Source organism: Pseudomonas sp. AB39(2026) (assembly GCF_059831485.1).
Map to the genome: position 1 here is coordinate 282075 of NZ_CP195212.1, position 57671 is coordinate 339745.

At 62.2% G+C, this 57671-nt stretch carries 43 protein-coding genes and 1 riboswitch (2 of these 44 cut by a window edge); of the genes, 24 read left to right on the forward strand and 19 right to left on the reverse strand.

Going from position 1 to position 57671, the window contains the following annotated elements:
• The 3 genes in view from ACSAMW_RS01240 to ACSAMW_RS01250 are tightly spaced (at most 6 nt apart) and all read left to right on the forward strand, a layout consistent with a single transcriptional unit that may run on beyond the window.
• A protein-coding gene (locus ACSAMW_RS01240) for a non-ribosomal peptide synthetase (RefSeq protein WP_500592290.1) crosses the window boundary here: on the forward strand, nt 1–2159 show its 3' portion. Its footprint begins 1963 nt before the window's first position; 2159 of the gene's 4122 nt are visible here — the last part of the coding sequence; the start codon falls outside the window, past its left edge; the stop codon is at nt 2157–2159.
• On the forward strand, nt 2156–11458 hold the full coding sequence (locus ACSAMW_RS01245) for a hybrid non-ribosomal peptide synthetase/type I polyketide synthase (protein WP_500592291.1): 9303 nt from the start codon (nt 2156–2158) through the stop codon (nt 11456–11458). The genes ACSAMW_RS01240 and ACSAMW_RS01245 overlap by 4 nt, the downstream gene beginning before the upstream one ends.
• 6 nt (nt 11459–11464) lie before the next feature.
• Nucleotides 11465–12334, forward strand: a complete 870-nt coding sequence (locus ACSAMW_RS01250) for a TauD/TfdA dioxygenase family protein (RefSeq protein ID WP_500592292.1) — start codon at nt 11465–11467, stop codon at nt 12332–12334.
• A 12-nt stretch (nt 12335–12346) separates the two neighbouring features.
• On the opposite strand, the gene ACSAMW_RS01255 is transcribed toward ACSAMW_RS01250, so the two are convergent.
• The 3 genes from ACSAMW_RS01255 to ACSAMW_RS01265 all read right to left on the reverse strand — a co-directional run bounded on the left by ACSAMW_RS01255 (nt 12347) and on the right by ACSAMW_RS01265 (nt 16176).
• Nucleotides 12347–13582 carry an MFS transporter gene (locus ACSAMW_RS01255; protein ID WP_500592293.1) on the reverse strand — a complete coding sequence of 412 codons (1236 nt, stop codon included), beginning with the start codon at nt 13580–13582 and terminating at the stop codon, nt 12347–12349.
• 30 nt (nt 13583–13612) lie between these two features.
• The gene (locus ACSAMW_RS01260) at nt 13613–14140 is read right to left on the reverse strand and encodes a GNAT family N-acetyltransferase (protein WP_500592294.1); all 528 of its coding nucleotides are present in this window, start codon (nt 14138–14140) and stop codon (nt 13613–13615) included.
• 116 nt (nt 14141–14256) lie between these two features.
• Nucleotides 14257–16176, reverse strand: coding sequence for a sigma 54-interacting transcriptional regulator (locus ACSAMW_RS01265; protein WP_500592295.1), 1920 nt, complete (start codon nt 16174–16176; stop codon nt 14257–14259).
• Between the two features lie 217 nt (nt 16177–16393).
• On the opposite strand from ACSAMW_RS01265, the gene ACSAMW_RS01270 reads away from it, so the two are divergent.
• The 3 genes from ACSAMW_RS01270 to ACSAMW_RS01280 all read left to right on the forward strand — a co-directional run bounded on the left by ACSAMW_RS01270 (nt 16394) and on the right by ACSAMW_RS01280 (nt 19435).
• On the forward strand, nt 16394–17296 hold the full coding sequence (locus tag ACSAMW_RS01270; protein ID WP_500592296.1) for a DUF1932 domain-containing protein: 903 nt from the start codon (nt 16394–16396) through the stop codon (nt 17294–17296).
• Nucleotides 17286–17990: an RraA family protein gene (locus tag ACSAMW_RS01275; RefSeq protein ID WP_500592297.1), complete on the forward strand. Its 705-nt coding sequence runs from the start codon at nt 17286–17288 to the stop codon at nt 17988–17990. The genes ACSAMW_RS01270 and ACSAMW_RS01275 overlap by 11 nt, the downstream gene beginning before the upstream one ends.
• Nucleotides 17991–18073: 83 nt before the next feature.
• Nucleotides 18074–19435 (forward strand): CitMHS family transporter, encoded by a 1362-nt coding sequence (locus ACSAMW_RS01280; protein WP_500592298.1) that lies wholly within the window; start codon nt 18074–18076, stop codon nt 19433–19435.
• Between the two features lie 215 nt (nt 19436–19650).
• On the opposite strand, the gene ACSAMW_RS01285 is transcribed toward ACSAMW_RS01280, so the two are convergent.
• Complete coding sequence (locus ACSAMW_RS01285) at nt 19651–22254, reverse strand: M10 family metallopeptidase C-terminal domain-containing protein (RefSeq protein WP_500592299.1); 2604 nt, start codon at nt 22252–22254, stop codon at nt 19651–19653.
• A 265-nt stretch (nt 22255–22519) separates the two neighbouring features.
• On the opposite strand from ACSAMW_RS01285, the gene yfcF reads away from it, so the two are divergent.
• Nucleotides 22520–23152: a glutathione transferase gene (gene yfcF, locus ACSAMW_RS01290; RefSeq protein ID WP_500592300.1), complete on the forward strand. Its 633-nt coding sequence runs from the start codon at nt 22520–22522 to the stop codon at nt 23150–23152.
• A gap of 97 nt (nt 23153–23249) precedes the next feature.
• Here the strand turns inward: yfcF and ACSAMW_RS01295 are convergent, their stop codons facing one another.
• Entirely contained in the window at nt 23250–23693 is a 444-nt protein-coding gene (locus tag ACSAMW_RS01295) for a winged helix-turn-helix transcriptional regulator (RefSeq protein ID WP_500592301.1), read from the reverse strand.
• Between the two features lie 46 nt (nt 23694–23739).
• Here ACSAMW_RS01295 and ACSAMW_RS01300 point away from each other — a divergent pair, with 46 nt between their 5' ends.
• Both ACSAMW_RS01300 and ACSAMW_RS01305 read left to right on the forward strand, forming a co-directional pair.
• The gene (locus tag ACSAMW_RS01300; protein WP_500592302.1) at nt 23740–24675 is read left to right on the forward strand and encodes an aromatic alcohol reductase; all 936 of its coding nucleotides are present in this window, start codon (nt 23740–23742) and stop codon (nt 24673–24675) included.
• A gap of 10 nt (nt 24676–24685) precedes the next feature.
• Nucleotides 24686–25252: a GNAT family N-acetyltransferase gene (locus tag ACSAMW_RS01305; RefSeq protein ID WP_500592303.1), complete on the forward strand. Its 567-nt coding sequence runs from the start codon at nt 24686–24688 to the stop codon at nt 25250–25252.
• Between the two features lie 119 nt (nt 25253–25371).
• Here ACSAMW_RS01305 and ACSAMW_RS01310 read toward each other — a convergent pair whose 3' ends face one another.
• Complete coding sequence (locus tag ACSAMW_RS01310) at nt 25372–26541, reverse strand: cysteine desulfurase family protein (RefSeq protein ID WP_500592304.1); 1170 nt, start codon at nt 26539–26541, stop codon at nt 25372–25374.
• A gap of 191 nt (nt 26542–26732) precedes the next feature.
• On the opposite strand from ACSAMW_RS01310, the gene ACSAMW_RS01315 reads away from it, so the two are divergent.
• Both ACSAMW_RS01315 and ACSAMW_RS01320 read left to right on the forward strand, forming a co-directional pair.
• Nucleotides 26733–27197 carry an Lrp/AsnC family transcriptional regulator gene (locus ACSAMW_RS01315; protein ID WP_500592305.1) on the forward strand — a complete coding sequence of 155 codons (465 nt, stop codon included), beginning with the start codon at nt 26733–26735 and terminating at the stop codon, nt 27195–27197.
• A 195-nt stretch (nt 27198–27392) separates the two neighbouring features.
• Nucleotides 27393–29561 (forward strand): TonB-dependent siderophore receptor, encoded by a 2169-nt coding sequence (locus ACSAMW_RS01320; protein WP_500592306.1) that lies wholly within the window; start codon nt 27393–27395, stop codon nt 29559–29561.
• A 15-nt stretch (nt 29562–29576) separates the two neighbouring features.
• Here ACSAMW_RS01320 and ACSAMW_RS01325 read toward each other — a convergent pair whose 3' ends face one another.
• The 3 genes from ACSAMW_RS01325 to ACSAMW_RS01335 are packed head-to-tail and all read right to left on the reverse strand — an operon-like array spanning nt 29577 to nt 32361.
• Nucleotides 29577–30353, reverse strand: a complete 777-nt coding sequence (locus ACSAMW_RS01325; protein ID WP_500592307.1) for an ABC transporter ATP-binding protein — start codon at nt 30351–30353, stop codon at nt 29577–29579.
• The gene (locus ACSAMW_RS01330) at nt 30350–31357 is read right to left on the reverse strand and encodes a FecCD family ABC transporter permease (RefSeq protein ID WP_500592308.1); all 1008 of its coding nucleotides are present in this window, start codon (nt 31355–31357) and stop codon (nt 30350–30352) included. The genes ACSAMW_RS01325 and ACSAMW_RS01330 overlap by 4 nt, the downstream gene beginning before the upstream one ends.
• Nucleotides 31354–32361: an ABC transporter substrate-binding protein gene (locus ACSAMW_RS01335; protein ID WP_500592309.1), complete on the reverse strand. Its 1008-nt coding sequence runs from the start codon at nt 32359–32361 to the stop codon at nt 31354–31356. Before ACSAMW_RS01335 ends, ACSAMW_RS01330 begins: the two co-directional genes overlap by 4 nt.
• Nucleotides 32362–32526: 165 nt before the next feature.
• Nucleotides 32527–32715, reverse strand: a riboswitch (cobalamin riboswitch).
• 115 nt (nt 32716–32830) lie between these two features.
• On the opposite strand from ACSAMW_RS01335, the gene ACSAMW_RS01340 reads away from it, so the two are divergent.
• Together ACSAMW_RS01340 and ACSAMW_RS01345 are read left to right on the forward strand one after the other, a co-directional pair.
• Nucleotides 32831–34852, forward strand: coding sequence for a hybrid sensor histidine kinase/response regulator (locus ACSAMW_RS01340; protein WP_500592310.1), 2022 nt, complete (start codon nt 32831–32833; stop codon nt 34850–34852).
• Between the two features lie 95 nt (nt 34853–34947).
• On the forward strand, nt 34948–36240 hold the full coding sequence (locus ACSAMW_RS01345; RefSeq protein WP_500592311.1) for a DUF2254 domain-containing protein: 1293 nt from the start codon (nt 34948–34950) through the stop codon (nt 36238–36240).
• Nucleotides 36241–36242: 2 nt separating this feature from the next.
• On the opposite strand, the gene ACSAMW_RS01350 is transcribed toward ACSAMW_RS01345, so the two are convergent.
• From ACSAMW_RS01350 to ACSAMW_RS01365, 4 genes are all read right to left on the reverse strand, one after another.
• The gene (locus tag ACSAMW_RS01350; protein WP_500592312.1) at nt 36243–37151 is read right to left on the reverse strand and encodes a metal ABC transporter substrate-binding protein; all 909 of its coding nucleotides are present in this window, start codon (nt 37149–37151) and stop codon (nt 36243–36245) included.
• On the reverse strand, nt 37151–37981 hold the full coding sequence (locus tag ACSAMW_RS01355) for a metal ABC transporter permease (RefSeq protein ID WP_500593933.1): 831 nt from the start codon (nt 37979–37981) through the stop codon (nt 37151–37153). The genes ACSAMW_RS01350 and ACSAMW_RS01355 overlap by 1 nt, the downstream gene beginning before the upstream one ends.
• Nucleotides 37982–38025: 44 nt before the next feature.
• On the reverse strand, nt 38026–38781 hold the full coding sequence (locus ACSAMW_RS01360) for a metal ABC transporter ATP-binding protein (protein ID WP_500592313.1): 756 nt from the start codon (nt 38779–38781) through the stop codon (nt 38026–38028).
• A 136-nt stretch (nt 38782–38917) separates the two neighbouring features.
• Nucleotides 38918–39178 (reverse strand): type B 50S ribosomal protein L31, encoded by a 261-nt coding sequence (locus ACSAMW_RS01365; protein ID WP_500592314.1) that lies wholly within the window; start codon nt 39176–39178, stop codon nt 38918–38920.
• Between the two features lie 192 nt (nt 39179–39370).
• Here ACSAMW_RS01365 and ACSAMW_RS01370 point away from each other — a divergent pair, with 192 nt between their 5' ends.
• Entirely contained in the window at nt 39371–40381 is a 1011-nt protein-coding gene (locus ACSAMW_RS01370) for a GlxA family transcriptional regulator (RefSeq protein ID WP_500592315.1), read from the forward strand.
• A 12-nt stretch (nt 40382–40393) separates the two neighbouring features.
• On the opposite strand, the gene ACSAMW_RS01375 is transcribed toward ACSAMW_RS01370, so the two are convergent.
• Nucleotides 40394–41149 carry a substrate-binding periplasmic protein gene (locus ACSAMW_RS01375; protein WP_500592316.1) on the reverse strand — a complete coding sequence of 252 codons (756 nt, stop codon included), beginning with the start codon at nt 41147–41149 and terminating at the stop codon, nt 40394–40396.
• A gap of 94 nt (nt 41150–41243) precedes the next feature.
• Nucleotides 41244–42074: a shikimate dehydrogenase family protein gene (locus ACSAMW_RS01380; RefSeq protein ID WP_500592317.1), complete on the reverse strand. Its 831-nt coding sequence runs from the start codon at nt 42072–42074 to the stop codon at nt 41244–41246.
• A 159-nt stretch (nt 42075–42233) separates the two neighbouring features.
• On the opposite strand from ACSAMW_RS01380, the gene ACSAMW_RS01385 reads away from it, so the two are divergent.
• The 3 genes from ACSAMW_RS01385 (at nt 42234) to ACSAMW_RS01395 (ending at nt 45577) form a co-directional block, all read left to right on the forward strand.
• Nucleotides 42234–43586, forward strand: a complete 1353-nt coding sequence (locus tag ACSAMW_RS01385) for an MFS transporter (protein WP_500592318.1) — start codon at nt 42234–42236, stop codon at nt 43584–43586.
• A 140-nt stretch (nt 43587–43726) separates the two neighbouring features.
• Nucleotides 43727–44191: a PA2169 family four-helix-bundle protein gene (locus tag ACSAMW_RS01390; protein WP_500592319.1), complete on the forward strand. Its 465-nt coding sequence runs from the start codon at nt 43727–43729 to the stop codon at nt 44189–44191.
• Nucleotides 44192–44620: 429 nt separating this feature from the next.
• Nucleotides 44621–45577, forward strand: a complete 957-nt coding sequence (locus ACSAMW_RS01395) for an ABC transporter substrate-binding protein (protein WP_500592320.1) — start codon at nt 44621–44623, stop codon at nt 45575–45577.
• A gap of 52 nt (nt 45578–45629) precedes the next feature.
• On the opposite strand, the gene ACSAMW_RS01400 is transcribed toward ACSAMW_RS01395, so the two are convergent.
• The 3 genes from ACSAMW_RS01400 to ACSAMW_RS01410 all read right to left on the reverse strand — a co-directional run bounded on the left by ACSAMW_RS01400 (nt 45630) and on the right by ACSAMW_RS01410 (nt 49232).
• Complete coding sequence (locus tag ACSAMW_RS01400) at nt 45630–46952, reverse strand: LLM class flavin-dependent oxidoreductase (RefSeq protein WP_500592321.1); 1323 nt, start codon at nt 46950–46952, stop codon at nt 45630–45632.
• A gap of 94 nt (nt 46953–47046) precedes the next feature.
• Entirely contained in the window at nt 47047–48627 is a 1581-nt protein-coding gene (locus ACSAMW_RS01405) for a rhodanese homology domain-containing protein (protein ID WP_500592322.1), read from the reverse strand.
• Nucleotides 48624–49232: a cysteine dioxygenase family protein gene (locus ACSAMW_RS01410; protein ID WP_500592323.1), complete on the reverse strand. Its 609-nt coding sequence runs from the start codon at nt 49230–49232 to the stop codon at nt 48624–48626. Before ACSAMW_RS01410 ends, ACSAMW_RS01405 begins: the two co-directional genes overlap by 4 nt.
• Before the next feature lie 191 nt (nt 49233–49423).
• Here ACSAMW_RS01410 and ACSAMW_RS01415 point away from each other — a divergent pair, with 191 nt between their 5' ends.
• The 4 genes from ACSAMW_RS01415 to ACSAMW_RS01430 all read left to right on the forward strand — a co-directional run bounded on the left by ACSAMW_RS01415 (nt 49424) and on the right by ACSAMW_RS01430 (nt 53811).
• Nucleotides 49424–50329: a LysR family transcriptional regulator gene (locus ACSAMW_RS01415; protein WP_500592324.1), complete on the forward strand. Its 906-nt coding sequence runs from the start codon at nt 49424–49426 to the stop codon at nt 50327–50329.
• Between the two features lie 86 nt (nt 50330–50415).
• Nucleotides 50416–51195 carry a helix-turn-helix domain-containing protein gene (locus tag ACSAMW_RS01420; RefSeq protein WP_500592325.1) on the forward strand — a complete coding sequence of 260 codons (780 nt, stop codon included), beginning with the start codon at nt 50416–50418 and terminating at the stop codon, nt 51193–51195.
• Between the two features lie 56 nt (nt 51196–51251).
• Nucleotides 51252–52676 carry an NAD(P)/FAD-dependent oxidoreductase gene (locus ACSAMW_RS01425; protein WP_500592326.1) on the forward strand — a complete coding sequence of 475 codons (1425 nt, stop codon included), beginning with the start codon at nt 51252–51254 and terminating at the stop codon, nt 52674–52676.
• A 64-nt stretch (nt 52677–52740) separates the two neighbouring features.
• Nucleotides 52741–53811 (forward strand): polyamine ABC transporter substrate-binding protein, encoded by a 1071-nt coding sequence (locus tag ACSAMW_RS01430; protein ID WP_500592327.1) that lies wholly within the window; start codon nt 52741–52743, stop codon nt 53809–53811.
• Between the two features lie 15 nt (nt 53812–53826).
• On the opposite strand, the gene ACSAMW_RS01435 is transcribed toward ACSAMW_RS01430, so the two are convergent.
• Nucleotides 53827–54801 carry a nuclease-related domain-containing protein gene (locus ACSAMW_RS01435; protein ID WP_500592328.1) on the reverse strand — a complete coding sequence of 325 codons (975 nt, stop codon included), beginning with the start codon at nt 54799–54801 and terminating at the stop codon, nt 53827–53829.
• Nucleotides 54802–54983: 182 nt separating this feature from the next.
• On the opposite strand from ACSAMW_RS01435, the gene ACSAMW_RS01440 reads away from it, so the two are divergent.
• From ACSAMW_RS01440 to treA, 3 genes are all read left to right on the forward strand, one after another.
• Nucleotides 54984–55652, forward strand: coding sequence for a hypothetical protein (locus ACSAMW_RS01440; RefSeq protein ID WP_500592329.1), 669 nt, complete (start codon nt 54984–54986; stop codon nt 55650–55652).
• Nucleotides 55645–56292, forward strand: coding sequence for an RES family NAD+ phosphorylase (locus ACSAMW_RS01445; protein ID WP_500592330.1), 648 nt, complete (start codon nt 55645–55647; stop codon nt 56290–56292). The genes ACSAMW_RS01440 and ACSAMW_RS01445 overlap by 8 nt, the downstream gene beginning before the upstream one ends.
• 138 nt (nt 56293–56430) lie before the next feature.
• Nucleotides 56431–57671, forward strand: partial view of an alpha,alpha-trehalase TreA gene (gene treA / locus ACSAMW_RS01450; protein WP_500592331.1) — the 5' portion only. Its footprint extends 394 nt past the window's final position; 1241 of the gene's 1635 nt are visible here — the first part of the coding sequence; its start codon is at nt 56431–56433; the stop codon falls past the right edge of the window.

Consider the following 57671-nt stretch of genomic DNA (forward strand, 5'->3'; position numbering starts at 1 on the left):
TTCGGGACGCGGCCGCCTGGGCCGAGCTGCCTTGCCATGACCTAGACCCCAGCGAAGCCCCGGTCAGCCCCGATCACCTGGTGTATGTGATCTACACCTCTGGCACCACCGGCGTGCCCAAGGGCGTGATGGTGGCCCACCGTGGCCTGAGCAACCTGTTGCTGTGGTGCCTGCGCCAGTGCGGCGAAGCCGGCGCCATGCTGCACAAGATCCCCTTCGGCTTCGATGCCTCCGCCTGGGAAACCTTCTGGCCCCTGGCTACCGGCGGCCGCCTGGTGATCGCCCGCCCTGGCGGCCATATGGAGCCGGCCTACCTGGCCAACACGGCATGCGAACACGACGTGACCACAATGGTGTTCGTGCCGGCCATGTTGCAGCTGTTTCTGGAGGAGCCCGAGGTCAGCCACTGCACGGCACTGCGCAACGTATTCAGCGGCGGGGGTGAACTGTCTCCGGCGCTGGCGCGGCGGTTCCGCGAACGGCTGCCCCAGGCGCGATTGCACAATGTGTATGGGCCCACCGAAACCACGGTCATCAACAGCGTGTGGACACTGGAACCCGGCGCACCAGTCCCCGCCTGGCAGGTGCCTATTGGCCGGCCCATTCCCAACAACCGTTTCTACGTACTGGATGAGCAGGGTGCGCCCCTGCCACCGGGCGTTGCAGGTCACCTGCACATTGGCGGGGTCGGGGTGGCCCGGGGTTACCTGGGGTTGGCGCAACTGACCGCCGAGCGGTTTATCGACAACCCCTTTGTACCGGGTGACCGTTTGTACCGCAGCGGTGACTTGGCCCGTTACCAGCCAGACGGGCAACTGGTGTTCCTGGGCCGTAACGACTTCCAGGTCAAGCTGCGAGGTGTGCGCCTGGAGCTGGGTGAAATCGAAGCGCGCCTGGAAGCCTTCCCAGGCGTTCGTGCAGCGGTGGTGCTGATGCTGGGGGAGACGGCCATGGACCAGCGCCTGGTGGCCTGCTGCGCCACCCCAACCGCCGTAGACCCGGCGGCGGTTCAGGCGCACCTGGCGCTCACCCTGCCCATGGCTGTGCTGCCTCAGCGTTACCTGTGGCTGGACACCTTGCCGCTGACGGCCAACGGCAAGGTCGACCGCAGCGCCCTGGCGGTGCTGGCCGAAGATGACCTGGCCAACCGCCCGGTCAACCTGGCCAGCCCCCGGGACCATGTGGAGCTCACCCTCTATGGCATCTGGCGCGACCTGCTGCTGGCGCCGCAGATCAGTATTGGCGATAACTTCTTCAGCGTAGGAGGCACCTCCATCGCCGCCATCAAGATGGCCCACCAGATGGCTGAAACATTTGGTGTGGACGTGCCAGTGCGGGTGGTGTTCAGCCATCCCACCATCGAAGCCTTGGGCGGGTGGCTGCGCACGGGCGCCCGCTTGCCTGCGGTACAGAGCAACCTGATCGAATTCCGGGCCGCTACCGAAGCCCCCTCGGTGGTGTGCATTCACCCCGCGGGCGGCACCGCGTTCTGCTACCTGTCGTTGGCCAAGGTGCTGCCTGCTCACACTGGGGTGTATGGCGTGCAAGCCCCTGGCCTCAACCCCGGCGAGGCTGCCGAACCTACCGTTGAGGCCATGGCTGAGGCTTATCTGCGCCTGATCGAGCCGCTGCTGCACCGCCCCTTGGTGCTGACCGGTCTGTCATTCGGCGGGCTGGTGGCCTATGAAATGGCACGGCGGCTGGAGGCGGCAGGCCATGCCCACGTCAGCCTCGTGCTCCTGGACACACGGGGGTCGGACGACCCTGGGTTCCGCGAACAGATCGGCACTGTGGACATGGCCGAGTTTCGGGACAAGCTGGTGCGCTTTAACGGGATGTACCCCGGTATCGAAGATGCCCAGATCGAGCGTTATTTCCAGCTCTACAACCATAACCGCCTGGCCATGGCCGCCTACCCATGCCAGCCCCAGGCCGGGCGGATAGTGCTGATACAGGCCAAGGAAGATTTCAGTCGCGTGCAGCTCAAAGCGCTGCGCGGCTTCTGGCGCCGGCGTGCCCGCACCTACGTGGCCAAGCTGGTCAATGGCGGCCACTGGGACATGCTCGAAAGCACCGAAATCCAGCGGGTATCCACGATCGTCGGCGCCGAGCTGCACCGCCTGGCGGCCCTCCAGACTCAGCCCCAGGAGGCCTTATGACAGGCTTGTACGCTGCACCTTCATGCCCGCACGTTAACCTGCTGGCACGTTTCGCTGAGCAGGTCCGGCACCAGCCCGACGCCCTGGCGGTGATCGACCCGGCAGGTAACCTTACCTATGGCCAGCTGGCCCAAAGCAGCGACCGTATTGCCCGCAGCCTTCAAGCGCAGGGCGTGACCCGTGGCCAGGCCATTGCCTTGGCACTGCCGCGGAGTTGGCAATGGGTAGCCGCCATTCTAGGGGCCCTCAAGGCGGGCGCGACGGTGGTACCGCTGGACGCCGCCAGCCCTCTGGAGCGCCGTGAACGGATGCTGGCCGATGCGGCCTGTATCGGGTTGCTCGGCCTTGACGAGGTACCCACCGAGCCCTTGCCGCCGGGCGTCTGGTACTTGGGCATGGACGCCTTGCTGGACGCGTCGGCGCACCCGCCTGTGCCGGTGCCCGAAGGGTTTGCCGAGGTAATGTTCCTGTTCTACACCTCCGGCAGCACCGGCACGCCCAAGGCCGTGGAGGTGGGCGAGCGTGGCCTGCTTCGGCTCGCCGCCCCAGCAGGGTATATCCAGATCAACCCGGGCGACCGTTTCGCCAGCGTGTCCAACCCTGCTTTCGATGCGTGCAGCTTCGAGCTGTGGGCGCCGCTGCTCAATGGCGGCGCGTGCGTGATCATCCCCGAACAGGCCCTGCTGGACGCCCATGGCCTGGCCGACACCCTGAACGCCCACGGCGTGGACACCTTGTTTGTGACGGTTGCACTGTTCAATACCCTCACGGCTGAGTGGCCGGGTTGTTTTGCGGGCCAGCGCCAGGTGCTGATCGGGGGCGAGCAGGTCAGCGCCGCCGCCGTCAAGGCGTGGTACGCGGCCAACCCTCAGAGCACGTGCCAGCTGTTCAATGCCTATGGCCCTACCGAATGCACCACCTTTGCCCTGTGCTACCCCATCCCCCGTGCATTTGACGGCGACACGGTGCCTATCGGCTGGCCGCTACCTGAGACGGGGCTGCAGGTGCTGGATACCCACGGGCAGCCCGTGGCGCCGGGTGAGGCAGGCGAGCTGTACCTGTCAGGCAGCGGCGTTGCCCGCGGCTACCGCTTGCGCCCAGAGGAAACAGCCCGTGCCTTTGTTGAACGGGCAACCCCTGGGAGGGGTGCCGAGCGGCTTTACCGCACCGGCGATCAGGTGCGTATGGGCGACGACGGTGCCGTCCATTATGTGGGCCGGCTGGACCGCCAAGTGAAAGTACGCGGGTTCCGTATCGAACCGGGGGAAATCGAGCAGTGCCTGGAGGCTTGCCCTGGGGTAGCCCAAGCGTATGTGTGCACCCAGCGCCAGGCGGCCGAGGACCACCACGTGCTGGCCTTTGTGGTGCCCGCTGATGAAACATTGGCCTACGCTGGGTTTACCGCCCACGTGCGTGCGCATCTGGCGCCCTATATGCGGCCTCACCGGGTGTACAAGCTGGCGAGCCTGCCCTTGACCGCCAATGGCAAGGTGGACCGTAACGCCCTGCTGGCACACGCCGCAATGCCCTGGCACGAACCCACGGACGCGTCGGGCCAGGCGGCGGCTCCACTGGACTTGACTCATCCGCTTGGCTGGTTGCTTGACCAGGCACAGCAGCGCCTGTCACAGCCCGCCTTGGGGGCTGAGGACGACTGGCTGGGCAGCGGCGGGGACTCGCTCAGCGCCTTGCGCCTGCGCTCAGCCATTCGCGATCGCTGGGAGCGGGACCTGCCCATCACAGCCCTGCTGAGCGAACCCTTCGCCGCCTTGGCCGCTCGCCTGGCACCTCAGGCTGACACACAGGAAACGGGCTACCCACCACCACCCGTGGCACAGGGCGCCACCCGAGCACCGGCCAGTGCCGAGCAACGCCGCCTGTGGTTGATCCAGCAGCGTTACCCCAGCGCTACGGCCTATCACGTGCCTTTGGCCTTGCGCCTGTGCGCCAACCTCGACCTGATAGCGCTGGAACAGGCCCTGAACCTGCTGGTGCAGGCCCAGCCCGCGCTGCGTACGTATTTTGTGCAAGGTGAGGAGGGGCTCGACCAAGTGGTGGCCGAGCAGGGCGCCCTGTGTCAGCGCTTGGAAACCGGGCGCTTCACCGAGGGCAACTGGCCTGCCTTTGCCGAGCTGGTCTTCAGCACCCCCTTTGATTTGGCTGAGCCGGCCCTGTTCCAGGCCTACCTGTTGCCCGTGGCCGAAGGTCGCCCTGTGCTGCTGTTGCACGTGCACCACATCGTTGTGGATGGCTGGTCCATGAACCTGCTGTTCGAGGCGCTGGCAGGCCTGTACAGGCAAATGCTAGCTGGCCGTGCGCCAACTGCCATGCCAACCCTTGGCACTCTGGAATTTGCCCAGTGGCAACAGCGCTGGCAGGCCACCGAGGCTTATCAGACGCAGCGTCAGGCCTTGGTTCAGTGGCAACGGCGGCAACCGGCACCTTCGCCTGCCTTGATACCCCTGCAAGGCGACGGCCCTACGGCGGTGCTGCTGCGCCAGCCAGTGGGGGCGTCACGCAGCGCCGCGCTGGAAGGGTTCTGTGCCCGCCACCGCATGACCCGCTACGAAGTGCTGCTGGCCGTGTTTGCGTGGAGCCTCTACGCCGTGGCCGGTACCCGGCGCCCACGTGTGGCCAGCCCCGTGGCGAACCGGCCGTTGGCCGCATTCGAACCTGTGGTCGGCATGCTGGCCAATACCGTGCTGGTGCCCCATGACCTGGACCCTGAGCTGGCCTTGATCGAGCAGTTGCGCCGCGGCGTCGCCACGTCGCGCCAAGTGATGGCCTTGCAGGACGTGATGCTGGGGGACCTGGTCGAGGACCTGGCCGGTGACACCCGGGCGGGCGCCAGCGAGCCGCTGTTCGACTTCATGTTCGTAATGGAAAACACCGACTACGCCGCCTTGGACGCGGGCGGTGCCAGCCTTGGTGCTACCCTCGCATTTCCCGCTGCGCTGCATGCCAAGTGCCCGCTGACGCTCACGGTGGTCGGGCAGGGCACTCACCTGGAAAGCTGGTGGGAGTACCAGTGCAGCTACTTCGATGCCGCGCAGGTGCAGGCCTTGGACGCCCAGTTACACCACGGGCTGGACCAGTTGCTGCGCGCGCCCCATAGCCGCCTGGGCGACCTGATAGACCCGTACCGCCGAGGGCTGCCCGCGGCCAGCGAAGGCAAGGCGCAGGCCGCCCCCTTCAACAACGTGGCCGATTGGTTTGCCTACCAGGCCCAGGCCACCCCGGGTGCGCTGGCCGTCGTCAGCCGTACCAAGCAAGTCACCTACGCCGCGCTTGACGATTTGGCAGACACCTTGGCTGGGCGACTACTTCGCCAATGTCCACTGCCAACCGAGACCGACGCACCTGCCCACGTGCTGGTGCTGCTGGAAGCGTCCCTGGAACATGTGGTCACGCTGTTGGCCCTGGCCCGGCTCAACCTGACGGCCGTGCCTCTGGACCCGGCCTACCCGGTGGCCGCCCAGCGGCAGGTGCTGGCCCAGGCGCAGCCTTGTTGCGTGTTGTATAGCGCCACCACGGAGGCCGCCTTGGCCGCCCTGGGCTCCGTGCCCTGCCCATGCCTGCCCGTGGACCTGAGCGCCCCGGCCGAAGCGTTCCAGCGATCGGGTGAGGGTGCCACGCGGCCCCTGTATACCCTGTTCACCTCCGGCTCCACCGGCACCCCAAAAGGGGTGCAAGTAGCCCACCACACCCTGTGCAACCTGTTGCACTGGCAGCGGGGCGAAGGCGGGCTGGGTGCCGCAGCGGCCACCTTGCAGTTCTCCATGCTCTCGTTCGACGTGTCGTTCCAGGAGGTGTTCAGCACCCTGTGCGGCGGCGGGTGTTACCACCTCATCACCCCGCGCTGGCGGCAAGACGCCGAAGCGTTGCTGGCGTACCTGGTAGAGGCCCGTATCGAGCGCCTCTTCCTGCCGTGCGTGGCCTTGCAGCACCTGGCCCAGACCGCCGTGAGGCGTGGCGTCTATCCCACTGCCTTGCGTGAGGTCATCACGGCGGGCGAGCAACTGCTGTGCAACGAGCCGCTGCGCATGTGGTTCAGCGGCTTGCCACAGGCCAGCCTGTTCAACCATTACGGCCCCACGGAAACCCATGTGATCAGCGCCTGGCGCCTGACCGGCCCAGCCGGTGACTGGCCCCTGCGCGCGCCCATCGGGCAGGCCGTGGCTAACGCACGCCTGGTCCTGGTGGATGCCCAGGACCGCCTTGTGCCACCCGGGCGGCGTGGGCATTTGCTGGTTTCAGGGCCCATGGTGTCCGCCTGTTATCTGAACGCCCCTGACCTCAACGCCAGCCGTTTTGTGAAGCGGGCGGGGCCCGACGGGGCGGATACCCTGTACTACCGCACCGGCGACCTGGCCTGGGCCGATGCCCACGGGTGCTTGCACTACGTGGGCCGCGATGATCAGCAAATCAAGCTCAGTGGCCACCGCCTGGAACTGGGGCAGGTGGAAGCCGCGCTGATGCACGCCCCAGGCGTGGCCAATGCTGTGGTGGCCTTGCAGGGCGAACCGGCCCGGCTCACGGCCTACCTACAAGTGGAGGAAGGCGCTACCACAGCACAGGCGCTGGACCTTCATGTGGCTCGGCACCTGCCGGCCCAGGTGCGTATCGATCAGTACCGGCGCTTGGCGCACTGGCCTCGCACGCCCAGCGGTAAGGTGGACCGCAAGGCCTTGGCAGGGCTGGGTGAGGTAATGGCACACGACCCGGCCCAAGGCCGCGTTGCCTCGCCGTCCACGAACGCCACAGCCTTGGAACAACAGTTGATCGCGCTGTTCCAGGACGTGGTAGGCCGTGAGATCGGCCTGCACGAGACCTTCTTCGAAGCCGGTGCCACCAGCCTCGGCTTGATGCGCCTGCAAGCGCGCTGCAACCAAGTGCTGCCAACGCCTGTGGCCATGGCCGACCTGTTCGAACACGTGACCATACGGCGCCTGGCCACCCACCTGAGCGCCGCCCAGGCGCCCGGCCTGGCAGCGCAAGCCCCTACCGCGCCGAGCGGTCTTGGCGCGCAAGCGCTGGCCATTATCGGCATGGCGGTTAACGTGGCCGGTGCGCCAAACCTGGCCGCGTTCTGGGACATGGTGCGCTCGGGTACGCTGGGTATCGAGCACTTCACCGCCCCTGAGGGCTATGTGGGTGCCCGCAGTCAACTGGACGGAATGTTGGCCTTCGACCCTGAGTACTTTGGCATCAGCCGCCAGGAAGCCCGGTTGATGGACCCTCAGCAGCGGCACCTGCTCATGGCCTGCGTGCAGGCCTTGGAACACGCCGGTATGGTACCAGGGGAGCCGCAGCGCATCGGCCTGATCGCCAGCGGCGGCGAAGCCACCTACTTCCAGCAGATGCTGAAGCAGGCCGGCCCCGGGGATTTGCCCGATGGTTTCCAGATGGCCCTGCACCACGACAAGGACTACCTGGCCACCAAGGCTGCCTACCACTTGGGCCTGACCGGGCCGGCCATGAGCGTACAGGCGGCCTGCGGCGGTTCCCTGATCGCGACGCATCTGGCCAGCGCGCTCCTGCGCCAGGGCGATGCCGATGTGATGCTGGCCGCCGGGGTGCTGATCGACCCCACGCTGGTAGACGGCTACCGTTATCGCCCTCAGCATATTTTCTCCAAGGATGGGCTGTGTCGGCCGTTCAGCGAAGACGCCAGCGGCACCATCGGCGCCAGCGGCTACGGGGTGGTGGTGCTCAAGCCACTGGCCCAGGCCCAGGCTGACGGAGACCGGGTGTACGGTGTGCTGGAAGCCACTGCACTGAACAACGATGGGCACGGCAAGATGAGCTACACCGCCCCCTCCGTGGCCGGCCAGCGCGGGGTGATCCGCGAGGCGCTGCACCGTGCGGGTGTGAGCGGTGCTGATATTGGCTATGTAGAAGCCCACGGCACCGGCACTTTATTGGGCGACCCCGTAGAGGTGGCGGCGCTGCGTTCAGCTTTCGGCGAGGCACCGGTGGGTCACTGCGCCCTGGCGTCCGTGAAAAGCCAGATCGGCCACCTGGGGGCGGCGGCCGGCGTGGTGGGGCTGATCCGCGCCACGCTGGCTGTGTATCACGGCCTGATACCGCCCAACCTGGGGTTCTCGCGGCTCAACCCCCAGGTGGACATGGACGGTTCGCCGTTTTACGTGCCGACTGAGGCACGGGCGTGGGCAGGTAGCCAGCGGCGCTTGGCGGGTGTGAGCAGCTTTGGCATTGGCGGCACCAACGCCCATGCCATTGTGGGCCAGCCGCCTAAGACGACTTCCATGGTCGCCACTCCGGCCGTGGTGCCTTGCCTGGTGGTGTCAGCTCATAGCCGCACCGCCTTGCTGCGCGACCTTGAGGCGTTAAAAGCCTATGTACAGACCCACCCGGAGTGCCAAGGCGCGCTGATGCAGTACCTGCAGAAGGGCCGACCTGCCCAGCGCTGGCGTGTGGCGGTCGAGCACCTGCCAGGGCACGCCTGGCCTCAGCTCACGGACCTGATCGAGGTGTCGCCCACGGGCACACGGGTGAACAGCACCGACCTCACACCCGCCGAACTGGTCACCGCCTGGTACGCCGGGGCGAGCATCCAGTGGCCAGGGCATGCGGCGCCACCGCCCTGGGACCTGCCACCGTCAAGCTTTGACCTGGAGGTCTACCGCTTCAAGGCATCGGCCGCGTCCGAGCCGGACGAGCTTGTGTCAACGGATGACGCACCCGACCGGTTACCCCTGTCGGCCTGGTTCTACCAGCGCCAGTGGCAACGGGTGTGTCGCCTGGCTCCCCAGGCCCCTGAAGGCCGGCGACCGCTGTTGGTAGTATGCGCTGCTGAACCCCTGGCGCCTTCGCTCAGGGGTGAGCTACAGACGGTGTATCAACGTGTGGTGCAGGCCTGCCCTGGCGCTACCTTCGAGGCGGTTGACGCCGATGACTATCGCTTCGATCCCGCGAACCCCCAGGCGGTGACTGAGCTGCTCGATGCCCTGGCGCTGACGCCCGGTACCCCTCTGGACTGGCTGCATGCCTTGCCCATGAGTGTGACCGGCAAGGTCGGCGAACACACACTGGCCGCTGCTCAGTGGGCCTGCCTGGATACGCCCAGCGCACTGCTTCAAGGCTGGGGCCAGCAGGCTCGGCAAGCCCACCTGCGCCTGTGGTTCATGTCCTGGCAGGCTTGCCCGGTGGACGGGCAGGTCGCTCGGCCTGAGCTGGCCGCCCTGGCGGGCCCCAACGAAGTGATCCCCCAGGAATACCCGGTACGCTGCCACTGGGTGGACTGGCCCACCGAGCACCTCGCAGACCACGGCCCGGTACTGGCCACGCTGCTGTCCGCCCCTGAATCACGGCCGCGGCGCATGGCAGTGCGCAACGGTTACCTGTGGCAGCCACGCCTGGTGCCTAGCCCCTTGCCTGCCGGTGCGCCTTCTGCCCACGCGTTGCCTCAAGCGGGCACCTTCCTGGTGCTCGGTGGCAGTGGAGGTATTGGTACCAGCTTGTGCCAGTACCTGCTTCGCGAGCCCGGCCGGCGCGTGATCCTGCTGTCCCGTGAGGGCCAGGTTCCGGCGGCTCTGGTGTGTCATGGGCCGCGCGTAGAGGCGTTGAAGGCTGACCTGGGCGACCTTGCATGCTGGCCTCAGGTGCTGGACACCCTGGGGCAGCGTGAGGAAACCCTGGCTGCCGTGATCCATGCGGCGGGCGTGGGCGCAGGCAGCCTTATCCGCCTGCGGGACCCGGTGCATATGGGCAATGCCATGGCCGCCAAGACACACGGTGTGCTGGCCGTGGAGGCTTTGATTGCACGGTGTGCGCCCCAGGCCGTGGTGTACTGCTCGTCCATGTCCGCGCTGTGGGGTGGGGTGGGGCACCTGGACTACGCCGCCACCAACGCGCTGCTCGATGGCTTCGCCCATTACCAGGCACCGGGGGATGCGGGCTGCCATCGGCTATGCATTGACTGGGACATCTGGCGCGAGGTGGGCATGGCCGTGGGCGCCAGCACTAGCGATGCCGCCCACCAGCAACACCTGGCGGTGGGGCTGTCGGTGCAAGAGGGGTGTGAGGTGTTCGAGCGGGCGATGGCGGCGGGGCTGCCCCAGGTGCTGGTGTCCACCACGGCCTTGGAGGTAGCACGGCGGTTCTACCCCTCGCGGCCGGTGTCCATGGCCGCACCGGCGCAGGCCGAGCAGGCACTACCCAGCGCTGCCAGCGATTCTGAGCCTTCACAGGGTAGCCAGGGCGACGCATTGGCGCTCCGGCTGCAGGGGTGCCTGTGCCAGTGGCTGGGTGTGGACGATTTGGCCGAGGGCGCCAACCTGTACGAGCTAGGGGCGGATTCGCTGACGTTGCTGGACCTGATAGATGAACTTCAGAGCGCCACGGGGGAAACGTTCCAGCTGTCCCAGTTCAGCCCCCAAGTCAGCCTAGGTGAAGTGCTAGCGCTGGTCGCAGCCGCCCATGGTCAGGTGACGCCCACCGCACAGGAGGGCTGGGACCACGCGGTACTGCTCGACCCTTGGCAGGCCGGCGATGGCCGACAGTGGCTGTACCTGGTGCACCCGGTAGGCGGTGATGTGCAGGCCTACCGGGAGCTGGTAGCCAACCTGGACCCTGCCCTTGGCGTCTGTGTGATCGCCGACCCGGCGCTGCGCCTGCCCGAGCTGCCCGCGATCAGCCTAGAAGAACGGGCGCGGGTTTACTTGTCCGCCATCCAGGCCCGCCATCCGCAGGGGGCCACCTGGCAGGTGGCAGGGTGGTCCTTCGGTGCCTGGGTGGCCCAGGCGCTGTGTGCCCAAGCGGCCGAAGCAGGTTTCACGCCATCGTGCCTGTACCTGATCGACCCGCCCGCACCGGATGCCGGTAAGGAACTAGCCGCCATCGACGAGCACAGCATCGCCCAGGTGTTCCAGCGCGAGTTCGCACTGCGCTGGCCGGGCACGGGCGAGGGCACCTTGCCCGCGGACCTGCAGGCGTACCTGGCGCGGCTAACCCAGTGCTGCCGCAACAACATTGCCAGCATGGCAGGCTTCGTGCCGCCACGGCTGGCGACCACGCCGGTGCAGGTGTTCATGGCCTCTCAACCCAACCCCTATGGCATCGGTACGGCGTGGGCGCCGGAGGCACTCAAGGGCGCCTGGCAGGCACTGCTGCCGCGCCTCGAGGGCTGGCAGCCCATGGACACCGACCACTACGGCATTGTGGCAGGCCCCTGGGTACAGCGCATCGCCCAGGCCATCAGCCGCCAGCACCCCGTCGACGTACCTGTTCAAGAACGCCCGTTTAGTGGCAACTCTATTTTCCATTCCCACAGGTAAGCCACCATGGACCCATCAGCCCTTGCAGCCATCGAACGTATCGCCGGAGCGCCGCGTGCGCCCTACCACAGCCTAGGCATTGAGCGGCTGACCCCGGTCATTGGCGCAGAGGTCACCGGTATTGACCTGTCCCAGCCCCTGAGCGAGGCGCAGTTTGCCGAGGTTCACCGGGCGTTGCTGGAAAACCACGTGCTGGTGTTCCGGGACCAGCACCTCACAGTAGAGCAGCACAAGGCCTTTAGCCGACGGTTCGGCACCCTGCGGGCGCTACCGCTGGAGGACATTGACGGGGACGACCCGGAGCTGGTGGTGATCCGCGCCAATGCCCAGTCACGCCACGTGGCTGGGGAGGCCTGGCACACCGATGGCACGGCCGACCTGGAGCCCTCTATGGGGTCCTTGCTGTACGTGAAAGAAACCCCGGCCATCGGGTGCGGTGGCGACACCTTGTTCGCCAACATGCACCTGGCACTGGACATGCTGTCACCCGCGCTGCAGGGGTTTCTACAGGGGCTGACGGCGATTCACGATGGTGAGCTGCCATGGAAGGGCTTTACACCCCCGGCGGGTTTGCCCAAGACCGAGCACCCGGTGGTCGTAAAACACCCGGAAACCGGCCGCCCGCTGCTGTTCGTGAATTCGGGCTTTACGTCCCGCATCGTTCAGTTGGCACCCGTCGAAAGCCAGGCCCTGCTCAAGCTGCTGTTTGACGCGGTCGCCCATGAACCGGTGCTGCATTGCCGTGTGCGGTGGGCGCCCAACACCTTAGTGATGTGGGACAACCGCTGTACCCAGCACCATGCGGTCTGGGACTATTTCCCGCATTCGCGTTATGGGGAGCGGGTGACGGTGCTCGGCACCCGCCCTATGGCCTGAGCGCCTGTTGCGTCAAGGGGCCGGGACCGTTTCCGGAGTGGCTGCGCTGCCGCTAAGCACCCGGTAGCCCAGCACCCCAATGGGTACGCAGGCCAACGCCAGCAGCGAGAACCAGGCCATGCCGCCCACGTGGGTGATGGCCAGGGCCCCCAGCCAAGGTGAGAGGGCTGCCCCCAGGCCGGCCAGCATCGAAATCCCGATAAAGCTCCCGCGCATGCCGGCGGGCGCCAAGCGGTCGATCAAGGTGCCGAACAAGGGCATCACCACGATCTCCGCCAAGGTGGCAAACACCACCGCGAGCATCAGGCCCACCCACCAGGCCTCTATGTTCGCAGCGATCAACCCGTGGGCGACCATCATGCAGGCCAGGGCGATCACGTAGGCCGTTTTGTCCGCCAGGGCAATCAAACGCGGCATCAGCCACAGGTGAACCACCAGTACCACCCCCGCATTGGTCATGCTCATCAGGGCGATCAGGTGGTTGATGTCAGGGGCTTTGAGTTGCAGCAGGTGAAAGGTGAGTGGCTCGTCCAACTGCGCGTACAGCAGCACCAGGAAGAAATTCAGGGCAATGATGGCCAACAACAAGCGGCTACTTAAAACGGCCCTCAGCACTTGCGCCAAGGGGGCAGAGGCGGCTTTGGCAGGCTGGCCGTGACGCCGCCGCGTTGCACTGAAGATCGCCCAGGCCAACACCGCGTTGGCACATACGGCAATGGCAAAGACACCGTCATTGGCGTGGTTGGCAAACCACAGCCCCGCCAGTGGCCCAATGGCGGCTGCACAGTTGATCAGGTAGTAGCGGATATGGAACACGAAGGTGCGCTGAGCATCGGTGCTGAGGGTGTCGCTTAACAGCACTCTTAACAGCGGTTCGAGCACGCTTTGCGCCAGGGCAAAAATGATGATCGCCATAAAATAACTGGCTTGGCTGGGCTGCAAGCCCATCAGCCCATAGCCGCCCATGCACAGTGCACACCCGGCCAGCATCAAGTGGCGTACGTTGAAGCGGTCACCCAGCACGCCGCTGAGCGGCGCCAGTGCGATAGAGAGTACGGCACCCAGTGCGACTTGGGCGCCGATGTCGGTGACCGGGGTGCCGAAACGCGTATGCATGGACACGGCGATAAAGGGCCAGATCATGAACGACGCGGTACGCGCTATGGCCATGGCCACGAGCAGCCGCAGGGTGGAACGGGGCAGGGCACGCACGGTACTCCAGGTGCCGGAAGGGGAAAGCTGAGTCATCGAACCTCGCGCCGGGCGGCCGGTGGGGAGTCAGGCGCGGTGCGTGCCCAGGTGGTAGTGATAGATCAAGTCGTCAAACCACTGGTCACCGATCCGGTAGGCATGGGGCTCGCGGTGGTGGAACACGAAACCGCACTTTTCCAGCACCCGGCAGGACGCCACATTGCCATCGGTGACCGTGGACTCCAGGGTCTCAAGCCCGATGGAGGCGGCGTAGTCCATGATCGCCCGGCGGCAGACCGTGCCATAACCTTTGCCTTGATGTTCGGGCAGTAGCAGGGTGCCCACCTCGGCATGGCCGGGGCGCAGGATGCAAAAGCCGGTCACCCCGATGTCCTGGCCTGTGGCCGTATCGGTAACCACCAGGCACAACCAGTGGTCCGACGCCGGCGACCAGGCGGGCAGGCGATGGTCGAACCCCTGGCGTATGCGTGTTTCGTCGATGTTACCGAACACGTACTCCATGGTCTTGGGCTCGCGATGAAGCCGCAGGAACAAGGGCCAGTCGGCTTCCACCAAAGTGCGAAAGCTCAAGCCGCCGGTACGTAGGTTCAACATCCACTGCCCCTTGGAAGAGAAAGGTCGAGGGGAGGTTGTAAGCGTTACCGCAAGGAAGATCAATGTTTATCGGAAACGGTTGGCTGACCCTGGATGCACGCATCACAGGGAAATCGTCAAGCCGAGTATTTAGCCCCCGTGAACGCCTCAGGGTCCTGGGCCTGGTATTTTTTCATCCGCCGCCACAAGGTGGTGGTGCTGATCTTCAGTAGCCTGGCAGCTTCTTCGCGGTTGCCACGTACGCTCGCCAAGGTCCTGAACAGCACCTCCCGCTCGCTCGCGGCGTTGCTCTCAGGCGGGGATGAGGCACCTGGGCCAGGCAGGTCCTCCAGCGCCTCTTCCAGCCAGGCGCCTGCCAAGTCTCGGCCCTGGCTTATCACAGCCAGGCGCTCGACGATGTTGCTCAGTTGGCGAATATTCCCCGGCCACTGGCTGGCGGCTAGCCGGGCCAGCAAGGTGTCGCTGAGCATGGTGGGTGGTAGACCGAACTGCTTGAACAGGTGCGCTGTGAGTACGGGGATGTCGTGGAGGCGCTCACGCAGGGCAGGCAGTTGCAGTTTCAGCACGCAGATACGGTAGAAGAAATCCTCACGGAACAACCCTTGCGCTACCAAGTGCGTGAGCCGCTTGTTGCTCGCGGTGATGATGCGGATGTCTACCGGCGTGACCTTGTCATCGCCTATGCGTACCACCTTGCGTTCCTGCAGCGTACGCAGCAATTTGAGCTGAATGTCGGCGGAGGTTTCGCTGATCTCGTCGAGAAAGATCGTGCCCGTATGGGCCATTTCAAACACCCCGGCCTTACCCTCACTCAGCGCCCCGGTGAAGGCGCCTTTCACGTAACCGAACAGCTCGCTCTCCAGCACCCCAGGCGCGAAGGCCGCGCAGTTGATTGCTACGAACGGGCCGAGCCTACGCCGAGAAGCATTGTGGATGCTCTGTGCGAACAACTCTTTGCCGGTGCCGGTCTCGCCTTCGATCATCACGGTGCTATCGACCGTTGCGAAGGTCTGTGCCAACTGCTTGACCTTGATCAGCGCCGGGCTGTTGCCAATGATTGCGTCGAAGGTGTTTTCGGCCACATGCTGGCGGGCCTGCTGGCGGCGCATTTTCTGCTCCATCGCCTGGATTTCGGTCTGTTTCTGCAAGGTAGCGACCGCGCCGATCACGTCATCGCCCAAGGTAATGGGCGCGATGCTCAGGGTCAGTGACAAGCGGCCCACTTTGGTCAAGGCCCCGCGCACCGTGCAGGCTTTTTCCAGCACGCGCTCGAAGTAATCCTGCGGCAGCCGGCCGGCCAGGGTATCGCCACAGGCCAGCCCGCCCAGGTACTGCGTGGCAACGCTGTTCATGTTGGTGATGATGCCCGCGCTGTCGATGCTGAAGATCCCCTCGGACACGCAGTTAAGGATCGACTGGATCATCTCGTAGCGGCGCTGGAGTTCAAGGCGTTTGTGCAACCGTTCTTCTTCAATGCGCAGCAGGTGCAACGCTTCATCGATGGCATCGAATGCGGCATCGGCGTCCGCCTCGGACATCACGTACTGCAGGCCTCGGCGTTTGACCGCGTGCTCAAGGGACAGCCCCCCGATGGCCACTTCGATGCCATCGGCGCGTAGCCGGTCAAGTTGGGCCTCTGTGGCTTGCGCACTGCCCAAGGGGTCGATGGGGTAGATGGCCACCGTCGGCATAAAGGCCCGCGCCTTCTCCAGGATCGTGGCGTAGCCATCAGACGTCGCGAGGAAGGCGATCTTGTCCGAGAACGCCTGGGCCTTGTGGTAAGCGTTCACGCAGTCAAAGAACGTGTGACGTACTTCAACGATGGGCACCTGCAGCTGTTCGCGCAGCACACTGGCTGTTTTGCCGCGGCTGATAAGCACGCTGGCGCCTTCCTCGATAAGCCGCTGGGCCAGCAGCACCGCCTCATGCTGGGTCGCCTCAACGACAGACACGCTCAAGCCACGCACCGATAGCGCCTGGTTCATCACGGTGGTCAGGGTGGTGGAAGGGGAAATGATCGCGAGCTTACCTAGCATGGGAAGGCCTTGAGGTCACACGGGAGGTGACCTTCACGCTAGGCAGAATTGAAAGCTTTTGCAATGAGTTGAAAGGTAATGACAATTCACAGTCTATGGTGGTTGGCTGAGCGCCTCTGCAAGCCTATGACTGTAAAGCGTTTTTATAGGCTCCTCCTGTCTGGCACAGACCTTGCCATTTCCTTGGCTACAAAAACACAAACAAGGAAAACCATCCATGGACCTCGTATTTATCGGGTTTGGTGAGGCCGCCTTCCACCTTTCGCTGGGGTTGCGTACCCAGAGCGCGCTAAGCATCGGCACCTTTGATGTCAATGTTGACGACCCCCAGCGCGGCGCCCTTATTCACGAACGTGCCACACAGACCCAGGTCACGGTATTCGCTTCCCTGGAAGCGGCCTGCCAAAGCGCCCGTTTCGTGGTCTGCCTGACCAGTGCCAGCAGCGCACTGGGCCTGGCTCAGCGGGTTATGCCGCTGCTCAAGGCCGGGCAAACCTACGTGGACATGAACTCGGCTGCGCCCACTGTCAAGCACGCTATCAACGCGCTGCCCAGGGGTGCGGGCGTCAGCTTCTGTGACGCGGCGGTCATGGGCACGGTGCCGGGCAACAACCACCGCGTGCCCATGCTGCTGGCGGGCGATGGGGCGCAGGCTTTCAACGATGCCTTTACCCCTTATGGTATGCGCCTGCGTGTTCTGCCAGGCGAAGCAGGCGCTGCCTCGGCCATCAAGATGCTTAAAAGTATTGTGATGAAAGGCCTGCCGCAATTGCTGCTGGAGGCGTTTCAAGCGGCTGAGACCTTTCACGTGCTGGACACCTTGGTCGAGTCTCTTGGGGAGTCGCTCAACGGTAAGACCGTCGAGCAGCTGGCCAACACCTTTACCGCGCGCACGCTGATTCACGCCAAGCGGCGCAGTGATGAAATGGACGATGTGGTTGCTACCCTCGAAAGCGCGGGCGTGGACGCTGCCATGTCCAGGGCTTGTCAGGCGCAACTGGAGAAACAGGCAGCCAGGGATTGGGGCACGGTCCTTGGCCCGAACGCCAGCGAGATGGACTATCGCACCGCCATCCAGCACCTGGTCAAACATTCCGAGGGCACTGCCAATGAACACTGAACACTACCTGCCACTGCCTGAACTCATTCCCGATGCCGTGCTGGCACGCTTTCGCAAACTCAGCCCAGCGCAGCTGTGCGACGGCATGGCGAAATTGGGCATCGCCCGCAATGGCGCAATGGACGCCGACCTGATGCCGCTGGACGAACGCAAGGTGATGTTGGGCACGGCCTATACCGTGGACACGGAAGACGGCGACAACTTTCCCATTCATGTGGCGGTGTACCAGGGCCAGCCCGGCTACGTGCTGGTGGTGGCTGGAAAGGGCTACCCTGGCCGCGCGTACATTGGTGACCTGATGGCCGGCGCCGCCCAAGCGGTGGGCCTTGCGGGCCTGGTCATTGACGGCTGTGTCAGGGACAAAGTGCCCCTCGCTGAGCTAGACATACCCGTCTACGCCAAAGGCTTTATGCAGCGCAGCCCAGGCAAGCAAGGCCCTGGCAAAATCAACACCACGGTCAACTGCGCCGGCGTAGAAGTGGCTGCAGGCGACTTGGTGTTCGGTGACTATGACGGCGTTACCGTGGTGCCGCGCGCGCGCCTGCTGGAAGTACTTGAGGCCTCAGAGAAAAAAAGCGCCTACGAGGCCCAGCGCCGCGACGTGATCGACGAGTACGTTCGCTGTCGCAACAGCGGCGAACCGTTGCCAGCGCTGGCACCTGATTGGGTCACGCATTTGCTACAAGGCCAGTAACGCGCTCACGGGCTCGGTGTACACGCCGAGCCCTGGCAACACCTGCTGCACTCTATATAAAAATAATAGGTGGAGATGTTCAGATGCTGACCCTTCTGGGCTACGTGTTAATCGCAGCGTTTCTGCTGCTGGTGATCAAGCAGAAACTCTCGCCGTTCACCGGGTTGATCGTTGTTTCGCTGGCCGTGGGCGTACTGGTATGCCTGCTCACCGGGGCGCCGCTCAGCACAATCATCGGCTGGATCAAGGAAGGCCTGTTCTATTCACAAGGCAGCGATGGGAAGATCGCCTTGGGCACCGTCAACCCCACGGTGATGATCCTCTTTGCGGTGCTGTATTTCAGCCTGATGATGAACGTGGGCTTGTTCGATCCGCTGTGCACCTACCTGATCCGCAAGGCCAACGGTGACCCGCTCAAGATCATTCTGGTCACCGCGTTTACCTCGGCGGTGGTGACACTGGATGGCGACGGCACCACTACCATCCTGATCATTACCACCGCGTTCCTGCCGCTGTACAAGCAGATGGGCATGAAGCTGTCTAACCTGGCGATGTTGATCATCCTGCCGTGCGGGCTGGGCAACTGCCTGCCCTGGGGCGGGCCCTTGGCGCGGGCGGCGGCCGTGCTGAACGTGGAGGTGAACACCCTGTTCGTGGCGATCCTGCCGATCCTGGGCATTTCGTTCATTTACGTGTTCGTCATGGCTTACCTGATGGGGATCGGCGAGCGCAAACGCCTGGGTTTCGTGGCGGGGGAGAAGGCCATTGTGACCCCGGAGCAAATCGCCCAGATGGTCACGGTGATAGAAGACCACGACAAGGCCCTCAAGCGCCCCAGGCTGTTTCTCTTCAACCTGGCCTTGACCGTGGCCATGCTGGTGATCCTGATTGCCGGGTGGGCGAGCGGGGCGGTGGTGTTCATGATCGGCACAGCATTGGCACTGACTGTTAACTACACCGCCGTGGAGCAGCGAGAACGCATCACCGCCAACGGGGGCGACGCCGTGGCCGTGGCCTCGATCATTCTGGCGGCGGGCTGCTTTCTCGGGATTTTCAATGGCAGTGGCATGGCAAACGCCGTGGCCGTACACATTGCTGGCCTGATTCCCGAATCCATGGGCAGCCACACGGCGCTGATGTTTGCATTCCTTGGAGCACTGGCCTGCTATGCATTGCCCGTGGATGCCTATTATTTCGGCATCTTGCCCGTGGTGGCGCCCATCGCCTATAGCTTTGGCATAACGCCTACTGAAATTGGTGTAGCGTCGTTCATGGGCCAGGCACTGCGCTACGCAAGCCCCACGGTGGCCTGGCTGTTCCTGCTGATGAATCGTACCGAAATGAGCTTTGGGGCGTACCAGCGCGAGTTTTTCAAGTGGTCGCTGCCCATGTTCGGGATTTTCCTGGTTACCGCTATTGTGACGGGTGAATTGCCGATTGGTTGATACGTGGGAGGCCTTGCGTCTCCCCGGCGTCACCTTGGAGCAAGATGACCAGGCCCATAGCGTTCCGGCTGGCGTAAGAGTGAGGGATAGCTTCTTGAGCCAGCTGCCTGGCCTTGTTCAGTAAATCAGTGTTGCGAAGGCATTTCCCACAAGTAGCCGGGTACAGGGGCGCACCCAAAACTGGCCCCCCTGCACCTTGCTTGCAACGCGCTGGCTTATCCCAGGTCGTGGTGGCTCACGCCCAGGACAGCCACTTCGGCCGATGGCTCTGCGAATACAAAATTGTCTGCCGACAAGGTGTGCGTATAGTCACCGGACAGCGAGACTTCGAACCGGTGGCCATCAGCATCCGCCTCCTTGGACTGTACTACCGTCCGCTGTGTCGAGCTGTTGTACGTCACGGCAAGCGTGCCCCCCGTCCCATTTCCAAGACCGGTAAACCCTAGTGCTGACACGTCGATGCGGTCTGCCGAAATCAGCAGATCAGAAATGATGTCAGCCGCACCGTGGTAGCTATCGGAGATGCGGTTGTACACAAAGGTGTCAGCCCCGGACCCCCCACTCAGCACATCGGCACCGCCATTGCCGATCAACACATCATCGCCTTCCTCACCATACAAGCCATCGTAACCTTCATCCCCCACCAGGCGGTCAGCCAATGCGCTTCGGAAATTAAGGTTGTTTCCAGTGTTGTGAGGGTCGGGTATCGATGGGGCGAAGATGAACGCGTTATCTGCGTCTAGCCCGTAGAGATCGGTCAGAAAATGGTTGCCTAGGGTGGTGATTGAAAAACGATGCCCAGCGGCGTCCGCGTCGAGGGACTCGATCGTGACAAGGCCGGTTTGCTGATCGGAGCTCCAGGTCAATGTGGTGCCATGGCCGTCGCCAAGACTGGTGAAGCCCAGCGCCGACACATCGATGCGATCACTTTGGTCTTCATTGAAATCCAGCAGCAGGTCTTGCTTTGCGGTGCCGCTGGCGTCATCGACGTAACTGTCCGTCAGTTTCCTGTAGACGAAGATATCGCTGCCAGCACCACCGCTGAGGCGGTCAGCTCCTTCGTCGCCTTCAAGGCGATCATTGGCAGCGCCACCGGTGAGGGTGTCGTCGCCGCCGAGCCCTACCAGCAACGCGCCGCCTTCGCGGTAAGTGGTGATCACGTCAGCACGCGGGGTGCCGGCCTGGCGACCAAAGAAGTTGGCGTCTGTAAGCGTGTCTTCGTAATTGCCGCTCAAGGCTAGCTTGAAGCGGTAGCCATCGGCGTCCGCGTCCAGGCTCTGGAGGTAGGTGGTGTCGTTGCCACTGTTATAGGTCATCAACAGCGTACCGTTATGGCCGTCTCCAAGCCCCGTGAGGCGAAGGGCCGCCAGGTCCAGCTGGTCGTGGGCCGTATCGAAATCCAGAATCCGATCGTGGGTGTCGCCAGCGCTGCTGGCGTAGCTGTCCTGGCGGCGGCTGTAGACGAATACATCGTCTCCGGCGCCGCCAGTCAGCCGGTCGGCCCCCTGGCCGCCCTCCAGGCGATCATCGCCGGCCCCACCGTCGAGCACATCGCGCCCGCGGCCGCCTTGTAGCACCTCGTCAGCGCCCACGCCGGTCAGGCGATCAACGCCGTCGGTGCCCAGCAGCGTGTAGGCGGGTAGCGCCGCGTAGTCGTAGGTGTGTGTGTAGTCCGCATTACCGGCGACCTGGCCTTGTTGTGTGTGGCTGATCACGTTGCCATAGAAGAGCCGGTAATCGTCGCTAGGCGGGGTTTGGCGCTCGTCCAGGCCATAGGTGGACTGGTTTGATCCGGTGATGGTGTTGTTGGTCAGGTTCAGCTGGCTGTCGGCCGCGATTAGGCTGCCATCGGCCGTGAGGTATTCACCTACCCGTATCTCGGCAGCTGGGCCGTTCTGGGCGTTGTCATGGATGTAGTTCCGGTACACCGACTCGGCGGTGGTACCCAGTAAGGCGAGGCCTTCCTTGCCGTTACCATGGATGTCTGCGTTACGGAGTGTGCCGTTGGAGTAGTCGCGAATGACAACCCCAGCCCCGCCATTGTTGTAGTACTGTCCGCCGATGATGCCGAACTGCTGATACTGATCAACGCCAGGGACTTGCTCAACCCCTGTAAGTATGAAGCCGTTGCCTTCATTGTCGTGGGACTGGTTGTTAGCGAAGACGGGAGCGTTCGGTGCTCCAACTGCGGCGCTTACGTCAAAGCCGTCGTCACCGTTACGGTACGCCTGGTTATCCGTGAAACTAATGGCGTCATCATAGCCGCTCTGATGTGCTTCAAACTGGGTTGCGAACCCATCGCCGTCGTTGTCGTGGGCGATGCTGTCCATCACTTGGGAACTGGTGGTCAATGTTTGCGCGAGTAAGCCATTGCCACTGAAGTTCTGCAGTTCCACGCCGGCAACAGTGAACCCTACCGTGTGTGCGGTACCGTTTGCTGTACTGCCCGTAACAATGCCATCGACGGTGCCTTGGGTATGGGCTTTGTTGCCGTCCAGCGTCAGGTTACTGATGGTGGCGTTGACGGTGTTGGCCTTCGCAGACGTGTGTATCAACCCAGCTATATCGTTGGACGAGTCGTCGGCGAGCTTGAGCGTGGTGTCGCCCAGACGCTCGCCGTTAAGGGTCACGTTGCTCTTGAGCGTCAGGCAGCCGCCGTCACTGCCAGTACCGCTGACGATGTAAGTCCCTTTGGGCACGAACACTTCACCGCCGCCGGCCTTGGCGGCGGCATCGATGGCTTTTTGAATCGCTTGGGTGTCGTCGGTAACGCCGTCGCCTTTGGCGCCGTAGTCCAGCACGTTGAAGGTAGTGGCCATGCTCAGCTCCTAAAATAAGTAGGGATTGCCGCACGACTACTTTACTGAGCGGAGGGAAGTCAGAAGCCATGAGACTGAAATTTGCGGGTTGGGTTCAGCAGGTACAACGGTGTGAGGCTTTCTACTTTATTGCTGATCTGCAATCACCATGCAGGGCAAGCGCGACAGGCGCATTCCAACCAAGAATACCCCCATGAAAATCATCGATTTCACTCTTTAGCCGCGATCTCATAGTGTGCGTTTTTCTGCAGAGGAACCTCATTCCATGAGCCCGCTACGCTTATACGTGGATTCACAATTCACCAGCCCTTATGCCATGTCGGTTTTTGTGGCCCTGCACGAGAAGCGTATCGATTTTCAGATGATTACGGTTGACCTCGCTGCGTCAGAAAATCAGGGCAAAACCTATGCGCTGCTTTCGCAAACTCAACGGGTTCCCACTCTGGTAGAGAGCGACTTTGTGGTCTCCGAATCTTCAGCGATAACGGAATATCTGGAACACGTTTATCCTGAAACGCCAATCTACCCAAAAAACGTCCAGCTGCTTGCCAAGGCCCGGCAGGTTCAAGCCTGGCTTCGCAGCGACCTGCTTTCCATTCGGCAGGAGCGCTCCACGCTTGGGGTGTTCTATGGTGCGCAATCCGCCCCATTGTCTTCTGCTGCGGGGTTGGCAGCCGAGAAGCTGTTTTACGCTGCCCACGCGCTACTTAAGAACAACGCGGAGTATTTATTTGATCGCTGGTCGATAGCGGATGTGGATCTGGCGCTGATGCTTAACCGGCTCATAGTGGGCGGCGATCTCGTGCCTTCCAGCCTAGTTGAATACGCGCAGCGCCAGTGGGCACGCCCCAGCGTACAAGCGTGGGTAAACCTTCAGCGGCCACCGCTTCAGGTGTGAGCGTATTGAAAGCAGAGCCGCGCCGCTAAACGTTGGGTTTGAGCGTATGGCTGCGGGCGCTGTGTGTATAAAACCCGCCTTTGAGGGCGGCCTATCTTTAACGTTCGTCAAAACGCTTGCGAGCCTCAGTGAAACCCTCCGCCTGCTCGATCACCCACGTCCACAGCGGAATCATCTGCACCAATAATCCCATGCCAAGTTCAGTCAACGCATATTCGACACGCAGGGGCTTCTCGCCAAAATCGTGCCGAGAGATCAGCCCGTCGCGCTCCAGCTGGCGCAGTGTGTGAGTAAGCATGCGCTGAGTGACGCCGTGCAACCGGCGGCGTAATTCAGCGTGGCGCAAGGGGCTGCTCACACCCAGCGCATGCACCACGCCCAGGGACCATCGGTTCCCAGAATGGCCGAGGATATCGCGCTTGAGACCATCCTCGTCTTCGCTCAATGCGCGACAGGCATGCTGTGAAAGCCGCACGATTTCTTGAGCGTCCAGACCGCTCGGTATCACCGGTGTACCTACTTTTTGCCTATTGATGTCCATGACAAGATCCTGGCTTCACATTAAGCAGGCTGAACAGGAGTGCACCATGCAGGCGGCGAGTTTAAACGTCAAACAGCGAATTTTGGTATTGGGGGCCGGTGAACTAGGGCTTGCTGTATTACGAGGCCTGGCCGACCAATCAAGCCAACTGGCGAGCGTAACGGTGTTGTTGCGCCAGGCCACTGTGCGCAGCACGTCAGCGGAAAAACAACGGGACATTCAAGCGATCGAGAAGCTTGGGGTTGCCATTGAGGTAGCAGATATTCTCCAGGCTTCCATCGAAGCGATTGCAGCGGTACTAGGGCGCTTCGATACGGTGATCAGTTGCGTAGGGTTTGCCGCAGGCCGTGGCACGCAGCTTAAGCTGACTGAAGCCGCGCTCATGGCTGGCGTGAAACGCTATATTCCGTGGCAATTTGGCGTTGATTATGACGTGATTGGTCGTGGGAGCCCTCAAGACCTGTTCGATGAGCAGCTGGATGTCCGCGACTTGTTACGTGCCCAGTCCAGGACTGAATGGGTGATCATTTCTACCGGCATGTTCACCAGCTTCCTGTTCGATCCCGCGTTCGGCGTTGTTGACCTCACCGCCGGGCAGGTCAATGCATTGGGCAGCTTTGAAACCAGGGTCACGATAACAACACCGGAAGATATTGGCGCACTCACCGCCGCCATCGTTCTACACAGCCCGCGGTTTGTTAATCAGGTGGTATACACCGCTGGCGACACCCTCACCTATGGCGCTTTGGCGGATGTGGTTGAGCGCGCCATTGGGCGAAAAGTCGAGCGCCGAGCGCTTAGCGTGCAACAGTTGCTCGCAGACCTTGCGGAAAAGCCTGACGATAACTTGCGAAAATACCGCGCAGTTTTTGCTATGGGCCGTGGTGTGGCATGGGATGTGGCGATAACCTTCAACGCACTGCATGGATTAACCGTGACCAGCGCGGAACAATGGGCGCAATCTCATCTGCGCCTCAGCTAAGGACGCCCTGATGCATTGCCTTCCCAAACTCGTTACAGACCGCCTTATCCTTACGCCCCTCCAACTAGCAGACGTGCCTGCCATCCAGGAGCTGTTCCCCCAATGGGAGGTGGTCCGTTACCTTGACCACCGCGTGCCCTGGCCCTATCCCACGGATGGGGCGCTGGTGTATGTGCGGGATATGGCCTTACCTGCCATGGCAGCGGGTACTGAATGGCATTGGATGATCCGCCTTAAGCGCGAACCTGAGTGCCGCATCGGAAGCATCAGCCTGTATGACCAGCAGGGCAACAACCGGGGCTTTTGGCTCGCGCCCAAGTGGTGGGGAAGGGGCTACATGCGTGAAGCCTGCAACGCCGTCAACGCCTATTGGTTCGAGGTATTGTCACGCCCGGTTATGCAGGTTCCAAAAGCCGTAGCCAACCACGCTTCACGCAGCGTTTCGGAGCACGAAGGCATGCGCAGGGTAGGTGTGCGAGACGGGCATTTTGTCTCGGGGCCTATGCAGGTGGAGCTATGGGAGATGACGCGGAGTGAGTGGATGGCGAACGTTGAACGTGCTGGAGGCAGGCTATAGCCCAACGCGCTTCCATTCAGACGTGCTGAGCCCTAGCAGACCGTTCACTACAGGCCCCATCACACATCGCTGCGCGCTTTGATCTTGTCCTCCACAGTCGCTGATGTCGCCAGCCATCCTCACCAGGCCGGCAACCCAAAAGCCGCCACGGGCGCCAGTACGCACTCCCGAATGGCTTTTATCGCAGCCTCCACGTCTGCCTCGGTGGTATACCGCCCTAGGCTAAGGCGAATGGAGCGCTGCGCCTGGGTGGTGTCCAGCCCCAGTGCCAGCAGTACATGAGACGCCGAGGCGCTGGCCGAATTGCAGGCCGAGGTGGACGACAACGCCAGCGTACCGGCTAGCCGTGCGGCATTGAAGCCAGGTTGGTCGATACACAGGTTCAGGGTGTGAGGGATGCGCTGGCTGGCGTGGCCATTGAGGGTCACGCCGGGCAAGTCCAGCAGGGCGGTGCGCAGCTGGGCCGAGAGGGTGGCAATGCGCGCTAGCTCCGTGGCCTGCAGCTCGCTGGCCAGGGCGAAAGCACTGCCCATGCCAGCGATCTGGTGCGGGGCCAGGGTGCCGGAGCGCAGCCCACGCTCATGGCCCCCGCCGTGAATCTGCGCCTTGAGCACCGGGTAGGCGCGCTCACTTACATACAGCGCACCAATGCCTTTGGGGCCGTAGGTTTTGTGGGCGGAAAAGGACATCAGGTCTACCGGCCAGCGGGCCAGGTCAATGGCCACCTTGCCCGTGGCTTGGGCAGCATCCACGTGCAACAGCGCCCCGCGAGCACGTACCGCTTCACCAATGGCTGCCACGTCCGTCACAGTGCCTAGTTCATTGTTCACCAGCATCACGGACACCAGCAGCGTGTCTTCCCGCAAGGCTGCTGACACCGCGGCAGGGGATACGGTGCCATCGGCTTGGGGTGCCAGCCACGTAACTTCAAAGCCTTCAGTTTCCAGCTGACGGGCCGTATCCAGCACAGCTTTGTGTTCGATCAGGCTGGTGATGATATGCCGCCGGTTGGCCGGAGCACTGGCGGCCACCCCCTTGAGGGCCAAGTTGTTGGATTCCGTGGCGCCGGAGGTCCATACGATCGTTTCTGCCGTGGCGCCAACCAGAGCTGCCACCTGTTCCCGGGCCTGTTCCACAGTAGAACGAGCCGCCTGGCCAAAGCCATGGGAGCTGGAGGCGGGGTTGCCGAACTGAGCCGTGCGGCCCATGTGCGCAAGCATGGCAGTGATCACGCGGTCATCGATGGGGGTAGTGGCGGCGTAATCAAAATATATCTCGGCCATGGGCACATCCAGAGCAGGCAGTTGAGGTGGTGAAAATGTTATGGCACTTGCAGGTGAAAAATATTGATATCTGCATAGGCAATTTGGCTTAATTGTGAAAATAATTTCCTTCAAAGGCTTTATTTAGGAATTATTTTACACTGATAGTTTGCTTTCTGCTTTCTTTATAACTTCGGCTTCTAAAAAGGCATTGGTTAATGGACAAATTTGACCGTGGCATCCTGGAGGTGCTGCAGCAAGACTGCACCGTGGCGTTGGGCGTGGTGGCCGAACGTGTGGGGCTAAGCAACACCGCCTGCTGGCGGCGGATTCAGAAGCTGGAAGAGCAGGGCGTGATCACAGCACGGGTGGCGTTGCTCAACCCGCAGCGCATCGGCCTGCCTGTCACCGTGTTCGCCTTTGTGCGAACCAGCCAGCACAACGTGGAGTGGCTGGCGGACTTCCACCGGCGGGTGGGTGAAATCGAGGAAGTGGTGGAGTTCTACCGCATGGCAGGCGTTACGGACTACTTGTTGCGCCTAGCCGTGCCGGATATTGCTGGCTACGACACGGTATATAAACAGTTGATACAGATTCCCGGTATTGCGGACGTCAGCTCCAGCTTTGCCATGGAGCGTATCAAGCACACGACGGCACTGCCCTTGTCCAAAGCGGCGCAATGAAGCACTCTCTTGGCTGTGTAAAATTCAGTTACGAATTGGTATCCGATAAGATAAATTATTATTTACATTCAACAGACATTCTCATAGCCTCTGAGCCGCCCGCTCTACGGCGGGCCTCGCAAGCCTCAGCCTTTTACCTGAACTGACACCGTGCCGCCGGGGTACGGGCGCTTGCGTGTGCCTGAGGATAGCTCCATGCCCCACGTTCCCCTGCGCGCCTTCGCACTGTCGCTGTCATCGCTCACGGCAGGCTGGGCCCTGGCGGACGCGCCGGTGACGACCAGCGCAACGGTCGAATTGGGTACCACCGAAGTGTCCGCCCAAGGCTCAGGCCAGCGTACAACCGACGCAGCGGCCACCGAGGGCAGTGGCGCCTATACCACCCACAGCATGAGTACGGCGGCGGGGCTGCCTTTGTCCATCCGCGAGACGCCGCAATCGGTCAGCGTCATCACCCGGCAGCGCATGGATGACCAGGGCATGAACGACCTCAATGACATCGTTAAGTACGCCCCCGGCGTGCAACTGCGCAAGTTCGGCACGGACCGCCAGCAGTTCCTGGCACGCGGCTTTGTGATCGACAATCTCATGTACGACGGCTTGCCGACCATGGTCAGCACCTTCACGTTAGACACCATCACCGGGGCGGACCTGGCACTGTACGACCGTGTGGAAGTGGTACGCGGCGCAACGGGCCTGATGACAGGCGCCGGCAGCCCGTCCGCCACCCTCAACCTGGTACGCAAACGCCCGACCGATACCCCGCAGGTGAGTGTGACCACCAGCGCCGGCAGCTGGGACCGCTATCGCACCGAGGTGGACGCCTCCAACCGGTTGAACGAAAGCGGCACCCTGCGCGGTCGCGTGGTCACCGCCTACGAAAAGGGCAACAGTTTCATCGACGAGCGCGACAAGGAACGCCAAACGTTCTATGGCGTTCTGGAGGCGGACTTGAATGAGGCCACCACCTGGAGTGTGGGCGCGTCCAAGCAGCGCGACGATGCCACCTCGGACTGGGGCGCGCTGCCGTCCGGCGTGAATGGCGAAGATTTGCACCTGCCACGCTCTACCTTCCTGAGCAACGACTGGGCTTACTGGGACAAGGACGTGGTCACGGCCTTTACCGACGTGACCCATCGATTCAACAACGGCTGGACCGGCAAAGTCTCCGCCGCCCGTATCTGGGCCGAGTCGGACATGTTCTCCAGCTACCCCACACGTAGCAGCACGGGCGCGTTGGGCCAGGGCACCGGCGAGTACAACACCACCGATGTGCAAACCAACCTGGACGGCCAATTGTCTGGCCCGTTCCAGTTGCTGGGTCGCGAACATGACTTCACCCTGGGGGTAAGCCGCCGACAGGAGAAGTTCGACCAGGACGGTGGCTACTGGCCTGATACCCCGATCAACCTGGCCACGTTCGACCCGCACGTAATTCCTCGGCCCTCGCTGGGTACTCGCCAGCCCTACCGAAGCACTTTCACGGCCACGGAGGAATCGGTCTATGCCGCCGCGCGCTTCAACCCCATCGACCCGCTGCACGTGATCCTGGGCAGCCGGGTGAGCTGGTACGACTACGACAACCGCTCTGGCTCGGGGGACTACAAGGTTACGAGGGAAGTCACGCCCTATGCCGGCGTGGTCTACGACCTGAACGACACCTATTCGGTGTACGCCAGCTATACGGAAATCTTCAAGCCGCAGACAGAACAGGACACCGCCGGTAGCGCACTCGAGCCCACTACCGGAAAGAGTTACGAACTGGGCCTCAAGGCAGAATATTTCGAAGGCGACCTGAATGCCTCGGTGGCACTGTTCGACATGACCCAGGAAAACCGCGCCTACCGCCTGGAAAACCAGCCCACCAGTTGTTCCAGCCAGAACCGCAGTTGCTATGAAGCGGCGGGTGAAGTACGCAGCCGAGGTATCGACACCGAAGTTACCGGCGCCCTTACCCCTAACTGGAACCTGAGCGCCTCCTACACCCTGGTGCTAAGCCAGTTCGTGAAAGACGCCAGCCACCGCGACGGCGAACTGTTCGCCCCCAACCAGCCGCGGCATCTGTTCAAGGTGGCGACCAACTACCAGCTGAGCGGCGCTTTGAGCCAATGGCGTGTAGGCGGGGATGTGCTGGCCCAAAGCGAAACCTACAACAAGCTGGGCAATGGCAGCCACTCGGTGCAGGATCGCTACGCCGTAGTGGGGCTTATGGCAGGGTACCGCTTCAACGACCACTGGGATGGCCGCGTGAACCTCAATAACGTGTTCGACCAGCGTTACTGGCAGGGCATTCCCATCGCGACCGGGGCAGGCGTGTATGGAGACCCGCGCAATGTGATGTTTAGCCTTAAATGGACGTTGTAATGCTGCACGGGCTGGCTAGAGAGGGCTGAACACCAGCGCCCTCGTTCCATCCTCCAGGTCCTGCAACCACCGGCCTTTTACGCCGAAGGTCTCGGCCAGGCACTCGTCGGTCAGCACCTGGGCCGGTACGCCGAGTGCGACCAGGCGGCCTTTGTCCAGCACCGCCAGGCGGTCGCAGGTCAGTGCCTGGTTCAGGTCGTGCAAGGCAATCACAGTGGTCACCGGCAATTGGTTGATCAGCCGCAACAACGCCAGCTGCTGGCGGATGTCCAGGTGGTTGGTGGGCTCGTCCAGCATGAGCAGGCGCGGCTGTTGGGCCAGTGCACGAGCGATATGAGCGCGCTGGCGTTCTCCCCCGGACAGGCTGTGCCAGAGGCGGTTGCCCAGGTGTTCCAGGCTCACGGCGGCCAGCGCCTCGTGCACCAACTGCTCATCCAGCGGGCGCCACGGCGCCATGGGCGATAGCCACGGTGTGCGGCCTAGCGCAACGGCGTCGTGTACACGCAAGCGGTCACTGGTATCGGCCTGTTGCTGGACCACGGCCAGAGTACGGGCTACATCCCGACGGCTTAAGCGGTGCAGGTCGCGCCCTTCCAGCTCGACCCGGCCCTGCGTGGGCGAAGCAATACCGGCCAGTAGCTTGAGCAGGGTGGATTTGCCCGACCCGTTGGGGCCGACGATGCCCAGCTTTTCACCAGGTTCAAGGGTCAGGCTCACCCCTTGAAGCAAGCAAGCACCCCGCACCGTCAACCCCAGGTTGTGACAGGCCAGAAGCGGCGCAGAGGTGTTCATCGCCGGTGGCTCCCGTGCAACAGCAAGGCCGCGAACACGGGCGCACCCACCAGTGCGGTGATGACGCCGATCGGCAATGCCTGGCCTTTGATCAACTGGCGTGACAGCACGTCCGCAGCCATCAGAAACACCGCACCGGCCAAGGCAGACAGCGGAACCAGCAGGCCATGCCCTGGGCCTACCCGCAAGCGCACCGCATGGGGAATCACCAGCCCCACAAACCCGATGGACCCCACCAGCGACACCATCACCGCGGTGACTAGCGCAGCGCAGGTCATCAACAGCACCTGCAACTGGCGCACCGACACGCCCAGTGAAGCGGCCGAGTCGGCGCCGAAGGTGAAGGCATCCAGTGCTCGCCGCTGCCACCAGCACACACCCAGCCCTAGCAGCGCGACGGGTACCGCCAGTGCCACTGCCGGCCAGCGTACCCCGCTCAAATTGCCCATCAGCCAGAACAGAATGCCCCGGGCCTGTTCGGCGTTGGCTGAGCGGGCGATCACAAACGCCGTGAGGGCGTTGAACAGTTGGGAGCTGGCAATGCCTGCCAGGATGATCAGCCCTGCGCTGCCACTGGCGCGCGACGCGCGGGCCAGCACGATAACCAGGGTAAAGGCCAGCAGTGCCCCGAGAAATGACCCTACTGATAGTGAGATCAAGCCACCGCCGATACCCAGTACCGATACCAGCACCGCGCCGGTAGACGCGCCGGCCGAAATGCCCAGTAGGTAGGGCTCGGCCAGGGGGTTGCGTAATAACGCTTGCAGTATCACCCCGCAGATGGCCAGGCCTGCGCCACAGGCAGCCGCTACCAAGGCGCGTGGCAGGCGGTAATTCCACACAATACCCACGTCGATGGGGTCCAGCGGGTAATGAGCCCCGGCCAACTGGTTGGCCAATACCTTCAGCACCTGGCCAAACGGCAGGGCTGTTTCGCCCATGGCCGTGGCAGCCAGTAGCGCCCCAGACAGCAGCAGGAGGCTCCACCCCCAACCTGGCCTCATGGGCGGTAGTGCTCCCGGGCTTCGGCCAGCTGTTCGATACCGTCGAACAGGCGGGTACTGGCCTGTAACGCATCGGCGTCAACGATCAGGATGCGATCATGCTTGACGGCGTCCATGTTGCGTGTGACTGGGTCGCTTTTGAGAAACGCCAGCTTCTTCTGGTAGTCGTCGGCCGGGAAGCGGCGACGCTCCATACGTGCGATCACGATAAAGTCGGGGTTGGCCTTGGCCAAAGTTTCCCAGCCCACGGTCGGCCATTCTTCAGTGGACGTGACCACGTTGCGTATCCCCACGGCGTTGAGCAGGTAATCGGCCACGCCTTGCTGGCCAGCCACGAAGGGGTCTGTGGCCAGGGCTGCGCTGGAGAACCACACCACCGCCGTAGGTGCTTTGACGGCGCTGGCCTGGGCACGTGCCGCCGCGCGCGCAAGCCGTGCCTTGTAATCCGCCACCAAGGCTTGGCCACGGTGGTCCACGTCGAAGATTTTTGCCAGCTCAAGCACGCTGGTGTAGAGCGTGTTGATATCAAAAGCTTGCAAGCGCGTACCGTCTGCGCCTTTGAGGTTGTCCTTGCCGACACAGTCGGAGGGCATCAGGTAGGTAGGGATGTTGAGGTCGTGGAACTGCTCTCGCGTACCTACCGCGCCTTGGGGGCCGACCATCCATTCGAACTGAACCGCTACCAGCTGGGGGCGCTTGCCAATGACGGCTTCGAAGCTGGGCTCGTTGTTGGCCAGGCGTTCCACCTTGGCATTTAGGGCGGCATATTCAGGCTTAACCGCATCGAACCACAGGGACGTGCCCACCAGGCGATCACCCAAGCCCAATGCGTAGAACAGCTCCGTTCCGGCCTGGCCGATGGTGACCGCACGCACCGGTGCCTGGTCGAACGTTAGAGCCTTGCCGCAGTTCTGCACGGTGAGTGGGTACTGGGTAGGGGCTGCCAGAGCGGATGTGGCAATGCTTGCCAACAAGGCAAGGGCAGGATAGGCAGGCAGTTTCACAGGCAAACGCTCCTGAAAGGGCAGAGGGGGCGCAGTGCAAAAAAGACCTGCCCGCAAGCGCTGCCTGGCCAGGGGCGGGCGCACGGGGGTGCCTTTTCCGGACACCCCGCCGGTAAGTGATTGATTAGGCTGTGGACGAAAGGTCGGCAAGCGTAGCCAGCTGTCGTGCACAGCTTAAGGCCGGCAGGTCTCCTGACTGGCGTTTCCCCGCCGCCCCAGCCTTCCCAGGCAAAGCCCAGTGGCATGTATGGAGCAGGCTCGGCGCCTACAGTTGCGGGGGCAGTTCCGTTTTGGGCCTGAGCCCTTCGGATTCCCTGTTAGTTCCTTTCGGAAACCGGCGCCGGAATAGTAAACCATTGCGGTGTATTGGCAACCCGGCCAGGGCAATGGTCATACAAAGCCTGGGGCCAAACCGGTATCATGGCCCAGCCGACATCGGCACGCATTGAGCGAGAGGGTAGTAACGGCTATGCATCAGCACTTCTGCCTTGAGGGCGGCGGGGAATGTGGCGAACGGCTGCGCGCCTTGGACTGGGCCCACAGTGCCCTTGGCCCGGTGGCTCAATGGCCGCTGTCCCTGAAAACGGCCGTGCAGATCGTGCTCAGCTCGCAGTTTCCCATGATGGTGCATTGGGGGCCGGCGCTTATTACCTTCTACAACGATGCCTACGCGCCCAGCCTGGGCCATAAGCACCCTGGCCACCTTGGGCAGCCCGCCCGGGAATGGTGGGCCGAGATGTGGGACCAGCTCACGCCTATTTTCGATCAGGTTCTAGGGGGGCAAGCGTTTTACGTGGAGGACGCTCGCTACACGCCCGACCGCGATGGCGTGGCCGAAGAAGCGTTCTTCACCCATTGCCACAGCCCCCTGTGGGATGACAACGGCAAGGTGGCCGGCATCTTTCTGGTAGTGACCGAAACCACACGGGGTATTCTGGCCGAGCGGCGCCTTAAGGAGCTGAACGCTCACCTTGAAGGGGTGGTGGCCGAACGCACCGAAGACCGCAACGCTTTGTGGCAGCTGTCCCAGGACCTGATGCTGCGCTGCACCGTAGAAGGCGTGATCACGGCGGTCAACCCGGCCTGGACCCAACTGTTGGGCTGGACAGAGGCCGAGTTGCTGGGCAACACCCTGTTCGCCTTCATACATGACCACGATCAGGTGAGCACGGCCCAGGAAGCTCGTGACCTGGGTAATGGCATGGAATACTCACGGCTGGACAACCGCTACCGGCACAAGGATGGCAGTTACCGCTGGATCAGTTGGTCCAGCCGCGCAGGTGATGGCGTGATCAACGCTGTAGGCCGCGACATCACCCAGGACAAGCAACGCATCGAAGCCCTGGCCGCTGCCGAAGAGGCCATGCGGCAATCACAGAAAATGGAAGCCGTAGGTCAGTTGACCGGTGGTGTAGCCCATGACTTCAACAACCTGCTGACCATTATTCGGTCGTCAGTGGACTTTCTCAAACGTCCCGCGCTGAGCGAAGAGCGGCGGCAGCGCTACCTTACGGCTGTCTCCGATACTGTGGAGCGTGCCAGCAAGCTCACGGCCCAGCTTCTGGCCTTCGCCAGGCGGCAGGCGCTCAAGCCTGAAGTGTTCGAGGTGGGCGCCAAGTTGCATGCCCTGGCGGACATGCTCAACACCCTGATGGGCGCCCGTATTACCGTTATCACCGAGCTGCCCGTCACGGCCTGTTTCATCGAAGCCGATACCAATCAGTTTGAAACGGCCCTAATCAACCTGGCGGTCAATGCACGAGATGCCATGGACGGTGCGGGCACGCTTATTGTGGAGTTGCGCCACGGCGTTCCGCTGCCAGCGATTCGCGGCCATGCCCCGGCCGCCGGCCCCTTTGCCGAAATTGCCCTGACTGACACGGGCGAGGGGATTTCGGACGATACGGTGGCCCGTATTTTCGAGCCGTTTTTCACCACCAAGCAGGTAGGCAAAGGGACTGGGCTGGGGCTCTCCCAAGTATTCGGGTTTGCCAAACAGTCGGGCGGTGATGTCACGGTGACCAGTGTTGTGGGCCAGGGCGCACGTTTTAGCCTGTACCTGCCGGAAGTCCAGGTGCAGGTGGCGCCGTATACCCCTGTGCCAACCGTAACGCAAGCGGCTCTGGGCACGGGGCAGCGCGTGCTCGTGGTGGAGGACAATATCGAGGTGGGCCGCTTTGCCACCCAGATGCTAGAAGACCTGGGCTACTCCCCTACGTGGGCCGTGAATGCCGAAGACGCAGTGGCCCTGCTGGGCCAGCACGGTGCCGGCTTCGATGTGGTGTTCTCTGATGTGGTGATGCCGGGCATGGGCGGCATCGAGCTGGCCAAATGGCTGGTGTCGAACTTGCCACAGCTTCCCGTGGTGCTGGCCACCGGGTACAGCCATGCGCTGGCCCTGGGCGGTGCTCAGGGCATCGAGCTGCTGCACAAGCCTTACTCCACTGAAGAGCTGGGCCAGGTGCTCAAACGGGTGATCACCAAGGCCTGAAACTTTCCTGCACGGCGCGTACCCAATGGCCAGGTAGCGGCCCAAGGCGCAACGCCTGCCTGCTGTGTCTGCCTCCTTCTGCCAAGGTACGTTCCATGATTGCTCGATGGCGCTGGGCCGCGCGTCAACTGACCAAGCGCCTATGGTTCCGGGCCAGCCTGTTCTCCCTGGTCGGTGTAGCGACCGCGCTGCTGGCGATCCTGTTCAGGGATTTGGTACCCCCGTCCCTCCCAGCCAAGGTAGGGGCCGATTCGGTCGACAAGATCCTGTCCATCATTGCCTCCAGCATGCTGGCCGTGACTACCTTTTCTCTTAGCACCATGGTGAGTGCCTATAGCGCGGCCAGCAGTGGTGTGACCCCTCGTGCGACGACCTTGGTGATGGAGGACACCACCACCCAGAACGCTTTGGCCACGTTCATCGGGTCGTTTCTGTTCAGCTTGGTGGGCATCATCGCGCTTAGCACAGGCGCGTATGGAGCGCAGGGCAGGGTGGTGCTGTTTGCCGTAACGATCATCATGGTCATCCTGATCGTTTATACCTTGCTGCGCTGGATCGACCACCTATCGCGGCTGGGCCGGGTAGGCGAAACCATCGACCGCGTAGAGGCCGCTGCCCTTCAGGCCATGGAGCGCCGTGCCCGCTGGCCCTGTCTGGGCGGTGAGCACTACCCTGAACACCTGCAGTTGCCGCCGGGCACGCTCACCGTTGCCAGCCCCACCACCGGCTATGTGCAGCACATGGATGTAGAAGCCCTCGGTGCCCTCGCTCAAGCCCACGACGTGAGCCTGTACATGGACGTATTGCCTGGCACGTTCCTGCACGTTGGCACCCTCATCGCCCAGGTCGTGCCCCGCAAGCCTGGCGCGCGGGTGGACCTTGAAGCACTTGGCGCTCAGGTGCTGGAGGCCCTCAGCCTTGCGGTACGCCGTACATTCGAGCAGGACCCTCGCTTTGGGCTGGCAGTGCTGGGCGAAATTGCCTCCCGAGCCTTGTCGCCCGCCACCAATGATTCAGGCACGGCCATCGATGTGATCGGCCGAGGCGTGCGGTGTTTCACCCAGTGGTCAATGCTAAAACGTGATACTGAGCCTCCCCAGGAGCAATGCCGAGGGGTTTACCTGCACCCGCTAAAGGTGGCGGACCTGTTCGACGATTTCTTTACCCTTATCGCTCGCGACGGCGCGGGTTTGTTGGAAATCGACATACGCCTGGTCAAGGCTTTGGCCAGCTTGGCGCAGATCGATCCGTCTACTTTCGCCCCGGTGTGCCGGGCCCATACGGCCTTGCTGCTCAAGCGGGCCGACCACGCATTGATGCTGCAGGAAGAGAAAGACCAGTTGCGCGCTGTGGCCAGTAGCCTGGGCCTGCTATCAGGCCCAGCGTGATATCAGCGAGCGTCAGGCGGTGGCGTGCCCATGGCCGACACCAAGTGGTCCACGTTGTAGCGGAACATGCGGGCGTAGGTTGACGCGGGGCCGTTGGGGCCACTCAGCGCCTCCACATAGAGCGCACCACCGGGCCGTGCGCCACTGGCCGCAGCGATCTGCTGGACCAGCCGCGGGTCGGCGGCGTTTTCGAAGAAATAGGCTGCCACGTGTTCGCGCTTGATCTGTTGTATCAGCGCCGCCACATCGGCGGCGGAGGCCTCGTTCTCGGTAGAAAAGCCCAGAGGTGACAGGAAGGTCACCCCATAGGCGTCCCCAAAGTAGCCGAAGGCGTCGTGGGAGGTCAGCACCTTGCGCCTGGCTGCGGGTATGGCCTGGATCTGGCTGCGGGCGTAGGCGTCCAGTGCCTTGAGTTGCGTGAGGTAGGCCTGGCCGTTGCGGGCGTAGTCTGTAGCATGGGTGGGGTCTTGGTGTTGCAGGGCGGTGATAACGTTTGCTACGTACACCTGCGCGTTAACAGCACTGTTCCAGGCATGGGGGTCTACAACGGTCACACCGTCTTCTTGCAAGGCGCGGGTATGAATACCCTGGGACAGCACTACCGGGGGTTTCGAATAGCCAGAGGCCTGGATCAGGCGGTCCATCCAGCCCTCCAGGTGCAAGCCGCTTACGAATACGATGTCTGCGCCATGCAGCGCCTGGGCGTCAGCTGGGGAGGGCTCGTACACATGGGGGTCGCCGTCGGGCCCTATCAGCGATGTTACGGCCACATGATCGCCCCCGACGGTGCGCACCATGTCTGCAATCACCGTAAAGGACGCCACAGCCTGCAAGGGCTGAGCGTGCGCGGTCGCGGCGCCCAGGCCGGCCATCAGGGCCACCAGGCCGCGCACTAGTAACATCAGTTTCATTAATGGGGCTCCAGATTCGATACAGGACGGGAAGGTGTGCGGCGTAGAAGGCCGCGTGGGCCGAACAACAGAGACAGGCCATAACATCCGCTGGCTGACAACACGATGGCCGGGCCCGAGGCCACGCCCAGGTGATAGGACACGACCAGGCCCACAAACCCCGACAAGCTGGCAATCAAGGTAGCGACCGCCATCAATCCGACCAGGGAGCGAGCCCAGAAGCGGGCAGCAGTGGCGGGCAGCATCATCAGGCCCACGGCCATCAAAGTGCCCAATGTCTGAAAGCCTGCCACCAGGTTGATCACCACCAGCAGGAGGAACAGCACGTGGTACAGCGATCCCCGCCCGCCCACCGCGCGCATGAAGCCAGGGTCCACGCACTCGAATACCAGCGGGCGGTAGATCACCGCCAGTAACAGCAACGTGAAGGAGGCGATACCGGCCACCAGCACCAGCGCAGGCGCATCGATGGCCAGAATGGTGCCGAACAGGACATGGAGCAGGTCCACGCTGGAGCCGTGCAGCGACACGATCATCACCCCTGCAGCCAGCGACGTCAGGTAGAAGCTGGCAAAGCTGGCGTCTTCATGCAGGGGCGTAAAGCGGCTTACCAGGCCGGCGAGCAGGGCAACGGTCAGGCCGGCGACCAGGCCGCCCAGGCCCATGGCGGGCAAGGATAGCCCGCCCAACAGGAACCCCACGGCCGCGCCCGGCAACACCGCATGGCTCATGGCATCGCCCACTAGGCTCATGCGCCGCAGTACCAGCAGCACGCCCACCGGGCCAGACCCCACGCCTATGGCCAGGCAGGCCGCCAGCGCGCGCCGCATAAAGCCGAACTCCACGAACGGTTGAATGGCAACGCTGTAGAACGTCACGGCGCGACACCCGCCGGGCAATACACCCACGGGCTGCTATCTACGCTGGCAGCGGCCAGGTGGCGCGCCTGACGCAGGTGGTCGGTCACCAGCACGGTAGAGGTTGGCCCCCAAGCTACCAGGCGGCCCGCCATTAACAGGGTAGAGGGAAAATGCTGCCGAACCTGCTCCAGGTCGTGCAGTACGGCAATCACAGTACGGCCTTGTTGGTGCCATCGTTGCACCAGACGTAGCAGGTCCTCGGTGGTGCGCGCGTCCATGGCGTTGAACGGCTCGTCCAGCACGATCAGGGGCGCCTCCTGCAGCAACAGGCGGGCAAACAATACCCGTTGCAGCTGCCCCGAAGACAAGGCCGCGATGCTCCGCAGTTCGAAACCCGCCAAGCCTACGGTGGCCAGGCAGTCGGTCACCTGCTGTGCTTGAGCACGGCAATGCCGACGCAGGGCCCCTGAGGTACGCCAGGCGCCCATGGCCACCAGATCGGCCACGGTGAGCGGAAACCCTCGGTCTATTTCAGCCGCTTGGGGCAGGTAGCCGATGGCCTGTGCGCTAAGCGTACTCAGGCTGATGTGGCCACGGGCAGGGCGGAGCAGGCCCACCAAGGCTTTGGCCAAGGTGGATTTTCCAGCGCCATTGGGCCCAACGATTGCAGTGAGGCTGCCCATTGCGAAGCTACCGCTAAGCCCTTGCACGGCGGTATGGCGATCATAGGCCAACGTGAGGTCGGACAGTACAACGGCTGGAGGCGTCATGGGACGGCCACCGCCCACCCGACCACTATCCACAAGGCGATCAGCACGCCGCCTGCCAGCAGTACCCGCGCCACTGCAGACCGGGCAATAAACGATGTGCGCATACCAGTGCCTGCCCCGTCTAAGTGATCAGCGTTTACTTGGGTTGGCCGGCAAAACCAGCAAAGCGCTTGTTGAACCCTGCCACACGGCCCTCGGTTTTCGCCTTGCGTTCCTGGCCGGTATACACCGGATGTGAAGCACTGGAGACGTCCAGGGTGACATAGGGGTAGGTGTTGCCATCGCTGTGGGTGAAGGTTTTGTCGGTGCTGACGGTGGAGCCGATAAGCCAAAAGGCGTCGGCGCCGACGTCGTGGAACAGGACGGGGCGGTACGCAGGGTGAATGTCAGGTTTCATACCTTTCTCCATAATGTTATACAGTAACAATATAGGGTGAAGGCATGCCTTTGGCAAGGCTCTTTAGGTACCCAGCCCCGGCGTTGCGTGCGCAACGTGTATACAAAGGCGCGAGCTCAAGGTAATGAATAGGCGAAAACGTGGCAGGCAAGCAGCCACAGGTTTTCCTAGAAGCACCTGACCGAGCATCGAATGAGCGACAGACGGCTTTTCAGCGGCGCCATGCAAGGCAAGAATTTCCGCTACGTACAGCACAGTAGAAATGCCAAGCCGGTGCAGTCCCGTGTGGGCTTTATTCTGCTGGAGCATTTTTCACTGCCTGCGTTCACCCAGGCGCTGGATACGCTGGTCACGGCCAACCTGCTGCAGCCCGAAGCCTTCAGCACGTGCACCCTCACGCTCACAGGCGAGGAGGTGGTGAGCGACTTGGGGCTGGTGATCCGGCCGGACAGCAGCCTGGCCCACTGTCGCCTGGAAGCGCTGAACCTGCTGGTGGTGTGTGGCGGCTTTCGCACGTTGTTGCAGAGCGACCCTGGGCTCAAGGCCGCGCTTAAGCGCGCCTGCGAGAAGGGTGTAGCCCTGGCAGGGCTATGGAACGGTGCCTGGTTCCTGGGCCAGGCCGGCCTTCTGGACGGTTACCGCTGCGCTATCCACCCAGAGCACAGGCCAGCGCTGGCAGAAATTGCCCAGCACAGCCAGGTCACCAGCGAAAGCTACATCGCCGACCGCAACCGCTACACCGCTGCCAGCCCCAATGGCGCATTCAACATGGTGCTTGAATGGATCGGCCAGAGCCATGGCGCGGCACTGGTAGACGGGATCGTGGATATCCTGGCCTTTGAAGCTTCGCGGTACAAACGGGTCAACCCCAAGCTGCAACTCAAGCTCACGGCTCCCCTGCGTGAAGTGGTCAAGCTGATGGAAGCCAACCTGGAAGAACCTTTGGACCTGACCCAGATCGCCGCCTACGTGACCCGCTCGCGGCGACAGATCGAGCGGCTGTTCCAGCAGCAACTCAATACCACACCCCTGCGGTATTACCTGGAACTGCGCGTGACCGAAGGCCGTCGCCTGTTGCAGCATTCCAGCCTAAGCGTGGTGCAGGTCGCAGTGGCCTGCGGTTTTGTTTCACCCAGCCATTTCAGCAAGTGCTACACGGCGTTCTTCGGCCACCCACCGTCCAAGGAAAAGCGGCTGGGCTAAGGAGAGGCTTTGTCATGTACCTGGGGCCAGCCATTTGCGCATTACGGCGTCGTAGGTGCCATTTTCCCGTACCCGCGCCAATGCCGCCTGGAAGCGCGCCACGGTGGGTGCGGGTGTGCCGTTGCTAAAGGCCATGTTCAACCCTGCAGGGCTGCTCAGGGCGGGCAAGGGGAGCGAACGTACCAGGGCCTTGGCGGGATCATCGCCGTTCTTACGCATGAGGTAGTTGGCATTGAGCTCATTGGAGATCCATAGCTCCACATGCTCCACCTTGAGCATGCGGTAGTTGTGCTCGTACCGGTTGCTCGACTGCAGCTCAATCCCAGGCTTGAAGCCGTGGGCCAATAGATATTGCTGGCCCACGTCCATGTTGACCGTTGCGATCTGATGGCCGTGGGCCTGCTCCAGGCTGTCCAAGTGGACAGGCCGTTCGGCCAAGCTGTAGAGGTACCAATTGGTCGGGGCGATAGGGCCGACCCATTGAAAGCGTTGCTCGCGCTCGGGAGTACGCGCGATGGAATAGATCAGCACATTCGGCACGCTCAACGCCCGATCGTAGGCGCGTGCCCACGGCATGACGTGGATCGGCACTTCCATCCCGGCTTCCTTCATCACCGCCCGGACGATTTCAGTGCTGAAGCCGGTAACGCTACCGCCCTCAGTCATGTTGTACGGCGGCATTTCTTCCGTAACTGCCTCAATCTCGTCCTCGGCCCATACGGAAGCAGTAGCGGCCATGAACAACGCGGCAAACAATAAGTGCTTCATCGAGCCATTCATGGCGGCAAAAGCTCCCGTGCAATGAATCTGTGTTGTGAGGCAGGTGTTGGTAAGACGTCAGATTCACCAGGCCGTCAGGGTTTCAATCACTGTTGGCACCTGCGGCCGTCGGCGAAGGCATCACGCCCATGAACATGCCCAAGTCTTCCATCTGGGCCAGGGCCATCTCAGGCCCTGCCTGAACCCGGCAGCCTTTGGCCCTGGCGAGCATCAACAGCGCCGTGTTCGCGGGCTTGGTGACCACGTCCGCCACTAGCGTATGAAGGGCAAGGTCAGCCAGCTGTTCGGCCGGCAAAGGCGTTTCTCCAGTGTCGGCCATGCCAACGGCCGAGGCATTGACCACCAGGTCATAGGTTGCAAGGTGCTGCACCTGTGCACCTATCACTGCCTGGCTAAAGGCTTCGCCCAAAGCGGCTGACAGATGAGCAACCCGTTCGGGGGCAGGGTCTATGATGTCCAGCGCCGCCAGGCCCCTGCTTAGCAAGCTATAGGCAATAGCCGCGCCTGCGCCGCCGGCCCCCAGCAGCAGGGCATGCTTGCCGGCAGGGTTGAAGCCATGACTCGCCGCAGCCTTTATGAAACCTTCGCCGTCGACATTGTCACCCAGCAGCTGGCCTTGTGCCGTTCGCCGAATCACGTTCACGGACTGCAACAGCCGCGCTCGTGCACTCACTTCGTCGAGCAGGGGCACCACGGCCTGCTTATAGGGTACGGTGATTACGCAACCGCGCAGGTTGTTCCAGCCTCGCAGGGTAGACATCAAGGCGGGTATGGCCTCGGGCTGCAGATCAATAGGCAGCATGGCCAGGTCCAGCCCCTGGGCCTGAAACCACCGGTTGAAGTTGGTAGGGGACTGGACCTGAGCAATGGGGCTCCCCACGATGGCAACCAAACCTGTAGTGCCATGGATCATAGTCGTCGGTGTCCTTTGGGCTGAGGGTATCGAAAGGCGACTTGTGGGCCGGTGTAGAGCGGTTTTCGCGTTTCTGGCTATGCCGGTGACGTTTCTTGAACAGGGCTGTGTGCGCTTCGTTGGTGATAATCCTACAGATCAATGATCTGGAGCGCGTGCATGGTCACTCAAACCCCTGAGCAGGTTTCCCCCGCAACGCTTCGCAAGGTCATCGCGGCAGCGGCCATTGGCAACTTTGTGGAATGGTTCGACTTTGCCGTCTATGGCTTTCTGGCCACCCTCATAGCCAACCAGTTTTTTACGGGGAACAGCCCCAGTGTAGGCCTGCTGAAAACCTTTGCGGTGTTTGCGGTTGCTTTTGCCCTGCGCCCCTTGGGCGGCATTGTATTCGGTGCATTAGGCGACCGGCTGGGGCGAAAGCGCATACTGTCGATCACTATTTTGATGATGGCAGGCGCCACAACCCTGATCGGGCTGCTACCCACCTATGCCAGCATCGGGGTAATGGCGCCGGTGCTGCTAACCCTGGCGCGCTGTGTACAAGGGTTCTCGGCCGGTGGCGAATACGCCGGTGCCGTAGCCTACCTGATGGAACACGCCCCACGGCATAAACGGGCCTGGTACGGCAGCTTCGTGCCGGTGTCTACCTTTTCCGCCTTTGCGGTGGCGGCGGTATTGGCCTATGCCTTGGACGCCAGCCTGTCGCCCGATGCCATGGCTAGCTGGGGCTGGCGAGTGCCGTTCCTGGTGGCGGCGCCTCTGGGCATCGTGGGCTTGTTCCTGCGCTGGCGCATGGAGGAAACCCCTGCGTTCAAGGCCGTTCAGGCGGAAGGCAGGGGGCATGCCCATTCGCCATTGAAGGCCACCTTGCGCCACCACAGCCGCGCTATCGGCTGCCTGGGCGCGTTCATTTCGCTCACGGCGCTATCGTTCTACATGTTTACCACGTACTTCGCCACCTACCTTCAGGTGGCCGGCCACTTGAGCCGCGCACAAGCGTTGCTGGTCTCCACCGTGGCCTTGTTGTTCGCCGCTGCCGCCTGCCCTTTGGCGGGTGCCTTTTCAGACCGCGTGGGCCGGCGCAAAACTGTTGGTTTCACTTGCCTGTGGGTCATGGTCACGGTATTTCCGGCGTACTGGCTGGCCGGTTCAGGTTCAGTCGCACCGGCCATTGCCGGTGTGCTGATGCTGGCTGTGGGGGCCTTGCTGTGTGGTGTGGTAACAGCGGCGCTGCTGGCCGAGACCTTTCCCACCCGCACTCGCTACACGGCGTCGGCCATTACCTACAACATGGCCTATACCTTGTTCGGCGGTACGGCACCGCTGGTCGCCACCTGGCTCATCGACGTCACGGGTAGCAGCCTGGCCCCTGCGTTCTACCTGGTAGCAATTGCCTTGCTGGCGCTGGCAGGCGGCCTGGCCTTGCCGGAAACCTATCGCATCTCCCTGCATGGGGAAGAGGACGCCACCCTGGCTTTCCATCCCGAAGCTGCTCAGGCCCCTGCGGCCTGATGTAACTCTTTTCATCCATCGTGCTTATAAAAAACTGAACCAGCGCCAAGCGGTACGCCCTAACCTGACGAGTACCTTAAAAGCGCTTGCACATGGCTGCCTCTAGGGCCCTTAAGGGCCGTCCATTCAGGAGATACACGATGACTGACGTGAACAAAAAAACCATTAGCGTACTGAACGACCTGATCGAAACCTCCAAAGACGGCGAAGCGGGTTTCAAGGACCTGGCTGAAAACACCAACAACGCACACCTCAAAGCAGTCTTCACCAAAGCGGCGGGTGAAACCGCGAGCGCTGCTGCTGAACTGCAAGCACACGTGCGTAGCCTGGGCGCCGATCCGGAAACCACCACCAGCGTTGCCGGCGACCTGCACCGCCGTTGGGTAGACCTCAAATCCGCCATCACTGGCAAGGACGACGCGGCCCTGCTCAACGAAGCCGAGCGCGGTGAAGACGTCGCGAAAAAGAGCTACAAGAAGGCACTGGAGAACACTGACATCTCCACCGAAGCCCGTGCTTTGATCCAGAAGCAGTTCGAGGGCGTGATGCGTACCCACGATGAGGTCAAGGCCTTGCGTGACCAGGCTCGCGCCCAGAAGTCGTAAGTACTGCAACGGGGCGGCGTTCTTGCGCCGCCCTGTGTGTTTCTATACCGAAGCATCTCCCGCCTCTCGTCTTGTGCCTTCCAGTCCCCTTGCGCAGTAGCCGTTGCTTAATAGCTTTGAGCACCGTCTTTACGCCCTATCTTCTGCACCCACCCACTGGTCAGCGCTAGAGCGCGTGGATAGCCCATGGCTGTTCTATCGCTACGAGGTTGCAGCCCACACCTTGCATCAGTGGTAAGGCAAGCCCCTTTGACAAGGTTTATCTTGCGTTCTGACCGGCATGCAGGTGTCGCCTTTTTTAATAAAAACGCATATTAGTTTATTCTTAAAGTGAATTTCATTTATATAAAAGCAAGCGCTACAGTGGTGTTGTTTTACTCCCTTCTGCCGTCGTACAGGTTGCTCTGTACCCATTAAGGACACCACTGGATGCTTCCGCTTGCTCGACTTCTTACCCTGAGCGCTGCCTTGTTCGTCGCGGGCCACGCCATTGCTGCCGACCGCGTGCAACTGCGCATTGCAGACCAGAAAGGCAATATGCGTGCGCAGCTCGAAGCGGCTGGCGCGCTAGACAACTTGCCCTATGACCTCAAATGGTCGGAGTTTCCTGCCGCTGCGCCACTGGCCGAAGCGCTGAATGCCGGGGCTGTGGACGCTGGCATCATTGGCGACGCCCCCTTGTTGTTCGCCTTGGCATCCGGTGCACAAGTCAAGGCCATCGCCGTGGACACCTCCGACCCCTACGGCACGGCTGTACTGGTCAATACAACCTCACCCCTTAAAACCGCTGCCGACCTAAAAGGTAAACGCATTGCCACAGGGCGCGGCTCCATCGGGCATTACATTGCCTTGCGGGCACTGGCCAGCGCCGGCCTTAGTGAAAAGGACGTAGACTTTCGTTTCCTGGGGCCAGTGGACGCCAAGATGGCCCTGGCCAATGGATCTGTGGACGCCTGGGCCACCTGGGAGCCTTACACAGCCCTATCCGAGCTGAGCGGGCAGGCGAAAGTGCTGGTTAATGGCCGTGGTTTGTCCAGCGGCAATAGCTTCCTGGCGGCCACCGACACGGCTCTGGCGGACCCTGCTCGGCGTGCCGCCTTGCAGGATTATCTGGTTCGGCTGGCCAATGCTCAGGTATGGGCCTATCAACACTTGGACAGCTATTCGCGTACCCTCGCCGCGATCATCGGCTTCCCTGAAAATGCCGCGAAACTGCAGTTCGAGCGCCGGCAGTTGCGCTGGCAGGCGCTGAATGCTCAAACCGTTGACCAGCAGCAGGAAACGGCGGACTTCTACCAGGCCCATGGGCTGATCAGCGGCCACTTGGACGTGGTACCGACCTTTGCCGAAGGTTTCGACATACCGGTGAACCAGGCGAACCATTGACCGTTTTCTTGGCGGTTGCTGGCTGCGCCTGCTTCAATAATGCTCCCGGCGCTTACCGGGCGCCGGCCACGGTGTAGCGGTTCGGGGGGACCGCTAACTCAAAGTGTTCTCGCAGAGTCGTACCGGTGTACTCGCTCCGTTGCAGCCCACGCTGCTGCAGCACCGGCACCACCCACTCGGTAAACGTCTGAAGGCCATCGGGCAATAGTGCGTTGATGATAAAACCATCGCTGGCCCCCTGTTCGAACCACTGTTGGACCTGGTCGGCCACCTGATCAGGTGTGCCAACGAACTCCCGGCGCGGGCGTGAGAAGTGCAAAGCGGCCTCTCGCAAGGTCCATTGCCGTTCCCGTGCCAGTTGCTTGATTCGATCAGAGCCGCCTTTTTGGCTATTGGCCCCCAGCTCACCCAGTTCAGGAAACGGCGCGTCTAGCGGGTACTGGCTGAAATCATGGTCATTGAAAGGCCGCCCGAGGGCCACGATGGCGTCCTCGATGCTCACCAATTCCACCGCCTGTTGGTAGCGTTGCTCCACCTCTTCCGGCGTTCGGCCAACGATGGGGCGGATGCCCGGCAGAATCGACAATGCGGCAGGGTCTCGGCCAAAGCCCTTGGCGCGTGCTTTCAAATCGGCGTAGTAGGCTTGGGCGTCTTCGAAGGCCTCGGCATGTACAAAAATCGCATCGGCGTAGTGGGCGGCAAAGTTGCGTCCATCCTCCGACGTGCCGGCCTGGAAGAGTACTGGCTGCCCCTGGCGGGAGCGGGAAATGTTCAACGGGCCTTTTACCTGGAAGAATTCGCCCTTGTGGTTTAGTGCATGCAGCTTGTGCGGGGCGAAGAATTCGCCAGTGGCCTTGTTGCGCACCAGGGCGTCGTCCTCCCAGGAATCCCATAAACCCTTCACCACGGCCACATGTTCCTTGGCAATGCGATAGCGCACCGCATGGGGCGGGTGCTCGGCTTTGCTGAAGTTCTCGGCAGTGCCGCTCAGCCAGGAGGTGACAACGTTCCAACCTGCGCGCCCACCGCTGAGGTGATCCAGCGAAGCAAGCTGCCGCGCCACCTGAAAAGGCTCGGTGTAGCTGACCGTCACGGTGGCCACTAGCCCGATATGGGTGGTGGTCGTGGCCAGTGCCGAGAGCAGGGTAAGGGGTTCGAAGCGGTTGAGGTAGTGGGGGCTGGATCTGGCATGAATGTGCAGGCTATCGGCGATGAAGACAAAGTCGAACTTTGCGGCCTCTGCCAGCGCCGCCTGCCCTTTGTACCAGGCAAAATTGGTGCTGGCATCAGCCTGTGCATCCGGGTGGCGCCATTCGCCCCAGCCGTGGCCGACACCATGGACCATAGCGCCGAGTTTGAGTTGGCGTGTACTCATAGGTAATGCTCCCGGCGGCCTGTGCAGTGGACGGGAAACAGGCCGCGGTTCAGAGAAGGGGCCTCCGCCTTGAAAGCGGTCGGCGCGTAGGTGTTCAAATCACATGAAAACCATGGGTGCCGTCCCGGGCCAGTTGCGCCACCAGGCCAAACTCCCAGTCCAGATAAGCCTGCATGGCGTCGCGCGGGGCTTCAGTGCCTTCATAGGGCCGGCGGTAGCGGTCAATACGAGGCGAGGCGAGCCGGGTTTCGCCGTGCTCGGGCGCATATCCGGCAGTGAACCAGGCTGCGTTGCCACCTTCGAGCACGGCTATCGGCTTTCCTGTAAGGGCCTTAACCTCTGCCACAGCCAGGCGTGCCAGCCGGCTGCTGCCGCAGGTCAACACGTAGCGGCTGGCGGCGGGGATGTTTTTCAGGGCATCGCTCAGGTGCGCGCGCAATACCCACCAGGCGCCAGGAATGTGCTGCTTCACGTACTGGGCACTGGTTGTGAAATCCAGCACCTGCACATCCCCTTGCGCCTGCCAGGCGGTAAGGGTCGCCGGGGATACCTGTTCTACCGAGGGCGCAGCAGGGCCGGGCGCGATCCAATGGCCGGTTTCACTGAAGTGGGTGGCGGCCAGGTCGTCCACCACGTACACCTCCCAGCCCAACTGCGCTAGCCAAGAGGCTGACATATTGGCCCGCACGCCATCATCGTCCACCAGCACCACCCGCGCACCTCGTACACTGGCGTAGTGATCGGTTTCCTGTACCAGCTGGCCGCCTGGTGTAGCGCGAGCGCCCGGCACGTGGCCTTCGGCGAATTCCTCGGGGGTGCGCACATCGAACAGGTAGGTGGTGCGGGCAGGGTCGGTTTGCCACTGTTGCAACTGGGCATAGCGGGCCCGCTTCACCCCGGCCTTGTCTGCCACCCGGCGTGCGTCCTGCCCAGCCAACTGCCGTGTGGTTTCAGAGACGTCGTTGAAACGCCGGGACTGGCCATGGTCTAGAGTCTGGCCCGCCAACAACCAGCCAATGGTACCGTTGCGCAACGCCGCTACCGGGTTTGGCAGGCCCGCATTGACCAGGGACTGCGTGCCGATGATGCTGCGCGTTCGCCCTGCGCAGTTCACGATGATCTGGGTGCGGGGATCTGGCGCCTGTTCACGAGCGCGCAGGACCAGCTCTGCCCCCGGCACGCTGATGCCCGTAGGAATGCTCATGGTCTGATATTCGTCGAAGCGGCGGGCGTCCAGTACCACCACATCCGCCTTGCTTTCAATCAGCCGGCGTACGTCTTCTGCAGCCAGGGACGGTGTATGCCGATGGTGTTCCACCAGCTCACCAAACGCTTTGCTGGGCACGTTCACGTCAATAAACAGCTCGCCGCCAGCCTGCTGCCAGCCGTGCAGTCCCCCCTCCAGCAATGCCACGTCGGTGTAGCCCAATGCCTGGAACCGTTCCACTGCTCGTGCAGCCAGGCCCTCACCGTTGTCATACACCGTTACGGGCGTATTGGGCCGGGGGATGCGCGACAGCACCTCCAGCTCCAACCTTGACAGAGGAATGTTGGCGGCGAACAGCGGATGGTGCTCGGCGAAGGGGGCCTCTTCGCGCACGTCCACCAGCGCCACTTCCTCGTGGGCGAGGAGGGCGCGACGAATGTCAGCATAGTGGCGGGTAGCATGGGTCATGGGGCAGGGCTCTCTTTGGACAGGTCCCAAAGGTTCGGGAGATAAGGGTTGCTGTAGCCGGAAATGAACAGCTTTTCAGTACCGTCGGGCCTATACACCGCGCGCCTCACGGCGCCGATGTTGGCGCCGTAGACGTGCACGCTGATGGATACTCGGTCGTCGAAGGCGTTGCTGACCTGATGGATGTCATTACGGTTGGGCGCCAGGGCTTCTACGTCGCCGGGATTCAACTGCAGGGCAGGGCCCTTCGGGTATAACCGCCCCAGGGCGTCGCGGGAGAAGCCTTGGGACACTTCCGCACCGCGCAACATGCCGATCAGGCCCCATACCCGGTGATCGTGAACAGGGGTACGCTGCCCAGGGCCCCACACGAAGCTCGCCACTGAAAACCGCTGGCGAGCATCGGCGTACAGCAGAAATTGCTGATAGCGTTCTGGATCGGGCTGGGCATAGTCGTCTGGTAGCCAATCATCATGGCGTACCAACTGGCCTAGCAACGCGCCGCCGCGACGTAACAGGTCGTGTTCCGGCGGCTGGCATTCAACGAGCTCGGCCAGCGCGCCGATGAAGTCACGCAGGCGTCCAGGGTGTTTGGGCAGGTTCATGGGGGGTCCGGTAAACTAAGATTTCGGTGATAATCTAAGCATATTGATTTAATTTAATATGCTATTTTTTAATGATTAGGTTATAACCAAAAAGTAGTGCCGCATCCCTGTAACCGCAGTGCTAGCGAGGTAGGGCCTAATGGGATTATGCTTTTTGGCTATCTTGCTGCCCCTTTATATGTGCCCCTAGAATGAAAACGGATGACATCGAAGCCTTTGTAGCGGTAGTGCGCAGCCAGTCAATCAGCCAGGCCGCCGACCTGCTTACCCTTACTCAACCTGCGATCACGCGGCGGGTGCAGAACCTGGAGCAGGCCCTGGGTGTTGCGCTGTTCGACCGCAATACCAAACCTTTGAAACCTACAGCCATAGGGTTGCAGGTGTATCAACGGTGCCTGGCCATCCTTCGGGAAATGGACGCCTTGCGTGAGCTGGTGGCACGGGATGCACCCCCCAGCGGTGTGCTGCGCCTGGGCGTACCGCAAACCTTGGGTGACATGCTGCTCCTGGATGCACTAAAGCACTTGCGCAGCGTGTTCCCAGACCTGCGCACGCACGTGGTCACGGGGTGGGGAGGCTACCTTGTGGGAGGTATCGAACGGGGGGAGATGGACGCAGCGGTTGCGCTGTTCCCGGCCGGTAAGGTGTTTCCTGATAGCGTTGTGGGTGAGTCCATTGGCAAGTTGGAACTGGTGGCCGTGTGCCCCAAGGCCGACGTGTCGAAAAAATCCCTCAGGCTTGCCGACTGCGCCAGCCAGGGCTGGGTGCTTAATCCCGATGGTTGCGGTTTCCGCGCAGGCTTGCAGCGTACACTGGCTGACCAAGGCTTGAGCCTGAACGTGAACCTGGAAACCTTCGGTACCGAGCTGCAGCTAGGGTTGGTGGCAGACGGCATGGGCCTAGGGCTGGTGCCTCGGTTGCTGCTGGAACGCAGCGTCCATCGTGACCAGTTGGCCGTACTGCCGCTCAAGGATTTCAAACCGGTGATGGACCTGTGGCTGCTATACCCTCGGTTCCTGGGCAATCTACAGGTGGCCGTGAATGCATTCGGGACGTGGGTGGCCGGCGCGTTGAAGCAGGCACAGGCAGCGGCTTAGCCCGTACAACTCACAAGGCGCAAGCAAGGGCGCGCCCCATGCCGCATACTGGCAGCACCTTGCCGTAGCCTTGAAGCGCCCCGTTCATGGTCAACACCTGCCCCACCCACCGCGCTGTGCTTGCCTACCACCTCGCCTGGAAGCGGCAGGACCTGGAGGCGATCCTGGCCTCCTACCACCCCCATATCCAGTACAACGATTTCTTTCAGAACCGCACGCTGCACCTGGCCGACTTGCGTGCTTACGTCACAGATACCCTGCCACGCCATCCCGAGGACTACCTGGAGCACACTGACCGCATTCGGGTGGACGGTGACACGGCTTTTATCCAGTACCAGACAGCACTGCGTGGCGGCGGCCAGCGGGTGACCTTTCGCAGCAGTGAAGCCATCACGGTAAAGGACGGCCTGATCTGGCGCATCAACGAATACGCCTCGCTGGTGCGCGAGGCATCGGCCCAGACACCTGCCAGCCCGGCTCCGGCCATCAGCAAGCTAGGCCTGTCCGCACGGCAACTGAGCTATATGGCCAGGGACCTGGACGAGTACTTCAACCGCCAGCGCCCCTTCCTCGACCCTGGCCTTGATTTGCAAGGGGTAGCTGCAGCCACAGGTTACAGCCGTAACCAGATGTCATACCTGCTTAACCAAGTGCTAGGGCAGAGTTTCTACCGATACGTGAGCCAGGCGCGCGTGCGTTACCTGCTTGAGCGGCTGAAAGCACACACCGAACCGGTGGCTATGGAGGAACTGGCCGCGAGCGCGGGCTTTAACTCCACTTCAGCCTTTTACAAGGTGTTCCGCGCCCATACCGGGTGTACCCCCAAAGCCTGGCTCAAGGCGAACTGCACGCGTACCCGCGCATAGGACAACCCTCCAAGGGGTTGCTTACACTGCCACCGAACCACTAACCGGGGCAGGGCATGAGCGAGTGGCGCGGGGTGAGCTTGTGGATGGACCAGTTGGATGAGCCGCTGCAGCCGCGGGCGTCATTGAGCCAGGACCTGGAGGTGGACGTGGCCATTATCGGTGCCGGCTACACCGGCCTGTGGACGGCGTATTACCTCAAGCGCCAGGCGCCCCACCTGAACATTGCCATCCTTGAGGCCCAGATCGCCGGTTTCGGCGCCAGTGGCCGTAATGGTGGCTGGCTGATGGGCAACCTGCTAGGCGAAGACCGCCTGCTCAGTGATGTGCCCACAGCCGCTCGCGCCGAGGCCTTTGAGTTGCTGCACGGTATCCCCGACGAAGTAGCGCGTGTATGCGAGCAGGAAGGCATCGACTGCGACCTGCGCAAAGGGGGTGTACTGTACTGCGCGGCGCGTTACCCAGAGCAGGAAAAACGCTTGCGTGAACACTTGGCCAGTTATCGAAGCCTGGGGCTGAGTGAAGCAGACTACCGCTGGCTGACGCCTCAGGCGTTAGGCGATCAGCTGAAGGTGGCCCATGCCTACGGTGCCCTGTATTCCCCTCACTGCGCGACCATCCAGCCCGCAAAGCTGGTGCGGGGCCTGGCGCGGGCGGTGGAACGGCTGGGCGTGAAACTGTACGAGCAAAGCCCGGTCACCCATTGGCAGCCAGGTGAGTTACGCACGGCAAGTGCCAAGGTGAGGGCCCACTGGGTGGTACCGGCCGTGGAAGGCTATGCCAGTGACCTGCCGCCCCTGGGCAAGCACCACGTGGCTGCCCAAAGCCTGATGGTGGCGACCGAACCTTTGCCTGCGCAGGCCTGGGCCCGGATCGGCTTGGCCAGTGGCCAGGCCTTCAGCGAAAACAGCCGCCAGGTCACCTATGGCCAGCGCACTTGCGACAACCGGCTGGTGTTCGGTGCCCGAGGCGGGTATCGCTTTGGCGGCAGGCTACGGCAGAACTTTGACCTCACACCCAACGAGCGTGCGCTGCGTCAACGCTTGTTTAGCGAGCTGTTTCCCAGCTTGCACAACGTGCGCCTGACCCACGCGTGGGGTGGCAACCTGGGCGTGGCACGGCGCTTCCAACCCCACATGCTGGCCGACCGTACCCAGCAGGTGGCGCTCTCGGGCGGTTACGGCGGGGAGGGCGTAGGCGCCAGCAACCTGGGCGGCCGTACCTTGGCCGACTTGATGCTCGGGCGCGACACCCCGCTCACGCGGCAGCCGTGGGTGCTGCACGACCGGGCCCTTTCCAGCTTGCCGCGCTGGGAGCCTGAACCTCTGCGCTGGCTGGGCTATAACGCCATCATTCGAAGTTTTGTGCTGGAAGACCAAGTGCTGGCCAACCCCGCTACCCCCCCATGGCGCCGACGCCTCGCAGAAGGTCTGGCCGGGGGCATGGAGCACCTGATGAACACTCGGGCGCCCTTTGCGTAGCGCGATGCAACACGTGCCTGACTGCCCTCCCCATAACGCTTAAAACAAAGGCTGAGGTATTCGCATGTTGAAATTCATCGCCCCGTGGGTGCTGGTGAGCGCCGCTCAAGCAGCAGAGACCGTGAAGATCTATAACTGGAGCAGCTACATTGCGCCCACCACCCTGGAGGCGTTCACGGCCAGCACGGGCTACCCCACCCAATACGACCTCTATGACAGTAATGAAATGCTGGACGCCAAGCTGATGGCTGGCCATTCGGGGTATGACGTGGTGTTCCCGTCCAACCACTTTATGGCGCACCAGATTACAGCCAAGGCCCTCAAGCCGCTGGATCGCAACCGCCTGCCTAACTGGAAAAACCTGGACCCTGGCTTGCTCAAGGTGCTGGAGGCCAATGACCCAGGCAACCGTTACGGCTTTCCTTACCTGTGGGGAAGCACTGGCATCGGCTACAACATCGAAAAGGTCAAAGCGGTGCTGGGTGACGTACCTGTGGATTCATGGGGCTTGGTGTTCAAGCCTGAGTACATGAAAAAACTGGCCCAGTGTGGGGTCGCCTTTCTAGACAACGGCCCGGAGATTCTTCCCATTGCCCTGAACTACCTGGGCCTGCCTCACCACAGCACGGCCAAGGGCGATTACGACAAAGCCCAGGCCTTGCTGATGCAGATACGGCCCTATGTGCGCTATTTCCACAGTTCCAAGTACACCGCGGACCTCGCCAACGGTGATGTATGTGTTGCGGTAGGGTTCTCCGGGGACGTGATGCAGGCTGCGCAACGGGCCGAAGAAGCAGGGAACGGGCAGAACATCGCGTATGTGATTCCCAAGGAGGGTTCGCCCATGTGGTTCGACATGGTAGCCATGCCTGCCGATGCGCCTGACGAAGCCGGTGGTTACGCCTTTCTCAATTACCTGCTGGCGCCAGAGGTAATGGCTCAGATCAGTAACCACGTGCATTACGCCAACGGCAACACGGCAGCTGAACCGTTCGTGGACGCGGCTATTCGCACGAACGCCATGGTGTATCCGCCACACGCCGTGAGGCAGAAGCTGTTCGTGCTAGAGGCGGTGCCCAAGGCCACTGACCGGTTGCGCACACGGGTGTGGAGCGCTGTGAAGAACGGCGGCTAGCACACGCGCCTGTGGCTACCAGTCCCTTACCCGTGTGCCGTTCATGCAGTGCTTCACGTCGTCGTCCACCAGGTTATTGGGCTTGATGCAGGCCCGCAGGGATTGCTCTTGGCCACCCATGCCCTTGCCCGGCTGCACAGGCGCCGGCGTACCACGTTTCAATGTGCCTTGGGCACTGGCCAGCAACGCCGAGGCGGCAGTGTTCACCTCTTGCCCGACAGGTGCCAAGGCCATGACCGCCTGCGTGACCAAGGGCAGGGGTTTGCCTGCACACACGATCAATCCCGTGACCGCCATACCTAACAGGCTAGTGAGCATTAGCCCTCTGCGCCTGCCTGGGTTCCGCCGACCATGCCGGCGCCGTAACCCTTCCACATGGGCGCGGTCCGTGGCCTCGCCAGGTGGGAGCCGCTGCTGCTTGAGGGCGCGTGTGAAGGCCGCGACCTGCGCCTGGCTGAACACGGGTTCGTTGTAGCGGCGGATGTACCGTGCCAACCCCCAGCCTCGCACCACCTGCAAGGGCATGGGGCGCTTCAAGCGCGCCGGGCCGGTGAACACAACCACCGAATGCAGGTGCGCCATGTCCACGCCAAGGCAATACTCCAGCGCCTTGAGATGCCGGTAGTTCTGCCGCAGCGGGTTCTGGAAGCTGTAACTGTGCCTGCCCACTGTCTGCAGCCATCGAGGCTCACGCTCGGCCCCAACGATGCGGCCTTTCATATGCTTGGTTTCCACCACGAAAAGGCCGTAGCGGGAGAGGAATACATGGTCGATCTGGGTGGTGCCGTCTTCCACGCGCAGGGTCAGGTTGTGCAGGCGTTTGTAGGTACGGGCTGGTAGCCCCCAGTACGCAAAAAAGCGCACCCAGGCTTCTCCCGCCTGGCCTTTCTGCGCCGGGGCCTGCAGCACCTTTGCCAGTACCACGGCAGCCAGGAGCGCAACAGTAAGGTAGGGGAGGAAGGGCGAGAGGGCGGAAGTGATAGCGACCACGAAAAGCGACACCTGAACAAACGGGTGCGGTTGATACCATATTGGCACTGCGGCTGCCAGCGGATTCCTGGGGGTGCGGGCTGGGTATGCGACAAAAGCGCTGCTTGCTGTAGGTGTGCAGCTGGATTAGAGTGGTTATCACGTTTTGATGGTCATGATTGTAATCATGAAGGGCAGAAACAATGACGCAACGCGCAGACACTCTTCAAATTGGGCAGCCTGTTCTGGGGCGCTTGAAAGAACTGGCGCTGCGCGAGCGCGAGGACACTGGCGTCTTCATTTCTGTGGAGCATGCTTCGCCGTCGGTGCTTAAGGCGTTTCTCGATTCCTTGGACCTGTGGAGAAGAATGTATGCCGAACAGGCGGCGGCTGTTCAGAACAGGGACACCATAGGCCAGCTCGTTGAGCTGCTGATACCAGATGCTCCTGCGACTTCCGCCCAACTGAGGCAGGCTCATATGCTGGCCAAAGCCAAGCGGGCTGTGCTGGAAAGTGGGGACTGGATAACCGCTCACCATCTTGCTGAATTGGCAGAGCTCAGTGCGGCAAACCCCAGTTCTCAACCTAATAAATGGAAGCGCGATGGCCGTATCTTCGCCATACGCCACGGTGGCATCGATTATTTCCCGCTGTACGGTTTGGATGAAACGTCCAGCCATCGGCCGTTGCCTGTGCTCAAAGACATCCTGTCTGTGTTGAGCCCATTGAAAGATGGCTGGGCAATGGCTTACTGGTTCATGTCAGTCAACGGGTGGCTGGGTGGCAAGCGCCCCCAGGACCTGCTTCGTACCGCCCCAGAACACGTGCTTGCTGCCGCCCATGAAGAGGTGGCAGGCATTACTCATGGTTGAAGCCTCAACTACCCGGCTCCCCTACGAGGGGTTACACCTTTCGTATCACACTGTGCCTGCTGGCACGGTATTGCACCGCGTTCACGCCAGCCGGTTCGGATCGGTTCAATACAACCCAACCGGTGTGGGCAATGCTCGGTTCAGCCCCCTCACCGCAGTAAACGGCAAGGTTGTGCCTACCCTGTACGCCGGCAGCACGTTCAATTGCGCTGCATTGGAAACGGTATTTCACGACGTGCCCCATGAGCCGGGCTACAAATTCCTACAACAAGACCGGCTGCGTGGCCTTCAGTACTCCCAGATACAGACTAAAACAGCGCTACACCTTGTCGATCTGTCCAGCAAGGCGTTACGCCTGCTGGGTGTCAAACGCAACGAGCTGGTGGACACGGATGCAGACCGCTACCCCTATACGCGGCAGTGGGCTGCTGCTATTCATGCACAAGCTCACGAAGCGCAAGGGTTGCGGTGGGTATCAAGGCAAGATGACGAGGCCATGGCCGTAATGCTGTTTGGTGATCGGATCAAGCAGAGCCACCTTACGGTCCGTCAGGCTGGTCGAGATATTCTTGAGGACCCAGAGGTCTTCGATCGGCTGTTGGACCTGGCCGAACGTATTGGCGTGTGCCTTACGCGTTAACCGGCCCGCCAGCAGAGAATGTGCAGCCTCCGGCCCCTGCCGCTATAACAAGCCTCTATCCCCAACATCCAACCGAACCACCGCGCGCGCTCGCCTGTCGATTTCATGGCCACCCTGGAACGCTTGCGAGGAGTATCCATGTCGTCATTCCCCCGTGCCACCACCCTGGCGGTGTCCATCACCCTGGCCGCCCTCTACGGTTGCTCGACCGCTGAGGTTCCGTCTTCCAGCCCCCAATGGAGCTGGGAAACGGTCTCTGCCAGCCGCGAAATAGCACCCGACCAAGCCTACCCAGAGCTGTTCCTTGCGGTGCAGCAGAGTGAGTTGTTCACCGACCAGAAGCATTTTGTGGACGCGCTGCCCCTGCGTGCGCCAGCGGATATCCGCGCGGCTTACCTGGCTCAGAAAGACCAGCCTGGCTTTGACCTCAACGCTTTCGTGGCTGCCAACTTCGAAGCGTCCGGTACGGCCGATGTGCAGCCGCCCAAGCTAGGCGCGGACCTGCCGGCCCACATCAATGACCTGTGGCCTGTGCTCACCCGGCACTACGAGCAAGTGCCGGCCTACAGCAGCCTACTGCCACTGCCCAAGCCCTTTGTCGTACCTGGCGGTCGGTTCCGGGAAATGTATTACTGGGACTCTTACTTCACCATGCTGGGCCTGGCCGAAAGTGGTCGAACACAGCAGGTGCGCGACATGGTGGACAACTTCGCCTACATGATCGACACCTACGGCCATATTCCCAATGGGAACCGCACGTATTACTTGAGCCGGTCGCAACCACCGTTCTTTGCCTACATGGTAGACCTGCTGGCTAAGCTGGACGGGAATGCGGCTTACGCACGGTACTTGCCGCAGTTGCAGAAGGAGTACGCCTACTGGATGCAGGGCGCACAAACCCTGAAGGCCGGCGAAGCGACGGTCCACGTAGTGAAGCTCAAGGATGGCGCAGTACTGAACCGCTACTGGGACGCCAGCGACGCGCCTCGCCAGGAGTCCTGGGCTGAAGACCGCACGACGGCGGCCCAGGCGCCGGGCAGGCCGGCAGCTGAAGTCTACCGGGACTTGCGCGCCGGTGCAGAAAGCGGCTGGGACTATTCCTCACGGTGGTTGGGGGATGGCAAGACCATGGCGACCATTCGTACCACCGCTATTGTGCCGGTGGACTTGAACAGCCTGATGTTCCACTTGGAGCAGACCATCGCCAAGGCCTGCCAGCAAACCAGCCAACCTGCCTGTACCACGCGCTATACCCAATGGGCCCAGGCCCGACAGCAGGCCGTAGAAAAGTACTTGTGGAACCCCGCGGGTTTCTATACCGACTATGACTGGAAAAAACAGGCCATAAGCGACGAGGTCAGCGCTGCTAGCCTGTACCC

Coding starts and splice junctions, on each gene's coding strand:
- ACSAMW_RS01245 (WP_500592291.1), top strand. CDS start 2,156: ATGACAGGCTTGTACGCTGCACCTTCATGCCCGCACGTTAACCTGCTG.
- ACSAMW_RS01250 (WP_500592292.1), top strand. CDS start 11,465: ATGGACCCATCAGCCCTTGCAGCCATCGAACGTATCGCCGGAGCGCCG.
- ACSAMW_RS01255 (WP_500592293.1), bottom strand. CDS start 13,582: ATGACTCAGCTTTCCCCTTCCGGCACCTGGAGTACCGTGCGTGCCCTG.
- ACSAMW_RS01260 (WP_500592294.1), bottom strand. CDS start 14,140: ATGTTGAACCTACGTACCGGCGGCTTGAGCTTTCGCACTTTGGTGGAA.
- ACSAMW_RS01265 (WP_500592295.1), bottom strand. CDS start 16,176: ATGCTAGGTAAGCTCGCGATCATTTCCCCTTCCACCACCCTGACCACC.
- ACSAMW_RS01270 (WP_500592296.1), top strand. CDS start 16,394: ATGGACCTCGTATTTATCGGGTTTGGTGAGGCCGCCTTCCACCTTTCG.
- ACSAMW_RS01275 (WP_500592297.1), top strand. CDS start 17,286: ATGAACACTGAACACTACCTGCCACTGCCTGAACTCATTCCCGATGCC.
- ACSAMW_RS01280 (WP_500592298.1), top strand. CDS start 18,074: ATGCTGACCCTTCTGGGCTACGTGTTAATCGCAGCGTTTCTGCTGCTG.
- ACSAMW_RS01285 (WP_500592299.1), bottom strand. CDS start 22,254: ATGGCCACTACCTTCAACGTGCTGGACTACGGCGCCAAAGGCGACGGC.
- yfcF (WP_500592300.1), top strand. CDS start 22,520: ATGAGCCCGCTACGCTTATACGTGGATTCACAATTCACCAGCCCTTAT.
- ACSAMW_RS01295 (WP_500592301.1), bottom strand. CDS start 23,693: ATGGACATCAATAGGCAAAAAGTAGGTACACCGGTGATACCGAGCGGT.
- ACSAMW_RS01300 (WP_500592302.1), top strand. CDS start 23,740: ATGCAGGCGGCGAGTTTAAACGTCAAACAGCGAATTTTGGTATTGGGG.
- ACSAMW_RS01305 (WP_500592303.1), top strand. CDS start 24,686: ATGCATTGCCTTCCCAAACTCGTTACAGACCGCCTTATCCTTACGCCC.
- ACSAMW_RS01315 (WP_500592305.1), top strand. CDS start 26,733: ATGGACAAATTTGACCGTGGCATCCTGGAGGTGCTGCAGCAAGACTGC.
- ACSAMW_RS01320 (WP_500592306.1), top strand. CDS start 27,393: ATGCCCCACGTTCCCCTGCGCGCCTTCGCACTGTCGCTGTCATCGCTC.
- ACSAMW_RS01325 (WP_500592307.1), bottom strand. CDS start 30,353: ATGAACACCTCTGCGCCGCTTCTGGCCTGTCACAACCTGGGGTTGACG.
- ACSAMW_RS01330 (WP_500592308.1), bottom strand. CDS start 31,357: ATGAGGCCAGGTTGGGGGTGGAGCCTCCTGCTGCTGTCTGGGGCGCTA.
- ACSAMW_RS01340 (WP_500592310.1), top strand. CDS start 32,831: ATGCATCAGCACTTCTGCCTTGAGGGCGGCGGGGAATGTGGCGAACGG.
- ACSAMW_RS01345 (WP_500592311.1), top strand. CDS start 34,948: ATGATTGCTCGATGGCGCTGGGCCGCGCGTCAACTGACCAAGCGCCTA.
- ACSAMW_RS01350 (WP_500592312.1), bottom strand. CDS start 37,151: ATGAAACTGATGTTACTAGTGCGCGGCCTGGTGGCCCTGATGGCCGGC.
- ACSAMW_RS01355 (WP_500593933.1), bottom strand. CDS start 37,981: ATGCGGCGCGCGCTGGCGGCCTGCCTGGCCATAGGCGTGGGGTCTGGC.
- ACSAMW_RS01360 (WP_500592313.1), bottom strand. CDS start 38,781: ATGACGCCTCCAGCCGTTGTACTGTCCGACCTCACGTTGGCCTATGAT.
- ACSAMW_RS01365 (WP_500592314.1), bottom strand. CDS start 39,178: ATGAAACCTGACATTCACCCTGCGTACCGCCCCGTCCTGTTCCACGAC.
- ACSAMW_RS01370 (WP_500592315.1), top strand. CDS start 39,371: ATGAGCGACAGACGGCTTTTCAGCGGCGCCATGCAAGGCAAGAATTTC.
- ACSAMW_RS01375 (WP_500592316.1), bottom strand. CDS start 41,149: ATGAAGCACTTATTGTTTGCCGCGTTGTTCATGGCCGCTACTGCTTCC.
- ACSAMW_RS01380 (WP_500592317.1), bottom strand. CDS start 42,074: ATGATCCATGGCACTACAGGTTTGGTTGCCATCGTGGGGAGCCCCATT.
- ACSAMW_RS01385 (WP_500592318.1), top strand. CDS start 42,234: ATGGTCACTCAAACCCCTGAGCAGGTTTCCCCCGCAACGCTTCGCAAG.
- ACSAMW_RS01390 (WP_500592319.1), top strand. CDS start 43,727: ATGACTGACGTGAACAAAAAAACCATTAGCGTACTGAACGACCTGATC.
- ACSAMW_RS01395 (WP_500592320.1), top strand. CDS start 44,621: ATGCTTCCGCTTGCTCGACTTCTTACCCTGAGCGCTGCCTTGTTCGTC.
- ACSAMW_RS01400 (WP_500592321.1), bottom strand. CDS start 46,952: ATGAGTACACGCCAACTCAAACTCGGCGCTATGGTCCATGGTGTCGGC.
- ACSAMW_RS01405 (WP_500592322.1), bottom strand. CDS start 48,627: ATGACCCATGCTACCCGCCACTATGCTGACATTCGTCGCGCCCTCCTC.
- ACSAMW_RS01410 (WP_500592323.1), bottom strand. CDS start 49,232: ATGAACCTGCCCAAACACCCTGGACGCCTGCGTGACTTCATCGGCGCG.
- ACSAMW_RS01415 (WP_500592324.1), top strand. CDS start 49,424: ATGAAAACGGATGACATCGAAGCCTTTGTAGCGGTAGTGCGCAGCCAG.
- ACSAMW_RS01420 (WP_500592325.1), top strand. CDS start 50,416: ATGGTCAACACCTGCCCCACCCACCGCGCTGTGCTTGCCTACCACCTC.
- ACSAMW_RS01425 (WP_500592326.1), top strand. CDS start 51,252: ATGAGCGAGTGGCGCGGGGTGAGCTTGTGGATGGACCAGTTGGATGAG.
- ACSAMW_RS01430 (WP_500592327.1), top strand. CDS start 52,741: ATGTTGAAATTCATCGCCCCGTGGGTGCTGGTGAGCGCCGCTCAAGCA.
- ACSAMW_RS01440 (WP_500592329.1), top strand. CDS start 54,984: ATGACGCAACGCGCAGACACTCTTCAAATTGGGCAGCCTGTTCTGGGG.
- ACSAMW_RS01445 (WP_500592330.1), top strand. CDS start 55,645: ATGGTTGAAGCCTCAACTACCCGGCTCCCCTACGAGGGGTTACACCTT.